Origin of the sequence: Enterobacter cloacae complex sp. IR5418, assembly GCF_049238105.1 — a bacterium.
Classification (GTDB): domain Bacteria; phylum Pseudomonadota; class Gammaproteobacteria; order Enterobacterales; family Enterobacteriaceae; genus Enterobacter; species Enterobacter hormaechei.
The window spans coordinates 1-55,764 of record NZ_JBMKHS010000029.1; the positions used below are offsets into that span (position 1 = coordinate 1).

Consider the following 55,764-nt stretch of genomic DNA (forward strand, 5'->3'; position numbering starts at 1 on the left):
AAAACACAACCCGCTACGGGGGAGACTTACCCGAAATCTGATTTATTCAACAAAGCCAACCGAACCCTATACCGCCATGATCGCAGGGAAACATAAATGAAAGAGCGAATCGCGCAGTTGAAATCGCGCTATCAGAATTATAGCGCCCGGGAAAAAGTGATTTTAAAACTATGTGCCGTCGCCATTTTCGGGGCTGCGGTGTATTACGCAGGAGTAATTCCCTTGGATAATATGATTCAAAATAGTAAGTCAACGCTAAAAAGACAAAAAGAGACGCTTAACTGGATGCGCAGTGAAATTGATAAAAATCATCTTCAGGTTCAGTTAGTCAAAACGGATAATCCACGCACGGTGGTGGAGAACAGCGCCCATGAAATTAATCTCTCGCTGACGGATGTGCGCCAGGAGGGACAAACATTATCCTTTGTCGTGAATCGCGTTAACGTTTATGAATTAAAAAGCTGGCTGCGCGAAATTAATCAGACCTCCGGCGTCAGATTACAGAAAATGAATCTTACGCCGGTGGATCATCTCAGCGATGTTAAAGCGCAGGTGGAGCTTACCTGGTCCAAATCCGCATGAATACCGTCGTGCTGATGTGGGATACCTGTCCGCTGGGTTTCCCGATAATGAGTGCGATCCTGGGGGGGATTGCAGGCAGTTTTCTGGGCGTCGTAGCCGAGCGTGTCCCGGGGATGGTGATGGAGGTGGAGGGGAGCGGCAATCTGCTTTTTCCGGCCTCGCACTGCCCCGTGTGTAAGCACACGCTTGCGGCGTGGGAAAATATCCCGCTGGTCAGCTGGCTTTTATTGCGCGGACGCTGTCACCAGTGCGGTACGGCTATCCCACTGCGGATATTTTTGGTCGAACTTTTCTCCGCGCTGTTTTGCGGCGTCACGGCCTGGGTTATGCCAGACCTTCAGTCGCTGTTTTCCTTATGGCTGCTGGCGGCGTTTTTACTGCCGCTGGCCATGATCGACTGGCAGCACCAGCTGCTTCCGGACTGCCTGACCCAGCCGCTGGTGTGGGCGGGGTTAGTGCTCCATGCGTTTGACCATACGTTGCCGCTACGCGACGCCCTGTTCGGCGCCGTGGCGGGCTATCTGTCGCTCTGGCTGCTCTACTGGGCTTTTCGGCTGATCGCCGGGCGCGAAGGTCTGGGTTACGGTGATTTTAAGCTAATGGCCGCGCTGGGGGCCTGGTGCGGCTGGCAGGCATTACCCTCCATTGAACTGGCGGCAGCGTTAAGCGGTATTGTCGGATATTTCGCCGCAAATAATTTAAATAAAAATAACCTCACTATTTCTTTCGGACCCTATCTCGCCTTTGCTGGAATAGTGGTGTTTATTAGTCAGCAGCTTACTTTCACATTTTAAATATACAGGTCAAGATTTTTTATAAATCTTTTTGATGGTGGAAGAGAAGGACGTCTCTTTGCGCTCAGTGTATCGTAAGGGATATAAGCTACACGGAATTGGGCTTGTATCTTTTAATGGAGGAATACAACGCAGCAAAAAAATCTATTTTTGTTCACGGCACTCAGGTTGGTTAAATACGCACTACGCGAAATGCATCCATGATCTCACGGAGAGACATGGGTTATTACGTTACGAATAAATTTATCAGGAAATAAAAATGAAATTTATGAAGCCAAAATATCTGGCGCTCTTTATTGCGGCGGCAACCAGCTCTGCATTTGCAGCAGCGCCGGGTGCACCGACGATCGGCTATGGCAATGACAAATTTGCCCTGGTGGAAGTGGATCAGGCTGCTCAGGATTATAACAATCTTGTCAAAGTGCATAACGATGGCGTGGATGTAAAAGTTGAGTGGAACGTCTGGAGTGGCGATGCGCCAACCTCAGCAAAAGTGCTGCTGGACGGACAGACCGTCTGGACCGGCGCTGGCGGCGCGACCGGCTCAGCAACGTTCAAAGTGAAAAAAGGTGGACGTTATCAGGAGCAGGTTGAAGTCTGTAACGCCAGCGGCTGTGCGAAAAGCGCCAGCAAGCTGATTATCGTGGCTGACACCGACGGTAGCCACCTGCTGCCGCTGAACACCACCATGCAGGAAAACAACAAGGCTTTCGCGAAGCACACCGATAAAGTGGTTGCAGCCTATTTCCCGGAATGGGGCGTTTACGATCGTAACTTCCCGGTTGATAAAATTCCTGCGGCTAACCTCAACCACATTCTGTACGGCTTCATTCCAATCTGTGGCGGTGACGGCATTAACGATGGCCTGAAAACCGTTGAAGGCGGCAACAGCTTCCGCGTGCTTCAGAACGACTGTAAGGGCCGTCCTGACTATACCGTGGCGATCCACGACCCATGGGCTGCGCTGCAAAAACCACAGGCTGGCGTCTCCAACTGGGACGACCCGTACAAAGGTAACTTTGGCCAGTTGATGGCGCTGAAAAAAGCACATCCTGACCTGAAAGTGCTGCCATCTATCGGCGGCTGGACGCTTTCCGATCCGTTCTTCCACATGGGCGACCCGGCTATCCGTGCACGCTTTGTCTCGTCTGTGAAAGAGTTCCTCCAGACCTGGAAATTCTTTGACGGCGTGGATATCGACTGGGAATTCCCAGGCGGCGGCGGTGTGAGCGAAAACCTGGGCAACCCGCAGCAGGATAAAGCCACCTATACCGCACTGATGCACGACCTGCGCACCATGCTGAACGAGCTGTCTGCACAGACGGGCCGTACCTATGAACTGACCAGCGCCATCGGTGCAGGTCGCGATAAGATCGAAGACGTGGATTACACTGCCGCTCAGCAGTACCTCGACCACATCTTCCTGATGAGCTACGACTTCTACGGCGGCTGGAGCAACACCGTTCTGGGCCACCAGGCTGCGCTGCGTGCGCCAGCATGGCGTCCGGACACTGACTACACCACTGAAAATGGCGTTAACGCGCTGCTTTCTCAGGGTGTACAGCCAGGCAAGATCGTTGTGGGTGCGGGCATGTATGGCCGCGGCTGGACCGGCGTACATGGCTACACCGGTAACAATCCATTCACCGGTACTGCGACCGGTATGGTGAAAGGGACCTGGGAACCAGGCGTGGTTGACTATCGTCAGATCGTCAACGAATACAAAGGCAAACCAGGTTGGGAATACGGCTACGACGCGGACGCGGAAGCGCCTTACGTCTTCAACAAAACTACCGGCGACCTGATCACGTATGAAGATGCGCGTTCAACCACGGCGAAAGGTAAGTATGTTCTGGCGAATAAACTGGGCGGCCTGTTCGCATGGTCTATCGATTCTGACACCGGCGACATCCTGAACGCGATGAACGAAAGCCTGCTGGGCGGTTCTACTCCGGTTGATCCGGTGGTGACTAACCATGCGCCAATCGCTTCATCTGCGGATCAGAACGTTTCTGGCCCGGCAACCGTCACGCTCGATGGTTCTGCTTCCAGCGATCCTGATGGCGATGCGATTACCTACAAATGGACTCAGGTTTCTGGTCCGTCTGTCACCATCAACAACAGCACCAAAGCGAAAGCGACCTTCAACGTAGCGGCCGCGACGACCGACCAGACCATGACGTTCCGTCTGACGGTAACGGATGCAAAAGGCCTGAGCAACGCGATTGATGTGCAGGTTGTGAACAAAGCGCCGAAAGCGAACCAGGCGCCGGTTGTGAACGCGATGGAAGCGGTAACGCTTCAGGCGGGTGAAACCTATTCTCTGCATGCACAGGCTGCCGATCCTGACGGTGACGCGCTGACCTACGCCTGGAGCGTACCAGCAGACATGCACGCCACCGGTACTGATACCGCGAACGTGAGCATTACTGCGCCAGACGTGACTTCTACCTCTACCTATACCCTGAGCGTAGTGGTCGGCGATGGTAAAACCAGCGTGCAGTCTAACGTGCAGGTTACTGTGAATCCGAAACCGGCTGACGTAACGCCACCGACTGATGACGTGACCCCACCAGCTGACGACGTAACACCTCCGGCTGATGACGTAACTCCGCCATCTGACGAAGGCTCTGCAACGAACAGCTGCGACGCACCTGTCGATGCTAACGCCAGCAAATATGCTGCGTGGGATGCCAGCAAGATCTACAACAATGGCGATACCGTAAGCTTCGACCATCTGGTGTGGAAAGCGAAGTACTGGACGCAGGGCAACCAGCCTGGCTTCGGTGTGGATGCCTGGGAACTGGTCAGCAACGTGAAGATGAACTGGCGTTCTGACATGGTTTATAACGGCGGCGAGACCACCACTTACGAAGGTAATGTTTACCGTGCGAAATGGTGGACCAGCGGTGATAACCCAGCTAACAGCGACGTATGGGTGAAAGAAGGTCCTTCAACAGACTGCAAATAATCTAACCCATTAATAACTCCCCCTCTTAAAGGGGGGAGTTATTCAAAATTCATTTTACAGGATGTTGCTAAGGAGAAATAACCGAAACTGTCAGCAGGTAAAAATGAAAAAATTGATTTTGTTGTTATTGATAATAAGCCAATGCGCACTGGCAAACTGTTGGGATAAAGCGGCGCATTATTATCATGTCGATCCTTATTTACTGTACGCGATAGCGAATGTGGAATCCGGAATGAACCCGTATGCGGTTGGGCAAAACCGTGATGGCACGCGGGATGTCGGGCTGATGCAAATCAACAGTTCGCATTTTACGGCGCTGGAAAGCAGAGGTATCGACGAATACCGGTTAATGACGGAGCCGTGTACGTCCATCATGGTGGGCGCTTCAATCCTCTCCGGCATGATCAAGGTATATGGCTATAACTGGGAGGCCGTGGGTGCCTATAACGCCGGATTGAAAAAAGAAAATTATCCGCAGCGAATGAAATATGCCCGTAAGGTCTGGACCAAATACCAGCAACTGAAATTAGCAGCACGTTATTAACGTTTTTTATTTTTGAAGAATTCCTGAAGGTGTTCTTCGAAAAGTGAAAACAGCTGAATGTGGTTTATGTATTAACGGAATAATACCTAAACCGGTTTTTTAACATTTAATTTGATACGAACAGGAATATTGATATGAACAAAAGGACGTTACTGAGTGTACTCATTGCCGGAGCCTGCGTGGCGCCATTAATGGCCCAGGCTGCAAATCTGAAGGAAACCAGCAGTGAGCCGTACACCATCAAAGCCAGCGATCTGGCGAAGAAAGAGAAGGAATTGACGGATTTCCCTCTGATGGCTTCGGTTAAAGAGACCATTCAGACGCTGGATAACGCCCAGGTCGAACTGATTGAGCCAGGCCGCGCGGCGAACCCGGAAAACGTAAAACGCGTTGAAGGGATCGTGAAAGCCAGCGACTGGGAATATCTCTTCCCGCTGCGTGCTCAGGCATACACCTACAGCAACTTCCTGAAAGCAGTAGGTAAATTCCCTGCGCTGTGTAAAACCTATAACGACGGCCGCGACAGCGACGCGATCTGCCGCAAAGAGCTGGCAACCATGTTTGCTCACTTTGCCCAGGAAACCGGCGGCCACGAAAGCTGGCGTCCGGAAGCCGAATGGCGTCAGGCGCTGGTGCACGTGCGTGAAATGGGCTGGAGCGAAGGGCAGAAGGGCGGCTATAACGGCGAATGTAACCCGGACGTCTGGCAGGGTCAGACCTGGCCTTGCGGTAAAGATAAAGACGGTGACTTCCTGAGCTACTTTGGTCGCGGTGCGAAGCAGCTGTCTTACAACTACAACTACGGTCCATTCTCTGAAGCGATGTACGGCGACGTGCGCACCCTGCTCGACAAACCTGAGCTGGTAGCGGACACCTGGCTGAACCTGGCGAGTGCGATCTTCTTCTTCGCCTATCCACAGCCGCCAAAACCAAGCATGTTGCAGGTTATCGACGGCACGTGGCAGCCGAACGATCGCGATAAAGCCAACGGTCTGGTCCCGGGCTTCGGTGTGACCACCCAGATCATCAACGGCGGCGTTGAGTGCGGCGGCCCGACTGAAATTGCACAGTCTCAGAACCGTATCAAGTACTACAAAGAGTTCGCGAACTACCTGAAAGTGCCTGTTCCGGCGAACGAAGTGTTGGGTTGCGCCAACATGAAACAGTTCGACGAAGGTGGCTCTGGCGCCCTGAAGATTTACTGGGAACAGGACTGGGGATGGAGCGCAGATACGCCGGACGGTAAGACCTACTCTTGCCAGCTGGTGGGCTACCAGACGCCGTTCAGCGCATTCAAAGACGGTGACTACACCAAGTGTGTACAGAAATTCTATAACGTGAACATCGTTAACGACGACGGTTCTGCCGTGACGCCGGACGAAACTCCGGTAACGCCAACGCCAACGCCAGCACCGGCACCGTCCGAAGATGAAACGCCAGCACCGGCGCCAGCGCCTGTTCCGGACGAAACCCCGGTTGAACCGGTTGCGGTAAACCACGCACCGGTTGCGCAGATTGCGGGTCCGATCGGCGCAGTGGAAGCGGGTGCGCAGGTTTCTCTGAGCGCGGAAGGTTCTACCGATCCAGACGGCAACAAACTGACTTACACCTGGCGTTCACAGGACGGTCAGACTGTTACCGGTCAGGACAAAGCGGTCGTGACCTTCGCGGCACCTGAGTCTGCAACGGCGCAGCAGTATGAAGTTAGCCTGACCGTCAGCGATGGCGAGCTGAGCAGCACCACCTCTTACCTGCTGAACGTTAAGGCGAAGGCGTCAACGCCATCCGAAGGCGACACGTCTTATCCTGCGTGGAGTGCGAACAGCAAGTACAACGCGGGTGATATCGTGAATAACCACGGTAAACTGTTCCAGTGCAAACCGTTCCCGTACAGCGGCTGGTGTAACAACGCGCCAGCGTACTATGAACCGGGCGCAGGCCTGGCCTGGGCTGAAGCCTGGACGGCTCTGTAAAAGCGAAACGGCAACCCTCGGGTTGCCGTTTTAGTATTTGCACTTTCCCCTCACCCTAACCCTCTCCCCGGAGGGGCGAGGGGACGGTACGGTGGCACTACCAGGCAAAAACGCTAGCGATGAAGCTTCCCGTGATCGCGTAACCACGCCGCCGTGCGCACAATGCCTTCATCCAGCGAAACAATCGGCTTATACCCCAGCTCGTTTTCCGCCCGCGAAATATCCAGCGTAAAATCAAAGTTGAGCTTCGATACGCCGTAGTGCGTCAGCGCAGGCTCTTTGGCGGATTTACTGCCAAAGCGCTCCATGCTGCGGGCGATCATATCCAGCATCGGGTAGGGAACGGAACGGATCCGACAGTCGATCTTTAACTCGTCAATCAGTCTTTGCACAATGCTGCGCAGGGTACAGGGTTCGCCGTTGGTGATGTTATACGCGCGCCCCGACACCAGCTTATCGCAGTCCGGCTGGCTCGCCAGCCACATGGCGTGAACGGCATTTTCGTAATAGGTCATGTCCACCAGCGCATCGCCGCCGCGCGGTAAGAGCACGCTGCCGTAGTGGTGCATCATCTGCGCAAGCCGTGGAATAAATACCTTGTCGTGCGGCCCGAACAGGCTCTGCGGACGCAGCACGGTAAAGCGGGTGTGCGGGTTTGACTGCGCCAGCAGGTCAATCACCTCTTCGCCCGCCGCTTTACTGCGGGCAAACTCACAGGCAAAGCGTGCCGGGCGGAAATCTTCCTGAATATCACGATGGTGGTGATAGTCGAAATAGAGCGACGGGGAGGAGATATGAATAAAGTTACGCACGCCCCAGGCAACGGCCCATTCGCCCAGACGACGCGTAGCGCGCACGTTGGCGAGGTCGAAGGCTTCCTGCGTGCCCCACGGGGAGGTAAAACTGGAGCAGTGCCACAGCGTGTCGATACCGGCGAGCATCACCTTCGCCTGCGAGGAGACCAGCTCCGTCAGATCGGCATGGACAAATTCAGCGCCCATTTTTTGCAGGAGTTTACCCATCGCCTCATTGCGACCGGTGGCCCTCACGCTGATGCCCTTGTTGCGCAGAAACTCGACCGCATTTCGGCCTAAGCCGCTGGTCGCCCCGGTAACCAGTACCTTCATAACAATCCACTGTGTTGAAAAGAATTTCGTGCGCATTCTTTCGTGAATTACGATGTGTTGCAATGGGAAAGGTGAAAGAAAAAGCGTTTTATTTACTTACCTTCCTGCTTTTGTTCTGCCAGTTGCGCAATCCGTTTCGCCATTCCGCGGAAGATAAACAGGTGTGCCGGGATCATCAGCAACCAGTAAAACAGACCCGGCATTCCGTGCGGATGCCACCATGCCCGAACGTCCAGTTCACGATGGTCGCCTTTGTCCTTTAGCGTAAAGCAAAGCCGACCTAACCCCGGGGCTTTCATGCCGAACAGCAGCACCAGCTGTTTTTCTGGCTCGACAATAATCACCTTCCAGCTATCAACAGCATCGCCCACCTGAAGGTACGGATGCGCCGGGCGACCTTTTGCCAGCCGGTGACCGACCAGCAGATCCAGCGCGCCGCGCGTTTGCCAGAGGATATTGCCGAAGAAATAGCGTTTTTTGCCGCCGATCTGGTTCACCACCTCCCACAGCGCGTGAAGGCTGGCAGAGGTTTTTACCGTGCAGCCCGCCTGTTTCGGGTAATAGCCGTACTCGGGCCGCCAGCGGGCAAAGGCCTGCGCGTCGTAGCCCCAGTCGCTGGAGTTGACCAGCTTCTCTTCCTCTTTGAGCGTGTTGCGTACCGCGTCGTCGAAGCGGATCAGTTCCTGAGGGATCAGCGCACGCAGCGCGCGATCGTCCGCCAGCAGATCGTGCTTCAGTCCCTGGATCAGCGCTTTGGCGGTCGTCGGGGGAACCGAGGTGATCACATTCAAAAACCACACTGAAATCCAGCGGGTTGGAAAGGGGACGGGCACCAGCCAGCGGCGGCGGTCGCTGACGCGCATAAAATGTTCGAACTGCTCCTGGTAGCTCAGGACTTCAGGGCCAGCGGCTTCCAGCACGCGATGCTGCTCCGCCGGGTGATCCAGCAGCGCAACCAGATAATGCAGTAAATTCTTCAGCGCAATGGGCGTGGTGCGCGAGCGTACCCAGCGCGGCGGCGTCAACACTGGCAGGTTGTAGACCATATCGCGCATCACTTCGAACGCGGCGGAACCCGCGCCGACGATGATCCCCGCCCGCAGTTCGGTAACGGGTATATTAGCGCTGCGCAATGTGTCTGCCGTCAGCTGGCGGGCGCGCAGGTGGTCGGACTGCTCGTGTTCGGGCGCCTGGAGCGAGCTTAAGAAGATCACCTGCTTCACCGGCGTTTGCAGCAACGCATCGCGGACGTTCATCGCCACCTGACGCTCGTGGGCGATAAAATCGCCGCCTTCGCCCATGCTGTGAACAAGATAGTAAAGCGTATCGACCCCTTCGAGCAGCGCAGGAAGCTCCTTCGGCCAGTTAAGGTCAACGTTGTGACAGGCCACGCCAGGCAAATGTAGCTTTTGCAGGCGCTCAGTGTTGCGTGCCGCTGCCAGCACCTGGTGCCCCTGCTGGCTTAACGCCGTGGTCAGATGCTGACCGATATACCCGCTGGCGCCGAGCACCAGAATACGTTGCGGCACGCTATGCTCCTTAACGCTGTAAAAACGTCTGCCAGTGTTTCACCACCTCGGTCAACTGCTCGCGGTTAACGTTAAGATGCATCACCAGTCGCACGACCGGGGAGGCGTTGATCAGCACGCCATGGGCCTTCATAAATTCGCCCAGCGCGGCGGCATGCTCGTCACCCACGCGTACAAACAGCATGTTAGTGTCGTGACGCATGACATCAGCGCCGATTTCACGCAACTGCGTTGCCATCCACGCCGCATTGTCGTGATCGTCCTTCAGGCGAGACACGTTATTTTTCAGGGCGTAGAGTCCGGCAGCCGCCAGAATACCCGCCTGACGCATGCCGCCGCCGGTCATTTTACGCCAGCGGTTGGCGCGCCTGATGTAGTCCGCATTGCCGACCAGCAGAGAGCCCACCGGCGTACCCAGACCCTTAGAGAGGCAAATGGTGAACGAGTCGCAATATTGCGTAATGTCTTTCAGCTCGCAGCCGTACTCCACCACGGCGTTAAAGATTCGCGCGCCGTCTACGTGCAGGCCGAGCTTGCGCTCGCGGGTAAAGTCCCATGCGGCCTTGAGGTATTCGCGCGGCAGGACTTTACCGTTATGGGTGTTTTCGAGGCTGAGCAGTTTGGTGCGGGCGAAGTGAATATCGTCGGCTTTGATTTTTGCCGCGACTTTATCCAGCGGCAGGGAGCCGTCCGGCGCGGCATCAATCGGCTGTGGCTGGATGCTGCCGAGCACCGCCGCACCGCCAGCTTCGTACAGGTAGTTATGCGCCCCCTGGCCGACGATATACTCTTCGCCGCGCTCGCAGTGGCTGAGCAGCGCCACCAGGTTAGCCTGCGTGCCAGTGGGCAGGAACAGGGCGGCTTCTTTACCGCTCAGTTCTGCCGCATAACGCTGGAGTTCGTTGACCGTCGGGTCATCGCCGTAGACGTCGTCCCCGACCGGGGCGGCCATCATCTCTTCGAGCATGGCACGGCCCGGACGGGTAACGGTATCACTACGTAAATCAATCATTTCACATCCCTTTAATTTAAGAGGTCTTGTGAAATGTTTTACCTGAGCCAGTTGGTTTTTGCCAGTTCGATCACTTCATCACCGCGCCCGCTGATGATAGCGCGCAGCATGTAGAGGCTAAAACCTTTGGCCTGTTCCAGCTTGATTTGAGGCGGGATCGCCAGCTCTTCTTTGGCGACCACCACATCCACAAGCACCGGACCGTCGATGGAGAAGGCGCGTTGCAGGGCATCGTCCACCTCGGAGGCTTTCTCTACCCGAATGCCGGTGATGCCGCAGGCCTCGGCAATGCGGGCGAAGTTGGTGTCGTGCAGCTCGGTGCCCTCCGTGAGGTAGCCCCCGGCCTTCATCTCCATCGCCACGAAGCCCAGTACGCTGTTGTTAAAGACCACGATTTTCAACGGCAGCTTCATCTGCGCCACTGACAGGAAATCTCCCATCAGCATACTGAACCCGCCGTCGCCGCACATCGCCACCACCTGACGTTCCGGTGCCGTCGCTTTTGCGCCCAGCGCCTGGGGCATGGCGTTGGCCATCGAGCCATGGTTAAACGACCCAAGCAGGCGACGTTTGCCGTTCATTTTCAGATAGCGTGCGGCCCAGACGGTGGGGGTGCCCACGTCGCAGGTGAAGATGGCATCGTCGTCGGCGAAGTGGCTGATCTGCTGTGCCAGATACTGCGGGTGGATGGCTTTATCGCTCGGTTTGGCGAGGTCGTCCAGCCCCTTGCGCGCATCACGATAGTCGCTCAGGGCTTTATCGAGGAATTTACGGTCCGTTTTTTCTTCCAGCAGCGGCAGCAGGGCGGCGAGGGTGGATTTAATATCGCCGATAAGCGCCATATCCACCTTGCTGTGCGCGCCAATGCTGCCGGGGTTAATGTCGATCTGGATAATTTTGGCATCCGTCGGGTAGAACGCGCGGTACGGGAACTGGGTGCCGAGCAGGATCAGCGTATCGGCGTTCATCATGGTATGGAAGCCGCTGGAAAAACCGATCAACCCGGTCATGCCGACGTCGTACGGGTTATCGTACTCAACGTGCTCTTTCCCGCGCAGGGCGTGAACAATTGGCGCTTTCAGCTTGCCGGCAAATTCTACCAGTTCTGTATGTGCGCCAGCGCATCCGCTGCCGCACATCAGGGCGATATTGCTGGAGTATCGCAGCAGTTGCGCCAGCTTTTTCAGCTCTTCATCGGCAGGGGTAATGGTTGGCTGTGGCGCAGAGTACCAGTGGGTGGTGGCGGTTTCAGGGGCGGCCTTCAGCGCCACGTCTCCCGGCAGTACAACCACCGAAACACCGCGATTCAGGACTGCTTTACGCATGGCTATCGCCAGCACCTGCGGGATCTGCTCCGGCGACGACACCAGTTCGCAATAGTGGCTGCATTCACGGAACAGCTCCTGCGGATGCGTCTCCTGAAAATAGCCGCTACCGATTTCGGATGACGGAATGTGAGCCGCAATCGCCAGCACCGGCACGTGGTTGCGGTGGCAGTCGAACAGACCGTTGATCAGATGCAGGTTTCCCGGCCCGCAGGATCCCGCACAGACGGCGAGTTCGCCCGTAAGCTGCGCTTCGGCACCTGCGGCGAAGGCGGCGACCTCTTCATGGCGGGTGGGCATCCATTCAATGGTCTTCATCTTGTTGAGGCTATCGCTGAGTCCGTTCAGAGAGTCGCCGGTGACGCCCCAGATACGCTTGACGCCAGCTTGCTCAAGGGTTTTCGCTATGTATGCAGCCACGGTTTGTTTCATGGTTGTCCATCTCCTTTATGTGATATCGCTTACAAGCTTAGAAGAAAGTGACTGTATTGCCTGCTCTATACCCCTCAATTAAAAGTGGTTTTCCTGCGCTATTATTCAGCATGATCTGGTCATCGACTGGATGAAAACAGATATTATTTCAACGGGTTATGTGTTTTTTGAACGCTATTAATGAAAAGCTATAGCACGACGATTTTGGCAAACTCTTTTTACCCCTTGCCTTCGGCGGGCTGATGCTGGCGTTTTCAGGGGCAGGGCGGTTTGCGCGGGGAAAGGCCCGGCGTGGAAGTGAATGTTGGATGCTGGAATGCAGGAAGGGCGCCGCGGACCCTTTTTTATTGGTGGATTTTATTGTGCTGAATGGTAAGTGGTAAAAAAGGGTTTTTGAGAGATTTTTAGGGGAATTCTTTATCTGACAAGGTGATAGGTGTAGATTGTTCTGGTTCACTGCCGTGCAGGCAGCTTAGAAACTAAAAGTGAGTATTTGACCCAACATTACAGAGTTCACTGCCGTGCAGGCAGCTTAGAAATTTGCCTCCAGCTACTGCCATCGATAGAGTCAGTTCACTGCCGTGCAGGCAGCTTAGAAAAGCAAAGACATTTAAGCCCCCACGCGCGATTTGTTCACTGCCGTGCAGGCAGCTTAGAAACGCATCGAGAAGAAGTAAACGCGCCAACGGAGGTTCACTGCCGTACAGGCAGCTTAGAAATGATCAATGCCTCGGAAATTGAACCCCTGAATGTTCACTGCCGTACAGGCAGCTTAGAAAAATCGACGACATCCCACGCGAAGAAATGCTGAGTTCACTGCCGTACAGGCAGTAGGCTCAACGTAGGCCGGGTAAACGTAGTGCCACCCGGCAAAAAAGCCCGGTGGCGCTGACGCTTACCGGGCCTGCGGGTGAACAGCGACAGTTTATGCCAGAACAAGATCGCCCTGTGGATGGCATGAACACGCCAGCACATAACCCTCTGCAATTTCGGCGTCGGTCAGCGTCATGGTGCTGGTGACTGTATATTCACCGGAAACCACTTTGGTCTTACAGCAACCGCACACCCCGGCACGACAGGCCGCCACCACCGGTACGTTGTTGCTTTCCAGCGCTTCAAGCAGCGTGGTGCCCACGCGGCCAAAGAAGGTCTGCGCCGGTTGCAGCTTCGTGAACTTCATCCCGCTGGTCGCCGCTTCCGAGACCGGCGTGAAGAACTGCTCTTTGAAAAAGCGCGTCACGCCGAGCGCTTTCACTTCTTTCTCCACGATCTCCATGTATGGCGCCGGGCCGCAGGTCATCACGGTGCGGTTCGCAATATCCGGTACGCTTTGCAGCAGTTCACGGCTCAGACGGCCCGAGACAAAGCCATGCGTGGCATTATTTTCCGCGACCAGCGTTACCGGATAGTTCCGCCATTCTTCAGCAAAAATGACATCTTCCGGGGAACGCACGCTGAAGATGACCTGCACGTCGGCCTGCGGACGGTTTTTCGCCAGCCAGCGACGCATCGACATAATCGGCGTCACGCCACAACCCGCCGCCAGCAGCAGGAATTTATCTTCCGGCTTGTCGTCACAGGTAAACTCGCCCTGCGCGTCAGACAGCCAGAGGTAATCCCCGCGCTTCACGTCCTGGGTCAGCCACCGGGAGCCTGCGCCGTCATCAATCCGACGGACGGTGAGCGTAATATATTCGCTCACGCCCGGTGTGGAGGAGATCGTGTAGGCGCGCAGCGTATCCGCCGAATTGCGTATGCTGACCAGCGCATACTGACCTGCGCGGTACGGGTAGTAGTCATGGCACAGCAGCGACAGCGTCCACACATCCGGCGTCTCCTGATGGATGTGATGAACCTGCATCCGCCACGGACATTGTGAGGTTGGCATGGTCATGAATTACTCCTTACGCACTCAGCAGTTGCTTCATATCATCTTCAACATTGGTCACGGAACGCAGACCAAATTTCTCGTTCAGCACGGCCAGCAGATCCGGCGTCAGGAAGCCTGGCGCGGTCGGCCCGGTGACAATGTTGGTCACGCCGAGCGAGAGCAGGGTGAGCAGGATCACGATTGCTTTCTGCTCGAACCAGGAGAGCACCAGCGAGAGCGGCAGATCGTTCACGCCGCAGCCCAGTTTCTCTGCCAGCGTGACCGCCAGAATGATGGCTGAATACGCATCGTTACACTGACCGGCATCCACCAGGCGCGGCAGACCTTCGATGTCGCCGAAGTCCAGCTTGTTGAAACGGTACTTACCGCAGGCCAGGGTCAGGATCAGGCAGTCTTCCGGCACGCGGGTGGCAAAATCGGTGAAATAGTTACGTTCCCCGCGCGCGCCGTCACAGCCACCGATCAGGAAGATGTGGCGCAATTTTTCACGGCTGACGAGGTCAATCAGGGAATCTGCCGCACCGAGCAGGGTTTCACGACCAAAACCAACGGTGATCAGGTGCGGAATTTCGCTGTACGGGAAGCCTGCCATCTGCTGCGCCTGGGCGATAACCGGACCGAAATCGTCGCCTTCGAGGTGGCTCACGCCCGGCCAGCCGACGATGCTACGGGTCCAGATACGGTCGTCATACGCGCCCACGGTCGGGTCGATGATGCAGTTAGAGGTCATCACAATCGGGCCAGGGAAACGGGCAAATTCAACCTGCTGGTTTTGCCAGCCGCTGCCGTAGTTACCGATCAGATGCTTAAATTTACGCAGCTCCGGGTAACCGTGCGCGGGCAACATTTCGCCGTGGGTATAAACGTTCACGCCGGTGCCTTCGGTCTGCTTCAGCAGGTTGTAGAGATCTTTCAGGTCATGGCCGGAGATCAGGATGCATTTGCCTTCGGTCGCTTTCACATTGACCTGCGTCGGCGTTGGATGACCGTAGGTGCTGGTTTCACCGGCATCCAGAATGCTCATCACTTTGAAGTTCATCTGGCCGATTTCCATTGAGCATTCCAGCAGGGCGTTCATATCGGAAGGCCAGGTGCCCAGCCAGGCCATGATTTTGTGGTACTGGGCGTAAATAGCGTTGTCGTACTGGCCGAGAACGTGCGCGTGCTCCATATAAGCCGCAGCACCTTTCAGGCCGTACAGGCACAGCAGACGCAGGCCGAGGATGTTCTCGCCAATCGCCGCTTTGTCTTTATTTGGGGTGAATTCTGCGGCCTGGCGCTGTAGCTCGCCCAGGTCGTCGCTCACCAGCTGTAGCTCCGCCATCGGGTTGTCCACGCGGGCACTGGCGTCGGCATTCAGGCACTGCGCTTTCAGGGCTTCACGCAGGGCAATCGCTTCGCGGGCATAGCCCACAATGCGTGGAGAATCGAAGTTAACGTTAGTCAGCGTGGAGAAAAATGCGCGCGGCGCAAAGCTGTCGACATAGTGATCGACAATGCCATACTCGCGGGCTTTAAACGCCCAGGCGGACAAGCCTTGCAGCGCCGCAATCAGCAGATCCTGAAGATCGGACGTTTCTGCGGTTTTGCCGCACATACCCTGCGCGTAAGAGCAGCCATTGCCTGCCGGGGTACGGATGGTTTGTTCACATTGCACACAAAACATAATCACACCTGTTAAAGTTATATTTGAGATACATGTTTAAGGTTATGCCTGTGCCACAACAGAGAAAAGTGCTTTCTTGTACTAAGTGGAGGGTTATTGATTTAGCGCAATTTTGGCGGCAGGTTCACTACCGCCAAAGCAGTATCAGGCTGAGAAGAACGCCATCAGAATGGGCACCAGCAGGCTCAGAATAAAGCCGTGGACGATAGCGGCAGGAACCATTTCCAGCCCGCCCGAGCGCTGTAACACCGGCAGGGTAAAGTCCATTGAGGTGGCCCCGCACAGGCCCAGCGCGGTTGAGCGACTGCGGCGTACCAGGCCGGGGATCAGCATAATGGCGATCAGCTCGCGCGCCAGATCGTTAAAGAAGGCGGCGCTGCCGATGACCGGACCAAACGATTCGGTCAGCAGAATACCGGAGAGCGAATACCAGCCAAACCCGGACGCCATCGCCAGGCCGGTTTTCAGCGGCAGGTCGAGAATAAAAGCGTTAATTACGCCCCCCACCATTGAGCTGGCCACAACGATAACGGCAACAATCATTCCCCGGCGGTTAAGGACAATCTGTTTCAGCGTCATGCCATTATTTCGCAACTGAATACCAATCAGGAAGAGCAGGAAAATAAGCGTATATTCGCTGGCTTCCGTTGCATGCTGTAAAAATGCCCAGCCGGTCAGCCCCAGTAAAAAACCGAGTACCACCACGCCGCACAGTTTTAATGATTCCAGCGCCATCGCAATACGGGAGGGGAGTTTTTCCTGATGATGGTGATTTTTCCAGGGAATAGTGCGTTCCAGCCAGAACAGGGCGGCGATATTGCACAGAAGAATAACCACTACCGTGACCGCAGAATAATGCAGGATGGAAAGCAGGTTCGTCGCCAGATTATCCAGGAAGGCCAGGCTGATCCCCATAAAGAACAGAATGACGTAAACAATCCAGCTGAGAAAACGATTAATTAGCTTTAAGGCCGATTCATGACGCAGCGGAATAAGGTAGCCCACAATCAGGGGCAGGAGAATGATGAGGAGTCCTGAGAACATGAACAGCCGGTCCTTTTGAGTAACAGTTAAGCGCCAGAGACACTACCCAATAAAGACTGTGAGGTAAAGCTACAAAAAAAGCCGGGTGGCGGCTACGCCTTACCCGGCTTGTCTATTTGGGGTGGTGCGGCCTGATGCTCTCACCCCGGCCCTCTCCCACAAGGAGAGGGGGAAAATAATTAATCGCGTTTTTCCAGCAGGGTGCGATACAGCACGCCGCCCAGAATACCGCCGATAATTGGCATCACCCAGAACAGCCACAGCTGTTCAAGCGCCCAGCCGCCCTGGAAAATGGCGACGGCGGTGCTGCGCGCCGGGTTAACGGAGGTGTTGGTCACCGGAATGGAGATCAGGTGGATCAGCGTGAGCGCCAGACCAATAGCGATAGGGGCGAAGCCCGCAGGCGCGTATTTGTCCGTGGCACCGTGGATCACCAGCAGGAAACCTGCGGTGAGCACAATTTCAATCACGATAGCAGACAGCATTGAGTAGCCGCCTGGAGAGTGTTCACCGAAACCGTTCGACGCAAATCCGCTGGCCGCGGCATCAAACCCGGCTTTTCCGCTGGCAATGACGTACAACACCGCCGCGGCAATAATACCGCCGATAACCTGGGCAATAATATAGCCAATAATATCTTTCGCCGGGAAACGTCCGCCCGCCCATAAACCTAACGTGACGGCCGGATTGAAATGACCACCGGAAATATGCCCCACGGCGAATGCCATGGTTAATACGGTTAAACCGAATGCCAGCGCGACGCCGACAAAGCCAATACCTAACTCCGGAAATGCGGCTGCCAGTACTGCACTACCGCAGCCACCAAACACCAGCCAGAATGTACCAAAGCATTCTGCCGCTAATTTTCTGAACATAACCACCTCAATAATAAACGTCCGCACCCATTCCTGCGCGCGGGTTATATCGCCATAAAGGGATGACGACTCAAAGAGCCCGTATTTTGAAACCATCAACATCCCTTCGCCACTCAAATAAATTCATTAAATTTGATTTAAGGCAATGTGATGTCAATCCTTGTTCAGATCGGAGGTAAATAGAGCATAGCCCAATTATTAACGGGGCGTATATTCTGCTGTCGTGACCCACAGCCTGCCGCTATACTGCTGATAACTTGAAGGAAAAAGTGGCCGAAATGCGGGGGATGTATGCTACTCGAACGTGTGGAGATTGTCGGGTTTCGCGGGATTAACCGCCTGTCACTGCAACTGGAACAGAACAACGTCCTGATAGGCGAAAATGCCTGGGGTAAATCCAGCCTGCTGGATGCCCTGACGCTGCTGCTTTCGCCCGAAGAGAACTTGTACCACTTCGTTCATGATGACTTCTGGTTTCCGCCGGGGGATGTCAACGGACGCGAGAAACATCTGCATATCATCCTGACCTTCCGCGAATCTGAGCCTGGTCGCCATCGCGTGCGTCGTTTTCGCCCAATGTCGCCCTGCTGGGTGCCCTGTGAAGATGGGTTCCACTGTATTTTCTATCGCCTTGAGGGCGAAATGGCGCAAAACGACGGGGTGTTAACCCTGCGTGAATTCCTTGATGAGAAGGGGAATCCGCTCCCGCTCGATAATATTGACGAGCTTGCCCGCCATCTTATCCGTCTCTCCCCCGTACTGCGCTTACGTGACGCGCGCTTTATGCGGCGGATCCGCAACGGCACCGTGCCGAATATGCCCGAAGTGGAGGTGACCGCCCGCGAACTGGATTTCCTCGCCCGCGAGCTGGTCTCGCGCCCGCAGAACCTCACCGACGGCCAGATCCGTCAGGGGCTGTCTGCCATGGTGCAATTATTGGAGCACTACTTCTCCGAGCAGGGAACGGGGCAGGCGCGCCACCGTCTGATGCGCCGCCGCTCGCACGATGAGCAACGAAGCTGGCGCTATCTCGACATTATCAACCGCATGATCGACCGCCCCGGCGGGCGCACGCATCGGGTGATCCTGCTGGGATTATTCTCCACGCTTTTGCAGGCGAAAGGGACGGTGCGCCTGGATCGGGATGCGCGCCCGCTGCTGCTGGTGGAAGATCCGGAAACGCGGCTGCACCCGATTATGCTTTCCGTGGCGTGGCATCTTCTGAATCTGCTGCCGTTACAGCGTGTCACTACCACGAATTCCGGAGAGTTGCTCTCCCTGACGCCGGTGGAGTATGTCTGCCGCCTGGTGCGTGAATCGTCGCGTGTCACCGCCTACCGGCTTGGACCCGGCGGGTTAAATGCCGAAGATGGTCGACGGATTGCCTTTCATATCCGCTTTAACCGAGCCTCATCCCTGTTTGCCCGCTGCTGGTTGCTGGTGGAAGGAGAAACGGAAACCTGGGTGATAAATGAGCTGGCTCGCCAGTGCGGGCACCACTTTGATGCCGAAGGGATCAAGGTGATCGAATTTGCTCAGTCGGGCTTAAAGCCGCTGATCAAATTTGCGCGCCGGATGGGGATCGAGTGGCACGTGCTGGTGGATGGCGATGAGGCGGGGAAAAAATATGCGGCGACCGTACGCAGCTTGCTCAATAACGATCGGGAGGCGGAGCGTGAACATCTGACCGCATTGCCTGCGATGGACATGGAGCACTTTATGTACCGCCAGGGCTTTGACGACGTCTTTCACCGCGTGGCGATGATCCCGGTGGATGTGCCGATGAATATGCGCCGGGTGATCGCGAAAGCGATCCACCGTTCGTCAAAACCGGATTTGGCCATCGAAGTGGCGACGGAAGCGGGCAGGCGAGGCGTGGAGTCTGTGCCCACGCTGCTGCGTAAAATGTTCTCCCGCGTCCTCTGGCTGGCTCGCGGGAGGGCCGATTAACGGGCAGTCGCCTGTGAAACCTGTTGGATCAGGCTGTCCAGCAGGGCATAGCGGCGGCGGTACTCGGACCGTTTTTTACTCGCTATCTCTTCCATCGGCTTGCGTGGCATGGTCAGCGGCAGGGCAAAGTTGCCGTTATCCTGCTGCTCTCCGCCAAGAGAGCGCCAGAAGCTGTCATAATCAGCCAGCAATTTTCCCTCTTTTTTCTTGCGATAGCGCCAGCTGCGGTAGATATGGGTGGCATTACTCACCGCGAGGATCTGCTCGATCGGGAAGGCGCCTGCCAGCGTCATGACCGCTTCCACCAGCAGACGTTTTGGGAACAGTCCGTGACAGGCTTTGGTCGCAAGCTGGATGTGCTCGTGCGCGACATGCGCTTTCGCCCCCTGCATTCCGCCGATGAACAGCGTTGACTTGCCTTCGTACTGGCACAGCGTAAAGGTCAGCTCGGCCAGCACCGTGTTCTGGTGGTCGCAAAAAGTGAGGGTCGCTTCTCCTTCTTTGTCCAGAAACGCATCCGCACTCAGGCGAACGCTAAACGGCTGCTCCTCTTTGCCCGTTAACGTCACCAGGGTGATGCCCTGACTGGAGAGGTAGCCATTAAGCAGCGACGCCGGAAGATGGCGGCTCATCATCTGATAGTGATCGTTCAATGCGTCCAGCGTATTCTGACGGCCCATATTGACGGTCAGCCACGGTCGGTGCAGGCGGCACGGCAGGCCGGGCTGCACGCGCAGGATCTGCATCAGACGGGGCTGTTTGGCAAGGTTTCCAAGCAGGCGCGCAGTGGTGAACGGCGTTGCCAGCGAGCGCAACATAAACTTACGTCGATAGGCCGGATTTCGCCACGCCAGCCCCGGCGCGAGAGAACCCGATGCCAGGCTTTTGAACAATTGCCAGCCCGATTTAGGCTGGGGTAGCGTTGAATAAGGTGTATCGACGATGGAAGACATGTTAGATCCTGCTTCTGGTGGAATATCGCTATTTCAGCAGGCGCTTTATCAACATCGGGTAAACAATTCCCGACGATTACGGGGATCGGGGGTTTCGTTGAGGAGTGGTTTAGATAAAATCAACGGTGATGATAGCCAGAACAATTATTTGGAATATTTATGAACCTGAAGGGAAAACGCAGAAAGCTGTTTCTGCTGCTGGCGGTAGTGGTGTTAGCGGGCGGATTCTGGTTATGGAAGGTGCTGAACGCGCCGGTACCGCAGTATCAAACGCTGATTGTTCGTCCGGGCGAGCTACAACAAAACGTGCTGGCGACGGGAAAACTGGATGCCCTGCGTAAGGTTGACGTGGGCGCGCAGGTCAGCGGCCAGTTAAAAACCCTGTCGGTTGAAATTGGCGATAAGGTTAAAAAAGGCCAGCTGTTGGGGGTGATCGATCCTGAGCAGGCGCAAAACCAGATCCGCGAAGTGGAAGCGACGCTGATGGAGCTGCGCGCCCAGCGCGCCCAGGCTCAGGCGGAGCGTAATCTGGCCCAGGTTACCCTGACGCGCCAGCAGGCGCTGGCGAAAACGCAGGCCATCTCGAAACAGGATCTGGACACTGCCGCCACGGAACTGGCGGTGAAGCAGGCGCAGATTGGCACCATCGACGCGCAAATCAAGCGGAATCAGGCCTCGCTGGATACGGCGAAAACCAACCTCGATTACACGCAAATCGTGGCGCCAATGGCCGGGGAAGTGACGCAGATAACCACCCTGCAAGGCCAGACGGTTATCGCCGCGCAACAGGCGCCGAACATCCTGACCCTGGCGGATATGAGCACCATGCTGGTGAAAGCTCAGGTATCTGAAGCGGACGTCATCCATCTTAAGCCGGGGCAAAAAGCCTGGTTTACGGTGCTGGGCGATCCGCAAACCCGCTATGAAGGGGTGCTGAAAGATATTCTGCCGACGCCGGAGAAGGTCAACGACGCCATTTTCTACTATGCGCGTTTTGAAGTGCCAAACCCGCAGGGCGTACTGCGTCTGGACATGACCGCCCAGGTGCATATCCAGCTGACTGGCGTGAAAAACGTGCTGACGGTTCCGCTCTCCGCGCTGGGCGAATCCGCCGGGGACAATCGCTACAAAGTGAAAGTGCTGCGCAACGGCGAAACCCGCGAGCGGGAAGTGGTGATTGGCGCGCGTAACGACACCGACGTGGTGGTGGTGAAAGGGCTGGAAGAGGGTGAGGAAGTGGTCACCAGCGAAAGCCTGCCCGGAGCCGCGCAATGACGGCGCTGCTTGAGCTGAATGACATTCGTCGCAGCTATCCGTCCGGCGACGGGCCGGTGGAGGTGCTGAAAGGCATCTCCCTGCGCGTGGAAGCCGGTGAAATGGTGGCGATTGTCGGGGCGTCTGGCTCGGGTAAATCGACGCTGATGAACATTCTCGGCTGTCTGGATAAGCCCACCAGCGGCACCTATCGCGTGGCCGGGACGGATGTTTCCACTCTGGACGGCGACGCGCTGGCGAGGCTGCGTCGCGAGCATTTTGGCTTTATCTTCCAGCGTTACCATCTGCTTTCCCACCTGAGCGCGGCACAGAACGTGGAAGTGCCAGCGGTGTATGCGGGCGTCGAGCGCAAAAAACGTCTCGAACGCGCGAAGGGGCTGTTAACGCGTCTGGGGCTGGCGGAGCGTGTGGACTATCAGCCCTCGCAGCTTTCCGGCGGTCAGCAACAGCGCGTGAGTATTGCCCGCGCGCTGATGAACGGCGGGCAGGTGATCCTTGCCGATGAGCCAACTGGCGCGCTCGACAGCCACTCCGGTGAAGAGGTGATGGCGATCCTGCATCAGCTTCGCGATCAGGGGCACACGGTGATTATCGTCACCCACGATCCGCAGGTGGCGGCACAGGCCGAACGCATCATCGAGATCCGCGACGGCGAGCTGGTCAGCAACCCGCCGCCGCGTCAGTCCAGAGCGGCGGCGCCGAAAGAAGCCCTGCCTGCGTCTACCGGCTGGGGACAGTTTTCCAGCGGCTTTCGCGAGGCGCTGACCATGGCCTGGCTGGCGATGGCGGCCAACAAAATGCGAACCCTGCTGACCATGCTCGGCATTATTATCGGTATCGCCTCGGTGGTGTCGATTGTGGTGGTGGGCGATGCGGCGAAACAGCTGGTGCTGGCCGATATTCGCGCCATCGGGACTAACACCATCGACGTTTACCCCGGCAAAGATTTTGGCGACGACGAGCCGCAGTATCAGCAGGCGCTAAAGTATGACGATCTGGCGGCCATTCAGAAGCAGCCGTGGGTGAACTCCGCCACGCCTGCCGTTTCGCAAAACCTGCGTCTGCGCTACGGCAACATCGACGTGGCGGCCAGCGCCAACGGCGTCAGCGGAGATTACTTCAACGTTTATGGCATGACCTTCAGCGAAGGGGCGACCTTCAACGCCGAACAGCTGGCGGGCAGGGCGCAGGTGGTGGTGCTGGACGCTAACTCGCGCAGACAGCTTTTCCCCAATAAAACCCGTGTGGTGGGGGAAGTGATCCTGGTGGGGAACATGCCCGCCACGGTGATTGGTGTGGCGGAAGAGAAACAGTCGATGTTTGGCAGCAGCAAAATTTTGCGCGTCTGGCTGCCGTACAGCACCATTTCCGGGCGCATTATGGGGCAGTCCTGGCTTAACTCCATTACCGTGCGGGTGAAAGAGGGTTACGACAGCGCGCTGGCGGAACAGCAGCTGGAACGGCTGTTAACGTTGCGTCACGGGAAAAAGGATTTCTTCACCTGGAACATGGACGGCCTCTTGAAAACGGCGGAAAAGACCACACGTACTCTTCAGCTGTTCCTGACGCTGGTGGCGGTGATTTCGCTGGTCGTCGGCGGGATAGGGGTGATGAACATTATGCTGGTGTCGGTGACCGAACGTACGCGGGAGATTGGCATCCGCATGGCGGTCGGGGCCAGAGCCAGCGACGTGCTCCAGCAATTTTTGATTGAAGCGGTGCTGGTGTGTCTGGTGGGCGGCGCGATGGGGATTGCGCTCTCGATGATGATCGCCTTTGCGCTTCAGCTCTTTTTACCGGGGTGGGAGATTGGCTTCTCACCGATGGCGATCCTCACCGCGTTTTTATGTTCCACGTTTACCGGCATTTTGTTTGGCTGGCTGCCGGCGCGAAACGCGGCGCGGCTGGATCCGGTGGATGCACTGGCGCGGGAATAGCCCGAAAATAAAAATGCCAGCCGATCGGGCTGGCATTTTGCCTGCGGGGTGTACACAATGAATCAGAGAGCTATGCAACCGTTTCTGCTTCAACGGGCACGATAAGACTGGCGTGATTGCCTTTTGGCCCCTGGTGTACATCGAACCGGACGGACTGCCCGGCTTTGAGCGTCCTGTAACCATCCATCTGAATGGTGGAATAGTGAGCGAAGATATCCTCGCCGCCGCCTTCGGGGCAAATGAAGCCAAACCCCTTGGCGTTGTTGAACCACTTAACAGTACCCATTTCCATGCTTCGACATCCTTCGTAAATCTTATAAATTAAGATGGAATGAACCGGTGGTGGAGTGGGGGCTGTTCAAAACCTCGCCAACTCACGCTTGTACAATTTAGAGAATCGGAAGAAGCCGTCAAGCGTTTGGCGCTGGAGTTGGGACAATAATCAACCAAAATTTGAGGCAGTTAACGCTATTGCAACAGTTTGTGACAGACATCGCGGATGACAGTAATAGATGATTGTTATCTAACATCTGAGGTAGATTCAAAGTGGTTATGCATAATGGGTAAGACCAACGATTGGCTGGATTTTGACCAGCTGGCGGAAGATAAAGTGCGCGACGCGCTAAAACCGCCATCTATGTATAAAGTTATGTTAATGAACGATGATTACACGCCGATGGAATTTGTTATTGACGTGCTACAAAAGTTCTTTTCTTATGATGTTGAACGTGCAACGCAACTGATGCTTACCGTTCATTATCGTGGCAAAGCGATCTGCGGCATCTTTACTGCCGAAGTCGCGGAAACCAAAGTAGCGATGGTGAACGACTATGCAAGGGAGAACGAGCATCCGTTGCTGTGTACGCTGGAAAAGGCCTGATAAGGCATAAAATTGGGGGAGGTGCCTATGCTCAATCAAGAACTGGAACTCAGTTTAAACATGGCTTTCGCCAGAGCGCGTGAGCACCGACATGAGTTTATGACCGTCGAGCACTTGCTGCTCGCATTGCTTAGCAACCCATCTGCCCGCGAAGCGCTGGAAGCCTGCTCCGTGGATCTGGTGGCGCTACGTCAGGAACTCGAAGCCTTCATCGAACAAACTACACCGGTGCTGCCAGCCAGTGAAGAAGAGCGCGACACGCAGCCGACGCTCAGCTTCCAGCGCGTGTTGCAGCGCGCGGTATTCCACGTCCAGTCTTCCGGACGTAGCGAAGTGACGGGCGCCAATGTTCTGGTCGCCATCTTCAGCGAGCAGGAGTCCCAGGCGGCCTACCTGCTGCGTAAACACGAAGTCAGCCGACTCGATGTGGTCAACTTTATCTCTCACGGAACGCGCAAAGACGAGCCTAACCAGGCATCGGATCCCAGCGGACAGATCAACAGCAATGAAGAGCAAGCAGGCGGGGAGGATCGTATGGAAAACTTCACCACCAACCTTAACCAGCTTGCTCGCGTTGGCGGTATCGACCCGCTGATTGGCCGCGACAAAGAGCTGGAGCGAGCGATCCAGGTGCTGTGCCGTCGCCGCAAGAACAACCCGCTGCTGGTGGGGGAATCTGGCGTGGGTAAAACCGCGATTGCCGAAGGGCTGGCCTGGCGCATTGTGCAGGGCGACGTACCGGAAGTGATTGCCGACTGCACCATCTACTCGCTGGATATTGGCTCGCTGCTGGCGGGCACCAAATACCGCGGTGATTTCGAAAAACGTTTCAAAGCGCTGTTAAAACAGCTGGAGCAGGACACCAACAGCATCCTTTTCATCGATGAGATCCACACCATCATCGGTGCAGGTGCGGCTTCCGGTGGCCAGGTGGATGCGGCTAACCTGATCAAACCGCTGCTCTCCAGCGGCAAGATCCGCGTGATGGGCTCCACGACGTATCAGGAGTTCAGCAACATCTTTGAGAAGGATCGTGCGCTGGCGCGTCGCTTCCAGAAAATTGATGTTACCGAGCCGTCCGTTGACGAAACGGTGCAGATCATCAACGGCCTGAAAACCAAGTACGAAGCGCACCACGACGTGCGTTACACCGCGAAAGCGGTACGTGCGGCGGTGGAGCTGGCGGTGAAATACATCAACGATCGTCATCTGCCGGATAAAGCGATCGACGTGATTGACGAAGCGGGTGCGCGAGCACGCCTGATGCCTGCCAGCAAGCGGAAAAAAACCGTGAACGTGGCGGATATCGAGTCCGTGGTGGCCCGCATCGCGCGTATTCCTGAGAAGAGCGTTTCTCAGAGCGACCGCGACACGCTGCGCACCCTCGGCAATCGCCTGAAAATGCTGGTCTTTGGTCAGGATAAAGCCATTGAGGCCTTAACCGAAGCGATCAAGATGGCCCGTGCTGGCCTGGGGCATGACCACAAGCCGGTTGGTTCCTTCCTGTTCGCTGGCCCGACCGGCGTGGGGAAAACCGAGGTGACGGTTCAGCTTTCCAAAGCGCTGGGCATTGAGCTGCTGCGGTTTGATATGTCCGAGTATATGGAGCGTCACACCGTCAGCCGTTTGATTGGTGCGCCTCCGGGATACGTGGGCTTTGACCAGGGCGGCCTGCTTACCGACGCGGTAATCAAGCATCCGCATGCGGTACTGCTGCTCGATGAAATCGAGAAAGCGCACCCGGACGTGTTCAACATCCTGTTGCAGGTGATGGATAACGGGACGCTGACCGATAACAACGGGCGCAAGGCGGACTTCCGCAACGTGGTGCTGGTGATGACCACCAACGCGGGTGTGCGGGAAACCGAGCGTAAATCCATCGGCCTGATCCACCAGGATAACAGCACCGATGCGATGGAAGAGATCAAGAAGATCTTCACGCCGGAGTTCCGTAACCGTCTGGACAACATTATCTGGTTCGATCACCTGTCTACCGAGGTGATCCACCAGGTGGTGGACAAGTTCATTGTCGAGTTGCAGGTTCAGCTGGATCAGAAAGGCGTGTCGCTGGAAGTGAGTCAGGAGGCCCGCAACTGGCTGGCTGAGAAAGGCTACGACCGTGCGATGGGCGCTCGTCCGATGGCGCGTGTGATTCAGGACAACCTGAAGAAACCGCTGGCTAACGAGCTGCTGTTTGGTTCGCTGGTGGACGGCGGCCAGGTAACGGTGGGGCTGGATCAGGCGAAGAACGAACTGACGTACGATTTCCAGAGTGCGGCGAAGCACAAGCCGGAAGCGGCTCACTGAGTTGACCGTTAAACTTAAAAACCGGGCGAATGCCCGGTTTTTTTATGCCTGCTTTTCTCCCTCTCCCTGTGGGCTGAGGGAATAATGTCTGCACGGAACAGTCCCCCGCCCCTTTGGGGAGAGGATTAGGGTGAGGGGAACAGGCCGCAGCGAAATTTTGCGAGGCGCTTTCCAGTTTCTTTCGATGTCTGTTGCTGGATAAAACTACAGTAATAAAATGGCGGCGCACCTGCAAAAACAGGTGTCGGGATTGGCGTCCTGATAACACACATATGGAAAGATGTTGCGCACAGCAACGTCACTGGTTTCGTTCACACTTTTTTTAGGTGCGGTATAATCCGTATCTTCAAATATGGTGGGCTGAACCGGGGCTTCTTTTGAAGCGCCGATTTTCCATATGGTCGGTACGCCAAACCGGTTCAGTCTGCCACCCGAAGTTGGCGTTTCTGGTGGTAGTTTTCAGCTCTTGATATGGAAATTATGAATATGGAAAACCAGACTATCTCCCAACTCTACAGCGAACTCTCTCTCACCCCCGATCTCCCAACCCTCGTCGAGCGCTGTAATCTGCTCACTGAAATCCTGCTGGACTGCCATTCGCTTTCGCAAACGCAGCCCATTTGCCGTTGTCTCGGTGCTTATCTGGACGTAGTTAAAACCGAACTCGCAGAATCAATGTGTGACTTTCAGGTGGTTGAATTTGACGATGAGGCGGAACGGCCGAAAGGAAAAGAATGGCTTCTGGAAGATACCGAAACCAAGTGCGATTACTGCCGGGCATTAAACCACGTGCTGCTGGTGTCGCATTTTGACCGCGAGATGCTGCCCCATCTGACCGGATTGCTGCATGACATTACACATTCGATGGCGGCAGATGTGGCTGCACCTGAATGTGGAAAACCTGCAATTCATATCATTAATTGACAGTGGTGTAGCGCGTCGGAGGAGGGACTCCGGCGCGGCATGGCGAAACCCTTTTTTCGAGTGGTTCTTTAAGTTATTGATTTTTATTGTGCTAATAAAGGCCGCAGAAAAAGGGTTTCAGGTAGATATGTTGATTATTTTCTTTTCGAACAATAAGATGGCGAAGATTTGTTTCAGTTCACTGCCGTACAGGCAGCTTAGAAAGAAATTGTTGTTGGCAAGCTGGCACGGCGTATGTTCACTGCCGTACAGGCAGCTTAGAAAATCCCCTGGGCCACATCATTACGCCCGTCATAGTTCACTGCCGTACAGGCAGCTTAGAAAGTGAGTCGATGGTCGCAATAGCGGTTGAGGATGTTCACTGCCGTACAGGCAGCTTAGAAACTGTTCAAACGCTTCCTCGTCGTATTCGCACGAGTTCACTGCCGTACAGGCAGCTTAGAAAAGCCGGCGAAACTCCCGCAGGGGGATCAGTTCGTTCACTGCCGTACAGGCAGCTTAGAAAGTGAAATGGACGTATGGTGTCTGACGGTAGTTGTTCACTGCCGTACAGGCAGCACACCCCCAAACATTCATCCCAGCTATTTAAAAACCATAATCATCACCACAATCCTCGTTGTATTTTAAATAAACAAAATATTCATTCACCCGACAACCATATTTTCTCATATATATTATTCATAAAAATAATACATTAAATACGGCAGAGTTTTTTCATTTCGACATTACGGTATTTATTATTCATTTGATACACGTCACATTTGTCTTCGTCTTATCTCCGATAACATACCCCGCATTCAACACATTGAAATAAAAAGCACTTGCTATGCCAGCGAACAGCATTACCCCGTCCGACTTAAAAACCATTCTTCATTCAAAACGTGCCAATATCTATTACCTGGAGAAATGTCGTATTCAGGTCAATGGGGGCCGTGTTGAATATGTCACTCAGGAAGGTAAGGCGTCGTTTTACTGGAATATTCCCATCGCTAATACGACGGCAGTCATGTTGGGAATGGGAACATCCGTTACGCAAATGGCAATGCGGGAATTTGCGCGAGCGGGAGTGATGGTCGGTTTTTGTGGTACGGATGGCACGCCACTCTATTCCGCGAATGAAGTGGATATTGATGTCTCCTGGTTATGCCCGCAGAGTGAATACCGCCCGACCGCATATTTACAAAACTGGGTCTCCTTCTGGTTTAACGAAGAAAAGCGCTTGCAGGCGGCAAAACAATTTCAGTTTATTCGTTTACAGCAAATCGAAAAACAGTGGTCGGGACTGCGGATGCAGCGCGAAATGGCCTTTCAGCCAGATAAAGATGCACTCAATACTCTCCTCGAACGTGCCAGACAGGGTATGGAAAAGGCGCAGGACCACACCGCACTGATGCTCCAGGAAGCCCAGCTCACAAAATCTCTCTACAAACTCACCAGCCAGACGACAGGTTACGGCAGTTTTACCCGAGCCAAACGGGGCGGCGGGGCGGATATGGCAAACCGTTTTCTCGATCAGGGTAATTATCTGGCCTACGGGCTGGCGGCAGTCGCGGCCTGAGTGACGGGCATTCCGCACGGTCTGGCGGTGATGCATGGCAAAACCCGACGCGGCGGGCTGGTTTTTGATATTGCCGATTTAATTAAAGACGCCCTCGTTATGCCGCAGGCATTTATTGCGGCTATGGAGGGTGAAGATAATCAACAGTTTCGCCAGCGCTGTATTAATGCCTTTCAGCAGGCGGATGCGCTGGATGTGATGATTACGACGTTGCAGGAAACCTCGCAGTCGCTGGCGGGGAGCACAAAATGAATGTGCTGATTATCTCTCGGTGTACCAAACGCGCGCGCGAGCAAAGCTTTCAGATTATCGATCAGTTTGCTGAGCGCACCGGAGACGCGGCGTGGCAGACGACGATTACAATGGAAGGCGCCATAACCTTGCGCAAGCTGCTGCGTAAAACTGCGCGACGTAATACCGCCGTGGCCTGCCACTGGCTGAAAAAAAACGGTCAAACTGAACTGCTGTGGATAGTCGGGAATCTGCGTCGCTTTAACGCGCAAGGGCGCGTGCCTACAAATCGCACGACGCTGCAAATTATCCGCAATGACAACGAACACCGTTGGCAAAGTGCAGAAAGCATCGCCTTGCTGGCGGCGATCGCCGGGCTGTTTCACGATTTTGGCAAAGCGGGGATGTGCTTCCAGCAAACGCTACTGAAAGAGAGTAAGCATCGTTTTCAGCCGTACCGACACGAATGGATTTCGGTTCGTCTGTTCGAGGCCTTCGTGGGTGAACAAACCGATGAACAGTGGCTGACATCCCTCACACAGCTAAAAGCCGCTGATGATAAAGCCATGCGGAAAGCACTTAAAATGGACAGGGCAGACTGGAGCAACAGCCCTCTCGAAAAATTACCCCCAGTTGCCAGGGTAGTGGCGTGGCTAATGCTGTCGCACCATCGTTTACCGCAGTCCCATTCGGCAGAGCCACAATTACTGTACTGCGATGGCTGGCTTGAGCGACAGCTGAATGCGGACTGGAACTCCCTTAATCACCGATCTGAAAACCCCGTATGGACCGGGCGTGATCTCAAAAATGTCTGGAAATTCCCCCACGGTACGCCGCTAAGAAGTAAAACCTGGCGCGAGAAGGCCCGGCAGATTGGTAAACGTATTCGGAACCTGCCTGCGCTGCTTCAGGCGGGATCGCTGGATAATCTCTTTACCCTCCACCTTGCCCGTCTGTCGCTGATGCTGGCCGATCACGTTTACTCCTCTCAACCGGCTTATACCGGATGGCAGGATGATGCCTTTCAGGCGTGGGCTAACAGCTACCGGGGGACAGGGGAACTCAGACAGAAGCTGGATGAGCACAATGTCGGCGTAGCACATCAGGCGCTATTGATGGGGCGTTCTCTTCCGGCGTTGCGCCGTTCATTGCCCGCCATCGCCAGACATAAAATCTTCCGGGAAAGGGCGAAAGAAGAGCGTTATTACTGGCAGAACAAAGCCTGGGACGTTGCCTCTTCTCTGCGTGAGAAGAGTGCCGAACAGGGCTTCTTCGGCATCAATATGGCCTCGACGGGATGCGGTAAAACCTTCGCCAATGCCCGAATTATGTATGCGTTGGCAGATGAGCAGACAGGGTGTCGTTTTAGCGTGGCACTGGGGCTTCGCACGCTGACGCTGCAAACGGGCCAGGCTTTGCGTTCACGCCTGAGGCTGGATGATGACGCGCTGGCCGTCGTGACCGGTGCCGCAGCAGTGAAGGAGTTGTATCAGGGCAATGATACCGAAGATACCAGCAGCGCCAGCGACGAAGCGTTCTTCGCCAGCCATCATTACGTGCATTACGAAGGGGCGACAAGTAGCGGTATCGCGCAGCAGTGGCTGGCAAAAGAACCGGCGCTCAATCGGCTGGTCAGTGCCCCGGTGCTGGTGACAACCATCGACCACCTGATGCCTGCCACGGAAGGCGTGCGCGGCGGCAGGCAGATCCCCGCCATGCTGCGTCTGCTGACCAGCGATCTGGTCCTTGATGAGCCTGATGATTTTGATGTGGATGATTTGCATGCCCTCTGTCGACTGGTGAACTGGGCCGGAATGCTCGGTTCTCGCGTGCTGCTTTCCTCCGCGACGCTACCGCCCGCGTTAACGGAAGCGCTGTTTGAAGCCTATCGGGAAGGGCGTAAAGCCTGGCAGGCCGCGTGCGGTCAGTCGGACAGACCGATGAGTATCAGTTGCGCCTGGTTTGATGAGTATGGCGCGCAGTCGCAGGATGTCGCTGACGATGCGCATTTTCGTCAGGCGCATGGCGATTTTGTCAGGCAGCACATCAAACATATGCCAGATCAGCGCCGGCTTCGTCTGGGTAAACTGGCCGCCGTAGAGCCACACTCTTCCCGCAAGGCTGATGTTGTCTCAGCGTTAGCGCACACGTTACACCAGCAAATGATCGCGCTGCACGGCGATCATCACAGCACACATATCAGTGGCAAGACCGTGTCGTTTGGTCTTGTGCGCATGGCGAACATCAGCCCGCTGGTTGCCGTCGCGCAGGCGCTGATGGCCTTACCCTCTCCGGATAATTACCGCATTCATTACTGCGTGTACCACAGCCAGCATCCGCTGGCGGTGCGTGCGGCAATGGAAAAACGACTCGACATCGCGTTCACGCGGCACGAGCCAGAACTGGTCTGGCAGTTGCCTGAAGTTAAGGAGGCGCTGGCGTCACCGGAACAACATCATCTTTTTGTCGTGCTCGGAACATCCGTTCTGGAAGTCGGGCGTGATTTTGATGCCGACTGGGGGATCATTGAGCCGAGTTCCATGCGTTCGCTTATTCAGTTTGCGGGGCGTATTCAGCGCCATCGTCAGATCGTGCCTGAGCGCGAAAATCTGGTGATTCTGGAGCGTAACGTGCGCGCGCTTCGCGGAGAAAAGATTGCCTATTGCTTGCCCGGTTTTGAAACCGGGCAGCATCTGCTGCCTCATCATGACCTCCATGAACTGATTGATGAAAAGGGCTATCGCACCCTGAATGCGATCCCGCGTATCACTGAAGATGTTCCCGGCAATGCCCTTGCGGCGCTGGAGCATGCCCGGTTGCGCGCCGCACTGCTGGACGGCGGCGATCGGTCTGATGCGGTAGCCGCATTATGGTGGCGGTTGCCGCTGACCTGGAACGGTGAGTTGCAGCGGCGAACACCTTTTCGCCGCGCTTCACCGCAGGAAACTTTCTTTTTAAGTATGGAAGAAGAGGGCGATGAGCCTGAGTTTTGCCTGATGCAGGAAGACGGGGTGTTAAAACCTGCGGGAGGATTTTGCGAACACCCGTTATCCATGGCTGACGGCGTAGAGGCGTGGATTGCTATTGATTACGCCGAGGTGTTACAGGCGCTGTCCGAGGCGAAGCAGATGGAGTTGGCTGCGGTGTCGCGACGGTATGGCGAAATCACTTTGAGGGTTGGAAGAGAAGAGGAGACACAGCAATGGCTGTATCACCCGGTTTTGGGGGTGTTTCGCGCCCTCTAAAAGAGGGCGCAAGCTGCTTGTACAGCAGTAAACATTTGAAGCGAACCGTTTTATAAGTACTTCTAAGCTGTCAGTACGACAGTAATTCCAATGAGCTTAAAGCAGAGTTTAGAAAAAATAAATAATAATGAATTTAAAGAGAAACATTTTATAAGTAGGAGTTAAATAAGTATTGTTAGTGCTGCAAACCGAGCATAAACTACCCGCATCTTTTCTAAGGGAATAGTGTCATGCTTATCAAACTGATGCGTTTTTTGCTTCTGATCGGGGTTTTTGCAGCAGCGACTTACTCTGGCTCGTTGTTTTGATGTGGTGCTCAGCCTCTATGTCCCCTAACGATCCAAAAACAGCTTTAACAACGGATAAATGGAAAATAAACAAGATCAGGAAAGTGTTATGACAAGAAGCGTTGTTGCTGCTTTCATCCTTGAGTACATTGCCGGACGACGGCAAACAAAGCTGGAAGCATTTGATAAAGAGGCCGCAAAGCGAAGCGATGCAGATAGCGCAACGCTTGCGGCAGAACGCCGGGAGCTAGAGCTTCGCTATGAACCGAAAGCATGGCTGACGGATGCCGCGAAGCGGGCCGGACAAATTAACCTCGTGACCCATGCGGCGAAATTTACCCACGGGGATTCAAAAAGTAGCAGTATTTACAGCGAGGCAGTGGCGCAGGAAGGGTATCTCAGCACCGCTGCGTTGTCAGGTCTGGAACCGGATGCGGTGGGCAACGCCGCGGCGCTGGATGTCGCGAAGCTGCTGCAAACGCGGGTTGACGGTGGCGACTCCCTTCTGGCAAGCCTGAAACGAGGCGATCACGCGGCTCTGTCCGCGTTTGCCGATGACGAGAATCAACTGAGGGAGTGGATTGCGGGGTTTTCCCGTGCGTTAACGCCCGGAGAACCGGCGTCGCACAAGCTGGCGAAACAGGGGTATTTTCCGGTAGGAGAAGGTTATCACCTGTTAAGCCCGTTATTCGCCACTTCGCTTGTTCATGCCATGCATCAGAAAATGATTGCCTTCCGTTTTGGCGATGAAGTTAAAGCCATCTGGAAAGCACGTCGCGAAAAAACATGGCATCCCACTCCGCTGACGTTATTCCCGGATGCGGCGGAAGTACACTTCGGTGGTACTAAACCGCAAAACATTTCCTATCTCAACAGCGTGCGCGGCGGACGCACCTTGCTACTTTCCTGCCAGCCGCCGCAGTGGAAAAGAGCAGAAAAGGCGCCAACAAATTTACGTTCTGTTTTCGCCTCGGGTGGGCAGTTTGACCGTCGTGCAAGGAGTCAAATTCAGTTGCTGGTTTCCTTGCTCACGAAAACGGGCAGTTACACCAGTTTTCGTATTCGCGAGGCTCGTGATGGCTATATCAATATGCTTATCGATCTGTTGTTCGAAATTGCATCTGAACTTCAACGCGAAGCCTGGCAAAACTGGACGCTCAACTGCCCCGATCTGAAACCACATCAACAGCTCTGGCTCGATCCCTGGCGCACAAAAACCGATGAAGCCTTCCGACTTGAGCGAGAAAAGGACGACTGGCAGGGCGCTGTGGCAGAAGATTTTGCCCTGTGGCTGAACGCACGTCTGCGCAAGGTGATGCCGGATTTAGGTGCCGTGGAAAAACGTGATTGGGAAACTCGCGAACGTTTACGCTCCAACCTCCGCGAGATGGAAAAAATCATTCAGGAGGCGCTGAAATGAGCTCACTGATCCTGCTTCGTCGTATCAGAGTTGAAAACGCCAACGCCATTGCGGGCCTGACGTATGGTTTTCCCGCCATCACCCATTTTCTGGGATTTTCCCATGCGTTATCTCGCAAGCTGACGGAAACCCACGGGCTAAAAATCGATGGCTGTGCTGTCGTCAGCCACGAGCAACAGCTCCACGCGCATACGTCCGGTCGTGATTATCAGTTTGCCCTGACGCGCAATCCGCTCACCCGGGACGCGAAAACGGCCTCCTTTAATGAAGAGGGGCGCATGCATATGACCGTTTCATTGCTGCTGGAATGCCATGGGGAAATCCCTAATGGCGAATATGGGCAGCGCGATTTGGCGGAGCACCTTATGCAGCTGTGCCCAACGCTTAGGCTGGCGGGCGGTATCATTGTTGATATTGAGGCTGTTACCGTCATGGCGATGCCGTCCAGCAGTCGGGATATGTGTCGATTACAGTGGCAACTGATGCCCGGTTTTGCCTTACGCGATCGCAGCAGCTGGCTGGGGGAACATCATCAAACGCTTCTTGAGAACAATCCTGATGCCACGCTGCTTGATGCCTGGCTCGATTTTGCGGCGTTGAAGTTTCAGGCTGAAACGCCGGAGGAGGGCGACATCCGTGAAGGCGAACCGGCGAACTGGCACTATGTTCCGAAGCCTAACCCCGGTTACCTGGTGCCCTTAATGACCGGCTATCAGCGGATTTCCGAACTCTATTCCCCCGGCGTCGTGGCGAACGCCCGCGATGCAGAAACGCCCTTCGCGTTTACGGAGGCGGTGTATGGCGTGGGTGAGTGGTGCAGTCTGCACAGGATTCAGTCTCTTAATGAAATTTTCTGGCGTTTTCACACGACAGAAACAGGCTACTACTGTCAGGGCGCGGGCGCGCCGGTGACATCTGCACATTCAAAATAAAAAGGATTTAGCTATGGCAAAGGCTCCAACTGCCGTTAAAACGGCGTCTGTACTGGCATTTGAACGTAAACTGGCGACCTCGGATGCGGTGATGTATTCCGGAAGCTGGCAGGGTGAAACCTGGCAACCGATCCGCATTCAGGAAAAAGCGGTGCGTGGCACGATTTCGAACCGTCTGAAAAATGCGCTAACCAACGATCCGGCGAAACTGGATGCTGAAATCCAGAAACCGAACCTTCAGCGTGTAGATGTGGCGGCGCTGCCCGCAGACGCCGACACCCTGAAGGTGAAGTTTACCCTGCGTGTGCTGGGCAGTTTGTCCACGCCTTCCGTGTGTAATGATCGTGCCTATCAGGATGAACTTCAAAAAGTAATCGATGGCTATATCAGTGAACACGGTTTTGCAGAACTGGCGCGCCGCTATGCAACTAATTTGGCGAATGGGCGTTTTTTATGGCGTAACCGCGTCGGCGCTGAAAAAATTACGGTAAACGTTACGGGCAGTAAAACGTGGACGTTTGATGCTTATGGCTACGCACTGCGAGATTTTTCTGCAAGCGATAAGAATCTTGAGGCTCTGGCGCAGGAAATCGAAAAAGGGCTTAGCGGCGAAGGGTTTGTGCTGCTGAATGTAGAGGCGCAGGTGTTGCTCGGTGCCGGACAGGAGATCTTCCCGTCGCAGGAGTTGGTCCTGGACAGCAACAGCAGTAAGAGCCGCCTGCTGTATCAGGTAGATAATGTGGCAGGCATGCACTCGCAGAAAATCGGCAATGCGATTCGGACGATCGATACCTGGCATCCAAAAGTGGATGAGCTGGGTGCAATAGCCGTTGAACCGTATGGTTCTGTCACGAGTCGTGGCGTGGCCTGCCGTCAGCCAAAAGAGAAAATGGACTTCTACACGCTTCTTGATAACTGGGTGACGAAAGGGCAGAAACCCGACGTTGAGCAGCAGCATTATGTAATGGCCGTACTGATCCGTGGCGGTGTCTTCGGCGAGAAGGGCGAGTAAGGAGTGATTATGGATCACTACATTGAGATCCGCGTGCTGCCCGACCCGGAGTTTAGCGAGGAGATGCTAATGGCCGCGCTGATGGCCAAACTGCATCGTGCGCTGGGTCAGCGGGGGAAAGGGGATATTGGCGTTAGCTTTCCTGCACACGGTATTAAGCCCGGCGCGGTGTTACGCCTGCACGGCGAATACCAGGGGTTAAGCGAACTCGAATCGCTGGCATGGCGAAAGGGTCTGAACGATTACTGTCTGTGCACGGCAATTAAAGCCGTGCCAGAGGTCAATCACTGGCGATGCGTATCCCGTGTTCAGGTGAAAAGCAGCGCGCCGCGGCTTATGCGTCGTTCGGTAAAGAAAGGATGGATAACCGAAGAAGAGGCGCAGCAAAGGATACGCACAATGGAGGAAGCGAGGACGGATTTGCCCTGGCTCAATTTGCGTAGCCTCTCGACAGGTCAGTCTTTCAGGCTTTTTATCCGTCATGGTGAGTTGCTTTCCGCACCTGTGGTTGGGATGTTTTCAACCTACGGACTCAGCGGCACAGCGACAGTGCCCTGGTTCTGATAAATCACAACCGCATCCGCTTTCAGGGTGCGGTTTTTTCTGCGAGACGGGTATCAAAATTAAAAGGCAGTAATTCAACAGAATTGAGTGCTTTGTGGAATGCCTGATGCAATGGATTAAGTATGGCGTTGTTTTCAGAAGGAATGATGCAGGAAGGTAAAATGAGGGCAAGGGCGCTGTTAGCCTGCAACCAACCGGTACCCAGATCCATGGTTGATACCGGCGCCGGATTTTCCTGCCAGTCTTCGGGGAGCCACGCTTTATCCAGGTAATCAATCTGGTCATCCGGGATATCAATGCTGAAAAGCTGGTACTGGTTCAGCACGGTGTCTTTTCTGACGTGCACGAGAATTTCCAGTGAAGCCAGCGAGATGGAGGTGGAGACATACACGGCAGGATGGCCTTTATGATTCCAGCGTCCGCCATACTGGTTTGCACCACTTCCACTCCACGCTTCGCTGGCAAAACGTCCTGTCACCAGACGATAGAAAATCATGCGAACACTCCGTGCTCCAGCCGACCAATCAAATCGGTAACTTCCAGCGCACCGGTTTCCGTGGCAATCAGATCGACAGGCGCAACATTGCCAAGCCCACGTACCGGTAACTGCAACCAGTTCCATGCCTCTTCTTTATTGCCGAAATAATCGACAGCCGCATCCAGTACCCGAACGAAACGCGCCACACGTTCGCTTTCGTCGGGCGTCAGCGTCCGGCCCGTACTTTTGCGGCGGGCAACGTTACGCTCGTTGATCCCCATAACGCGTAAAATCTCCGCTTTCGACATGTCCGTCCACTCGTGAATATTGTCGAGGACGCTGACGGGTAATCCTTGATTAAGATATTCAATCAACCGCATGCCTCTGCTTGCAGGTAAACCGGCGTAGCGCCAAAGTGTGTTATCAGCTGGCCTTTGCGCAGGAACCCATGTTCTCATGATACCTCCAGGGTGATGTCATTTGTCATGGTTAAGTATAGTTATTTGTCATGAGATAGGGAACGGGTGTTTTTTGTTCAGGGTGGGGTAAAAGAAGGATGGTATTTGATCCTAATTTTGGGAAGGAATGTAATGTATTGATTTTTCGGTTAAATATCCTGGGGCGCAAAAAAGGGTTTGAGCAGGGATTTTAGCTTTTTTTGTATGAAAATCATGATGTTGAGAAGGTATTATTTCGTGCACTGCCGTACAGGCAGCTTAGAAATTCAAGTCTTCCACAACAACCATGCGTTACATGTGCACTGCCGTTCAGGCAGCTTAGAAAATGTTTTACATTGCGAGCGATGATGCTTTGTAGTGCACTGTCGTTCAGGCAGCTTAGAAATGACCGACGTAAGGAACTGCCGGGACCTGACTGTGCACTGCCGTACAGGCAGCTTAGAAATCATCAAGTGTGAGGCTGTGTGATTTTATTGTGTGCACCACCGTACAACCAACACAAAAGCCGAAACTAAACCCAACCAACCGTTCAAATAATCGACTGTCCTGACAAAAAAATAAGGCCGGGAAAATCCCGGCCTTATTTAATATTCATCTGCCATTACAGGCGAAAACAATTAGCGACTACGGAAGACAATGCGGCCTTTGCTCAGGTCGTACGGGGTCAGTTCAACAGTCACTTTGTCGCCCGTCAAAATGCGGATATAGTTTTTGCGCATTTTACCGGAGATGTGCGCAGTTACCACGTGACCGTTTTCCAGTTCTACGCGAAACATGGTATTAGGTAACGTATCAAGTACGGTACCCTGCATTTCAATATTGTCTTCTTTGGCCATCTAATCCTCTGGGGTATCACTACCAAGTTTTGAACCGGCAAGATAATGCCGAAATTCCTCAATTAAGTAAAGAATTGCGCGTTTAAAACGCAGCAAAACAGTCTCAGCGTATTGCCCAAGCGTCACGGTACAACCGAACAGAAAGCGCATTCGTAAAGGGGAGACGACAGGATAAACGTCAGGACGTTATCTGAAGCGAGGGTCCCAAACGGCGGCGGGGCAACAGGCAGAAGCTACTCTGCGGCGTAATTATAACACCCTCATAAAAAATATGCGGAAAACATTTAGGCATTGGGCATAAAGAGCGTTCTGGGAACCCAAAAATCGCGTGGAAGAGTCTCCTTTCGGCACTGTTCAAGGTGTTCGATATAGTGTCGGCGGGAGATTTCAACGGCACCGAGCGAGGCGGTGTGCTCATTCAGCACCTGACAATCCATCAGCTGTCCGCCACGTCGGGCAAATTCCTGGCTAAAAACCAGCAGCGCGGTTTTCGAGGCATTCGTGGCGCGAGAGAACATCGACTCGCCGCAAAACAGCGTACCCTGCGCCACGCCGTACATGCCCCCGACGAGGTTGCTGCCGTCCCACACTTCGATGGAATGCGCGTAGCCCAGTTCATGAAGCTGATGGTAGGCGATGATGATATCGCGGGTTATCCAGGTGCCTTCGTGACGATCTTCAGCGCAGCCTTCAATGACCTGCCCGAACGCGTGATTGAGCGTGACGCGAAAGGGGGATTTTGCGTGAAAACGCTTCATGCTGCGGCTCAGGTGAAACTGCCCAGGCCACAGCACGGCTCGCGGGTCGGGAGACCACCATAAGATCGGGTCACCGGGAGAAAACCACGGGAAGATGCCGCGCTGGTAAGCCATTAAGAGTCGTGCCGGGCTAAGATCGCCGCCCAGAGCCAGCAATCCGTTAGGTTCACGTAGCGCCCCCTCCGGAGAAGGGAACGCAATATTATGGCGAGAAAGCTGCACCAGGCGCATGACAACAGAACTCCAGTACGCGAGAGAGGACGCTACAAATATAGTCTACAGGCGCTGTTTAAACTGGTAGTAGCGACCCTGTTTTGCCAGCAGCTCTGCGTGACTACCTTGCTCAATTATGTGTCCGTTGTCCATCACAATTATCTGATCGAAATTCACCAGTCCGCGAAGACGATGTGTGACCATCAGCACGGTTTTGCCTTTCATCACTGTCGCCAGTAAATCAAGGATTTGACTCTCTGTCGTGGCATCCAGTCCTTCTGTCGGCTCATCCAGCAACATCAGCGGCGCATCGTGCAGCAGCGCACGTGCAATAGCCAGACGACGCAGTTCGCCGCCGGAGAGCTGTCGACCGCCTTCACCCAGCCAGCTGTTCAACCCGTCGTCTTCAAGCAGCTTGTGCAGCCCAACCTGCTCCAGCATCGCCCGCAGCGTATCGTCGGAGGCGTCTGGTGCCGCCAGAAGAAGATTATCACGCAGCGTAGCGCTGAACAGATGCACCCGCTGGGGCACGACGCTGACCGTTTTACGCAGGGCCGCTTCGCTGAAACCAGACAGCGGAATGTCATTAAACCGTATCTCGCCCTGCTGCGGGTCCCAGGCGCGCGTAAGGAGTTGCAGAAGCGTCGATTTTCCACATCCCGTACGGCCAAGGATCGCTATGCGCTGCCCGGCATCAACAGAAAGGCTGATCTCTTCCAGCGCGTTTTGCGCCTGATTATCGTAGGCGAAAGTGACGTTGCTGAGCGTGAGCGCGACCTGCTCCGGCGCGGCGGTGTGACCGGCGCTGAACGTCACTTCCGGCTCCTGCTCGGCAATATCCGTAATGCGTAGCGCAGAGGCAATGACCTGGCCGAGATGCTGAAAAGCGCCCGTGACCGGGGCTAAAGCTTCAAAAGCGGCCAGGGCACAGAAAACAAACAGCGCAATCAGCGGGCCAGGTTGTGCATTACCGCCCACGCCACCGGAGGCCATCCAGAGCATGGCGATAACGGCAATACCGCCGATTAACATCATCAGCGCCTGAGAGAACGCGGTCAGCTCTGACTGGCGACGCTGGGCTTCATGCCAGTTCAGCTCCGTATTTTCCATGCGGGCGCGGTAGCGTTTGCTGGCGCCAAAAATGGTGAGTTCGGCCTGTCCCTGCAACCAGGCGGTGAGCTGCTGGCGGTACTCTCCGCGCAGACGCGTCAGGTTTTCCCCGGTGGTTTTACCTGCTCGATAAAACAGGGGGGGCAGAATAATCAGCGTCATCAGCATGATGCCGCCGAGCGTCAGCGCGATGGGAACATCCAGAAAACTCAACCCCAGCGTCACCACGACAATCACTACAAACGCGCCCACCATGGGTGAAATGACGCGCAGATAGAGGTGATCCAGCGTATCCACATCTGCGACCACGCGGTTGAGTAATTCACCCTGTCGAAAACGTGCCAGCCCGGCAGGGGAGAGGGGCAGCAGTTTGCTGAAGGTGTAAATACGCAGGTGTTGCAGCACGCGGAAAGTCGCGTCGTGGCTGACCAGACGCTCGAAGTAGCGTCCGGCTGTTCGCGTGATCGCCGTGCCGCGCACCCCGGCGGCAGGGAGCATGTAGTTAAAGCTGTACAGCCCGGCAAAGCCTGCGGCCGCAGATGCGGAGAGGAACCAGCCGGAAAGCGTGAGCAGGCCGATGCTGGCGAGCAGAGTGACGATCGCCAGCACAATGCCGAGCGTCAGCATCCATTTGTGCCGTTTATACAGTGCAAGATAGGGAAGCAGGGCGCGCATCAGATATCCTCCTGACGGTTCGCCAGCAGGGTCGCAAACGGCCCCTGCGCGGCAACAAGCGCGGCGTAATCGCCTTGCTCAACAATGTGTCCGTTTTCCATCACCCAGATCTGATCCCAGTCGGCAATACCTTCCAGCTGGTGGGTCACCATCAGGGTGGTTTGCTGGCGTGAGGCTGCATTAAGCGCATCCATCACGCGCTGCTCGCTGTGAGCGTCCAGACTGGCCGCGGGTTCATCAAGCAGCATTAGCGAACAGGGGTTTAGCAATGCACGGGCAACCGCGACGCGCTGTGCCTGGCCTACTGACAGCCCGGCAGACTGATCGCCAATGACGGTATCGACACCCTGCGCAAGCAGCGGCAGAAACTCGCTGACCCAGGCGCGGTCGAGGACCGATTGCAGCTCATCTTCACGCGCATCTGGCCGTGCCAGCAGCACATTCTCGCGCAGCGTCGGGGCAGGCAACTGAGGGTTTTGACCCACCCAGCTTAGCTGTTTGCGCCAGGCATCAGGATCAAGTTCGCGCAGCTCCGTTTTGTTGATACGCAGCGACCCGGTATACGCCATAAAACCTGACAGCGCATTCAACAATGAGCTTTTACCTGAGCCGCTGGTACCCACCAGCACCACACGTTGTCCGGCAGGCAGGGTAAAGTTCAGCGGACCGGCCAGCACTTTGCCTTCAGGGGACAGAACAGAAAAATCCTGTGCTTCAACGATCACCGGATCATTCGTATTCAGCGTCACTTCACCACGCTCCGGATGCGCCAGTGGCGTTTCCAGGAAGGTTTTCAGGCTGTCGGCAGCACCCACCGCCTGCGCTTTGGCATGGTAAAAGGTGCCGAGATCGCGAAGCGGCTGGAAAAATTCCGGAGCCAGGATCAGCGCCAGGAACCCGGCGGAAAGGGTTACCGCCGTACCGTAGTGGCCGAAATCCAGCGCGCCGAGGTAGGAAAAACCAAAGTAAACCGCCACCAGCGCAATCGACAGGGAAGTAAAGAATTCGAGCACGCCTGAAGAGAGGAAGGCCATGCGCAACACTTCCATGGTGCGCTGACGAAAATCCTGCGACGCCAGGCGAATGTTTTCGGTTTCCGCTTCACCACGACCAAAGATCCGCAGGGTTTCCATTCCGCGCAGACGGTCCAGGAAATGACCGCTCAACCGACCCAGCGCCAGGAAGTTGCGACGGTTTGCATCTGCCGCGCCCATGCCGACCATTGCCATAAACAGCGGGATCAGCGGGGCGGTGCCCAGCAGGATCAACGCCGCCACCCAGTTAACAGGGAAGATGGCGATAACAATCAGCAGTGGCACAAAAACCGCCAGCGCCATCTGTGGAAGATACCGCGCGTAGTAATCGTGCATATCATCGATTTGCTCAAGGATCAGCGTTGCCCAGCTACCGGCCGGTTTGCCCTGGATCCACGCAGGACCGGCTTCAGAAAGCCGGTCGAGCACCTTGCGGCGGATCTCATAGCGGATGTGCTGCCCGGCGTGGAACCCAACCCGCTCGCGCAGCCAGACCACCCACGCACGCAGAACAAAAACCAGCACCAGAACGATAAACGGCAACAGCAGCGCTTCGCGCGGGATGTTCTCCATGATCATATGATTGAGAATGCGGGCCAGCAGCCATGCCTGGGCAACAATCAACAGACCGCTGATAAAACCCAGAATGCGGGAGATCATAAGCCAGCGGCGGGACAGAACGCTTTGCTGTTTCAGCCAGCGTGTTAACTCTTGTTGACGGGTTTTTTCCATTGCGTACTTTGCAGGTGACGTTATAAGAAATTAGACATCTGCATGTTACACGTGAGCAAAAATAAAGGCGACCTGTGGCCGCCTTTATTTACGTTTGTTACTGACTTGTAAAGATTATTTACCTTGTTCAGCCAGTCCATCCAGATATCGTTCTGCATCCAGCGCGGCCATACAGCCGGTGCCCGCAGAGGTGATCGCCTGGCGATAAATATGGTCCATCACGTCGCCTGCCGCGAAGACACCTGGAATGCTGGTCTGGGTGGCGTTGCCGTGAATGCCAGACTGCACTTTGATGTAGCCGTTCTCCAGCTCAAGCTGGCCTTCGAAGATAGCCGTGTTCGGGCTGTGACCAATTGCCACAAACAGGCCCGCCACGTCCAGCGTTTCGACGTTATCGGTGTCCTGGGTATCACGGATACGCAGTCCCGCCACGCCCATCTGATCGCCGGTCACTTCTTCCAGCGTACGGTTGGTGTGCAGCACAATGTTGCCGCTCGCCACTTTGTCCATCAGGCGTTTGATCAGGATCTTCTCCGCACGGAAGGTGTCGCGACGGTGGATCAGGTGTACTTCTGAGGCAATGTTTGCCAGATACAGCGCTTCTTCCACAGCGGTGTTGCCGCCACCGATAACCGCAACTTTCTGGTTGCGGTAGAAGAAACCGTCGCAGGTGGCACAGGCTGACACGCCGCGGCCTTTGAACGCTTCTTCAGACGGCAGGCCGAGATAGCGGGCAGAGGCGCCGGTGGCGATGATCAGTGCATCACAGGTGTACTCGCCGCTGTCACCCGTCAGGCGGAACGGACGGTTCTGCAAATCCACTTTATTAATGTGGTCGAACAGAATTTCGGTTTCGAATTTGGTGGCATGCTCATGCATGCGCTCCATCAGCAGCGGCCCGGTCAGGTCGTTCGGGTCGCCCGGCCAGTTTTCCACTTCCGTGGTGGTGGTCAATTGACCGCCTTTTTCCATCCCGGTGATCAGTACCGGTTGCAGGTTAGCGCGTGCAGCATAGACCGCTGCGGTATATCCCGCAGGTCCAGAACCAAGGATTAGCAGCTTACTGTGTTTGGTCGTGCCCATGAGATCCCCATTGTTGTTGGCAGGCAATGGGCTGGATTGTAGGGAATTTGTTGCCGTAAAAAAAGAGCACGACAGTTTTGCTTCCGATATATGCAATAGACGCGCCCTATGGGTCAAAGGCGGTCACATCACGTCTGCTACTGAAAACTGCGCGTTTATAAGGCAATAAAATGAGGATTAATACCCCTCCGTAATGAATATCCGGCATCTTGTACTAAAAATCGATGTTTTGCTTTGACAATCCCCTGCGCTTTTGCGAAAACATTCAAGGAAGAAAAAAAGACGCACGAACTGCATGTCGCATAGACATGCACGGAAATGCCATTTTTACCGGGTCAGTGAAATCTACGCATGGTGTGGACAGACGCCATACGTGATGTCTGTGACTGCTTTCGGGCAACGGTCTTCTTACCGCAGAACCCGAATCCACATCGCGTCTAATACATAACCAGGCGATGTGATGAATAACGGGTACAGGCTCTGAACAGTGATGTGCACAGGGTCCAGGCAGGAGTAGGGAAGGAATACAGAGAGACAATAATAATGGTAGATAGCAAGAAGCGCCCTGGCAAAGATCTCGACCGTATCGATCGTAACATTCTTAATGAATTGCAAAAGGATGGGCGTATTTCCAACGTCGAGCTTTCAAAACGTGTGGGACTTTCCCCGACGCCGTGCCTTGAGCGTGTGCGTCGACTGGAAAGACAGGGTTTTATTCAGGGCTATACGGCTCTGCTGAACCCGCATTATCTGGATGCCTCACTTCTGGTATTTGTTGAGATTACTCTGAATCGTGGTGCGCCGGATGTGTTTGAGCAATTTAACGCCGCTGTACAAAAACTTGAAGAAATTCAAGAGTGTCATCTGGTTTCCGGTGATTTTGACTACCTGTTGAAAACCCGTGTGCCTGATATGTCCGCCTACCGTAAGCTGCTGGGTGAAACCCTGCTGCGTCTGCCAGGCGTGAACGACACCCGTACTTATGTGGTGATGGAAGAGGTCAAACAGAGCAATCGTCTGGTTATTAAGACGCGCTAACACGGAACAGGTGCAAAATCAGTGTAGTTTGATTACACTCCTGTTAATCCATACAGCAACAGTGCCGGGGAGTCCCGGCACTGTTGTCCGTTTTAGCACACAGGCAGGACATGCCTGATACCTGGAGAGCCTTTCTTGAGCCAGGAATACACTGAAGACAAAGAAGTCACATTATCTAAGCTAAGCAGCGGACGTCGTCTCCTTGAGGCGTTACTGATTGTTATTGCCCTTTTTGCCGTCTGGCTGATGGCTGCCTTACTCAGTTTCAACCCCTCAGATCCCAGCTGGTCGCAAACCGCATGGCATGAGCCTATCCATAACTTAGGTGGTGTTCCCGGCGCCTGGCTTGCGGACACGCTCTTCTTCATTTTCGGTGTGATGGCCTATACCCTTCCCGTCATTATTATTGGCGGATGCTGGTTTGCATGGCGTCATCGACAGAATGACGACTACATCGATTATTTTGCCGTTTCGCTGCGTCTGATTGGCGCCCTGGCGCTGATCCTCACCTCCTGTGGGCTGGCGGCGATCAATGCCGATGATATCTGGTATTTCGCCTCTGGCGGGGTGATTGGCAGCCTGTTAAGTTCCGCGCTGCAACCGATGCTTCACAGCAGCGGCGGCACGCTGGCGCTGCTCTGTATCTGGGCGGCGGGACTGACGCTGTTTACCGGCTGGTCCTGGGTGAGCATTGCCGAAAAAATCGGCAGCTTTATTCTGACTCTGCTCACGTTTGCCAGCAATCGCACCCGTCGCGACGATACGTGGGTCGATGAAGACGAATATGAAGATGAGTATGAAGAAGACGATGCGCCTGATGAGCGTCGTGAATCTCGTCGCGCGCGTATTCTGCGCGGTGCTCTGGCGCGCCGTCAGCGCGTTGCTGAAAAATTTGCTAACCCGTTAGGCCGTAAAACGGATGCCGCGCTTTTCTCCGGCAAGCGTATGGATGAAGACGAGCAGATTGAGTATCGCGGTGCGGCCGTCGATCCTGATGACGTGCTGTTCTCTGGTCATCGAGCCACGCCGGGTGAGTATGACGAATACGATCCGCTGTTGAATGGTTATTCAGTGACTGAACCGGTAGCCGCTGCTGCTGCCGCAACGACGGCTGCGCAGGCCCATGTTGCGCCTGTTGAAGCCGTCATGCCGTCCTCGCCTGTTCCGGCACCAGAGTCCGCGATCCAGCAACCGCAGGTAGACTGGCAGACTGCGCCAGGCGTCCATACGCCTGAACCGACCATTGCGCCGGAGCCTGAAAGCTATATTCCTGTGCAGCAGGAACAGTGGCAGCAACCGTATCAGCCGCCTGAGCCTGCCAGCGAGCCGCAACAACCGTATCAGGCTTATACGCCCGAACCCGCTGTACCAGAACAGCCATACGTTGCGCCTGAACCCGACGCGGTGGAGGAAGCGAAGCCATCCCGTCCGCCATTGTACTATTTTGAAGAAGTGGAAGAGCGCCGCGCCCGTGAGCGCGAGCAGCTTGCCGCCTGGTATCAGCCGGTGCCTGAGCCGGTGCAGGAGCCTGTTGCAAAAGCGCCTTCTGCGAGCGTTGCACCTGTAGACCCCACGCCAGCCGTTGAGTCGGGAGCTGAAACCGTGAAGCAGGCAACGGCAGCCGCTGCCGCGTCCGCTCCGCTGTTCAGCCCGGTAACCGACGGCGCGCCGCGTCCTCAGGTGAAAGAGGGCATTGGTCCACAATTGCCGCGCCCCAATCGCGTGCGCGTACCGACGCGCCGGGAGCTGGCCTCCTATGGCATTAAACTGCCTTCCCAGCGTATGGCGGAAGAGAAAGCCCGTGAGTCCGACTACGAAGATGATGCCGACGAACTGCATCAGGATGAGCTGGCGCGTCAGTTTGCCGCCCAGCAGACTCAGCGCTATGGGAACGAGTACCAACACGATGTTCATTCTCAGCAGGATGAGGATGATGCTGCCGAAGCGGAATTAGCGCGTCAGTTTGCGGCCACGCAACAGCAACGTTATTCCGGTGAGCAGCCTTCGGGTGCAAATCCGTTCTCGCTGTCAGATTTTGAATTTTCACCGATGAAAGATCTGGTGGATGACGGGCCGAGCGAGCCGCTGTTTACGCCGAGCGTGATGCCGGAAGCGGAACCGGTGCGTCAGGCGCCAGCGCCGCAGGCTTATGCGCAGCCACAACAGCCAGCGCCACAGGCTTATGCTCAGCCGCAGACGCCTGCCCAACCGCCGCAGCCGCAGTACCAGCAGCCAGCACCACAGCCGCAGGAAAGCCTGATTCACCCGCTGCTGATGCGTAACGGAGACAGCCGTCCGCTGCAACGCCCAAGCACGCCGCTGCCATCGTTGGATCTGTTAACGCCGCCGCCAGCAGAAGTGGAGCCGGTTGACACCTTTGCCCTTGAGCAGATGGCCCGTCTGGTTGAAGCACGTCTGGCTGACTTCCGTATTAAAGCGGATGTGGTGAACTACTCACCGGGTCCGGTGATCACCCGTTTCGAACTGAACCTGGCGCCGGGCGTAAAAGCGGCGCGTATTTCGAATCTGTCCCGCGACCTGGCGCGTTCTCTGTCCACCGTGGCGGTACGCGTAGTGGAAGTGATCCCTGGCAAGCCTTACGTTGGTCTTGAGCTGCCAAACAAGAAACGCCAGACCGTTTATCTGCGTGAAGTGCTGGATAACACCAAATTCCGCGACAACCCGTCCCCGCTGACCGTGGTGCTGGGTAAAGATATCGCGGGCGATCCGGTGGTTGCCGATCTCGCGAAGATGCCGCACCTGCTGGTTGCGGGTACCACCGGTTCCGGTAAATCGGTCGGGGTGAACGCCATGATCCTCAGTATGCTCTACAAAGCGCAGCCTGAAGATGTGCGTTTCATCATGATCGACCCGAAAATGCTCGAACTGTCCGTCTACGAAGGTATTCCGCACCTGTTAACGGAAGTGGTAACCGACATGAAGGACGCCGCCAACGCGTTGCGCTGGAGCGTCAATGAAATGGAGCGTCGCTACAAGCTAATGTCTGCGCTGGGCGTACGTAACCTGGCCGGTTATAACGAGAAAATCGCCGAGGCGGCGCGTATGGGCCGTCCGATTCCGGACCCATACTGGAAGCCGGGTGACAGCATGGATGCCCAGCATCCGGTGCTGGAAAAACTGCCTTACATCGTGGTGCTGGTGGATGAATTCGCCGACCTGATGATGACCGTGGGTAAGAAAGTGGAAGAGCTGATTGCGCGTCTGGCACAGAAGGCGCGTGCGGCGGGTATCCACCTGGTGCTGGCAACACAGCGCCCGTCCGTCGACGTCATCACCGGTCTTATTAAGGCAAACATCCCGACCCGTATCGCGTTTACCGTGTCGAGTAAAATTGACTCGCGTACTATCCTTGACCAGGGTGGTGCAGAGTCGCTGCTGGGGATGGGTGATATGCTCTATTCCGGCCCGAACTCCACCTCGCCGGTGCGTGTCCACGGTGCGTTTGTTCGCGACCAGGAAGTGCATGCCGTGGTGCAGGACTGGAAAGCGCGCGGACGTCCGCAATACGTTGACGGCATCACCTCCGACAGCGAAAGCGAAGGCGGCGGCGGTGGTTTTGACGGCGGCGAAGAGCTGGATCCGTTATTCGACCAGGCGGTTAATTTCGTCACCGAAAAACGTAAAGCGTCCATCTCTGGTGTGCAGCGTCAGTTCCGCATCGGCTACAACCGCGCGGCGCGTATTATCGAGCAGATGGAAGCGCAGGGTATCGTCAGCGAACAGGGGCATAACGGTAACCGTGAGGTGCTCGCGCCACCGCCGTTTGATTAACCTTCAGCGATTGCAAAGAAGGGTAAATCAGCAAAAATTAAGCATATTCTTCTGTCGCCTGCCTTCGGGCAGGTCCAGAATAGAAACGGAACTCCCATATCGGGAAGACGTATTTTAAGGAATAACAATGAAAAAAATCGCCATCGCCTGTGCATTACTCTCCAGTTTTGTTGCCAGCAGCGTCTGGGCTGATGCAGCCAGCGACCTTAAAAGCCGACTGGATAAAGTAAGCAGCTTCCACGCCAGCTTCACGCAAAAAGTGACTGACGGCAGCGGCAACGCGGTGCAGGAAGGTCAGGGGGATTTGTGGGTCAAACGCCCGAATCTCTTCAACTGGCATATGACCCAGCCGGATGAAAGCGTTCTGGTGTCTGACGGTAAAACCTTATGGTTCTACAACCCGTTTGTTGAGCAGGCGACCGCTACCTGGCTGAAAGACGCGACCAGCAATACGCCCTTTATGCTCATTGCCCGTAACCAGTCCAGCGACTGGCAGCAGTACAACATTAAACAAAACGGTGATGAGTTTGTCCTGACGCCAAAAGGCAGCAACGGTAACCTGAAACAGTTCACCATTAACGTGAGCAGCAACGGTACTATCAATCAGTTCGGTGCGGTTGAGCAGGACGATCAGCGCAGTAGCTATCAGTTGAAGTCTCAGCAAAACGGCGCCGTTGATGCATCGAAATTCACCTTTACCCCGCCGCAGGGCGTAACGGTGGACGACCAACGCAATAAGTAAGAGGCATGAGTGAGCAACCTGTCGCTCGATTTTTCAGATAATGCGTTTCAACCTCTGGCCGCCCGTATGCGGCCAGAAAATTTAGCGCAGTATATTGGCCAGCAACACCTGCTGGCTGCGGGGAAACCCTTGCCGCGCGCTATTGAGGCGGGGCATCTGCACTCCATGATCCTCTGGGGTCCACCCGGAACCGGTAAAACTACCCTCGCTGAAGTGATCGCCCGTTACGCCAATGCAGACGTTGAGCGGATTTCTGCGGTGACGTCGGGTGTAAAAGAGATCCGCGAGGCGATCGAGCGGGCGCGGCAAAACCGCAATGCCGGGCGTCGCACCATTCTGTTTGTTGACGAAGTCCACCGCTTCAACAAGAGCCAGCAGGATGCGTTCCTGCCGCACATTGAAGACGGTACGATTTTCTTCATCGGCGCAACCACGGAAAACCCATCGTTTGAGCTGAACTCGGCGCTTCTTTCCCGTGCGCGCGTGTATCTCCTTAAATCCCTGACCACGGAAGATATCGAAAAGGTTCTGACGCAGGCGATGGAGGATAAGGCGCGCGGCTACGGTGGGCAGGATATCGTTCTGCCGGACGACACGCGCCGGGCGATTGCTGAACTGGTCAACGGCGATGCGCGCCGGGCGCTGAATACGCTGGAAATGATGGCCGACATGGCCGAAGTGGACGATGCCGGAAAGCGGGTGCTGAAGCAGGAGTTGCTGACCGAAATAGCCGGGGAGCGCAGCGCGCGTTTCGATAATAAAGGCGACCGTTTTTATGACCTGATCTCAGCATTACATAAATCCGTGCGCGGCAGTGCTCCGGATGCGGCGCTTTACTGGTACGCGCGTATTATCACCGCCGGTGGCGATCCATTATATGTCGCGCGTCGCTGCCTGGCCATTGCGTCGGAAGATGTCGGCAATGCCGATCCGCGCGCCATGCAGGTCGCTATCTCCGCCTGGGACTGCTTTACCCGCGTCGGGCCTGCGGAGGGGGAGCGTGCTATTGCGCAGGCGATTGTCTATCTGGCCTGCGCGCCGAAAAGCAATGCGGTGTATACCGCCTTCAAAGCGGCGATGTCGGACGCGCGCGAGCGCCCGGACTACGATGTGCCCGTTCATCTGCGCAATGCGCCAACCAAACTGATGAAAGAGATGGGTTACGGGCAGGAGTATCGCTACGCCCATGACGAACCCAACGCCTACGCCGCCGGGGAAGAGTATTTCCCGCAGGAGATGGCACAAACCCGCTATTATCACCCCACAAACAGAGGTCTTGAGGGTAAGATTGGCGAAAAGCTCGCCTGGCTTGCCGGACAGGATCAAAATAGCCCTATAAAACGCTACCGTTAGTTCAATCGTTGCGGTAATGTTGGCAATATATCTCTGTGGCCGCAGGCTGTGGTCACTTTTTCCTCTTTTAATTCGATAAGCACAGGATAAGCATGCTCGATCCCAATCTGCTGCGTAATGAGCCAGACGCAGTCGCTGAAAAACTGGCACGCCGGGGCTTTAAGCTGGATGTAGATAAGCTGCGCGCTCTTGAAGAGCGTCGTAAAGTTTTGCAGGTACAAACTGAAAATCTGCAAGCAGAGCGTAATTCTCGATCGAAATCCATTGGCCAGGCGAAAGCGCGCGGGGAAGATATTGAGCCATTACGCCTGGAAGTGAACAAACTGGGTGAAGAGCTGGATCAGGCGAAAGCTGAACTGGACATTCTTCAGGCTGAAATTCGTGATATCGCCCTGGCGATCCCGAACATTCCTGACGACAGCGTGCCTGTCGGCAAAGACGAAAACGACAACGTTGAAGTGAAACGCTGGGGTACGCCTCGCGAGTTTGACTTCGAGGTACGCGATCACGTGACGCTGGGCGAAATGCATGCGGGCCTGGACTTTGCGGCTGCGGTTAAGCTGACCGGTTCTCGTTTCGTGGTAATGAAAGGTCAGATTGCCCATCTGCACCGTGCGCTGGCGCAGTTCATGCTGGATCTGCATACCGAGCAGCACGGCTACAGCGAAACCTACGTTCCGTATCTGGTTAACCACGATACGCTGTACGGTACAGGCCAGCTGCCGAAATTTGCCGGCGATCTGTTCCATACCCGTCCGCTGGACGAGGAAGCTGACAGCAGCAACTACGCGCTGATCCCAACCGCGGAAGTGCCGCTGACCAACCTCGTGCGTGATGAGATCATCGACGAAGACGATCTGCCAATCAAACTGACCGCGCACTCTCCGTGTTTCCGCTCTGAAGCGGGTTCTTACGGTCGTGATACTCGCGGTCTGATCCGTATGCACCAGTTCGATAAAGTTGAAATGGTGCAGATCGTTCGTCCGGAAGAGTCTATGGACGCGCTGGAAGAGATGACCGGTCACGCAGAGAAAGTGCTGGAGCTGCTCGGCCTGCCATATCGCCGTATGGCGCTGTGCACCGGTGACATGGGCTTCGGCGCCTGCAAAACCTTCGACCTCGAAGTGTGGGTGCCAGCGCAGAACACCTACCGTGAAATCTCCTCCTGCTCTAACGTCTGGGATTTCCAGGCACGCCGTATGCAGGCGCGTTGCCGCAGCAAGTCTGACAAGAAAACCCGTCTGGTTCATACCCTGAACGGTTCTGGTCTGGCTGTAGGCCGTACTCTGGTTGCTGTGCTGGAAAACTACCAGCAGGCTGACGGACGTATTGAGATCCCTGAAGTGCTGCGTCCTTACATGAAAGGTCAGCAGTTCATCGGTTAATGATTTTGCACTTACGCACAAAAGCGCCTTCGGGCGCTTTTTTTATCCCTCTGAATTGATACGACGCAATACCTCCTCACTCTAAAGTAGTAATACTTCTCCGAATGAAAGTTAGCATAAAACACCAATAACGTAGTAATTCGTTATATATAAAACTACATAGCGGTTTGCGCCGCCTCTCTTTTCTTTGTGAGCAACCAAAGTGAGTCTTTATGAAAATCAAAGCGCCTGAAGCGTTTATGGCTGCCGAGGTCACTCGCCGTGGGTTGATGAAAACCACGGCAATAGGTGGTCTGGCGGTTGCCAGCAGCGCCTTTACGCTCCCTTTTACCCGTCTGGCGTCGGCGGCGGAGGCTCTGTCTCCCGCTTCAGCCCCGGAAAAAGTGGTGTGGAGTGCCTGTACCGTTAACTGTGGTAGCCGGTGTCCCCTGCGTATGCATGTTGTGGACGGTGAAATCAAATATGTCGAAACCGACAATACCGGGGACGATAACTACGAAGGGTTACATCAGGTTCGTGCCTGTCTGCGCGGACGCTCAATGCGACGTCGCGTCTATAACCCGGATCGTCTGAAATATCCGATGAAGCGTGTCGGTAAGCGTGGGGAAGGGAAGTTCGAGCGTATTAGCTGGGACGAAGCCTACGATATCATCGCCACCAACATGCAGCGTCTGATCAAAGAGTATGGCAACGAATCCATCTACCTGAACTACGGCACCGGGACGCTGGGCGGCACCATGACCCGCTCCTGGCCACCCGGTAAAACGCTTGTCGCCCGCCTGATGAACTGCTGCGGCGGCTATCTCAATCACTACGGTGACTACTCTTCCGCACAGATTGCCGCTGGCCTGAACTACACCTACGGCGGCTGGGCTGACGGTAACAGCCCGTCCGATATCGAAAACAGTAAACTGGTGGTGCTGTTCGGTAATAACCCGGGCGAAACGCGCATGAGCGGCGGCGGGGTAACCTATTATCTTGAGCAGGCGCGCGCCAAATCTAATGCCCGCATGATCATCGTCGATCCGCGCTATACCGATACCGGGGCAGGACGTGAAGACGAGTGGATCCCCATTCGTCCGGGCACGGATGCTGCGCTGGTAAACGCGCTGGCGTATGTGATGATTACAGAAAATCTCGTCGATCAGCCATTCCTGGATAAATACTGCGTTGGTTACGACGAGAAGACCCTGCCAGCCAGCGCACCGGCGAACGGGCATTACAAAGCCTATATTCTTGGTCAGGGCAGCGACGGTATAGCGAAAACCCCTGAGTGGGCGTCCACCATCACCGGTATTCCGGTTGAGCGTATTGTTCAGCTGGCGCGTGAAATTGGTTCAGCAAAACCGGCTTATATCAGCCAGGGCTGGGGTCCACAGCGTCACGCGAATGGCGAAATTGCCACCCGCGCTATTTCTATGCTCTCGATCCTCACCGGCAACGTCGGTATTCACGGCGGTAACACTGGCGCGCGTGAAGGTTCAGATGAAGTACCGTTTGAACGTATGCCAACGCTGGATAACCCGGTTCAGACCAGCATCTCCATGTTTATGTGGACTGACGCGATCGAACGCGGCCCGGAAATGACCGCGCTGCGCGACGGTGTCCGGGGCAAAGACAAGCTGGACGTGCCGATCAAAATGATCTGGAACTATGCCGGTAACTGCCTGATCAACCAGCACTCTGAAATCAACCGTACCCATGAAATTTTGCAGGACGACAAGAAGTGCGAAATGATTGTGGTGATCGACTGCCACATGACTTCGTCGGCGAAGTATGCCGATATTCTGCTGCCAGACTGCACCGCGTCTGAGCAGATGGATTTCGCGCTGGACGCCTCCTGCGGCAACATGTCCTACGTGATCTTTACCGACCAGGCCATCAAGCCGCGCTTCGAGTGCAAAACCATCTATGAGATGACCTCCGAGCTGGCGAAACGTCTTGGCGTTGAGCAGCAGTTCACCGAGGGACGCACGCAGGAAGGGTGGATGCGCCATCTGCACGAACTCTCTCGTAAAGCGATTCCTGACCTGCCGGACTTCGACACCTTCCGCAAGCAGGGCATGTACAAGCAGCGTGACCCGGAAGGGCATCACGTGGCGTATAAAGCGTTCCGTGAAGATCCGCAAGCGAATCCGCTGACCACGCCGTCAGGCAAAATCGAGATCTACTCCGAAGAGCTTGCAAAAATTGCCGCAACCTGGGAATTACCGGAAGGGGACGTTATCGATCCACTGCCGATTTATACCCCTGGTTTCGAAAACTACAACGATCCGCTGACGAAGAAATTCCCGCTTCAGTTGACCGGTTTCCACTACAAAGCGCGTGTTCACTCCACCTACGGCAACGTTGACGTACTGAAAGCGGCCTGCCGACAGGAGATGTGGATCAACCCGATGGATGCGAAAGCGCGCGGTATCAGCAATGGCGATCGCGTACGTATCTTCAACGGGCGTGGCGAAGTGCATATCGAAGCTAAAGTGACGCCGCGCATGATGCCTGGCGTTGTCGCGCTGGGGGAAGGGGCCTGGTATAACCCGGATGCGAACCGTATCGATCAGGCGGGCTGCATCAACGTTCTCACTACGCAGCGTCCGTCGCCGCTGGCGAAGGGCAACCCATCCCACACAAACCTCGTTCAGGTTGAAAAGGCGTAAGGAGTAACCGATGACAACCCAGTATGGATTTTTTATTGATTCCAGCCGCTGCACCGGGTGCAAAACCTGCGAGCTGGCCTGCAAGGATTACAAAGACTTAACCCCGGACGTCAGCTTCCGCCGTATTTATGAATACGCGGGCGGCGACTGGCAGGAGGACAACGGCGTCTGGCATCAGAA

39 protein-coding genes, 2 pseudogenes and 2 CRISPR repeat arrays are annotated in these 55,764 nt (G+C 55.2%); of the genes and pseudogenes, 24 read left to right on the forward strand and 17 right to left on the reverse strand.

The genetic code is table 11. From position 1 onward, the window contains the following. Positions 1-96 precede the first annotated feature (96 nt). The 5 genes from gspM to ACOTX7_RS18700 all read left to right on the forward strand — a co-directional run bounded on the left by gspM (position 97) and on the right by ACOTX7_RS18700 (position 6,864). Entirely contained in the window at positions 97-582 is a 486-nt protein-coding gene (gene gspM / locus ACOTX7_RS18680; RefSeq protein ID WP_000664395.1) for a type II secretion system protein GspM, read from the forward strand. Continuing rightward, complete coding sequence (locus tag ACOTX7_RS18685; protein WP_221813628.1) at positions 579-1,376, forward strand: prepilin peptidase; 798 nt, start codon at positions 579-581, stop codon at positions 1,374-1,376. Before gspM ends, ACOTX7_RS18685 begins: the two co-directional genes overlap by 4 nt. A 259-nt stretch (positions 1,377-1,635) precedes the next feature. After that, the gene (locus tag ACOTX7_RS18690) at positions 1,636-4,347 is read left to right on the forward strand and encodes a glycosyl hydrolase family 18 protein (protein ID WP_221813629.1); all 2,712 of its coding nucleotides are present in this window, start codon (positions 1,636-1,638) and stop codon (positions 4,345-4,347) included. Between the two features lie 103 nt (positions 4,348-4,450). Then, entirely contained in the window at positions 4,451-4,891 is a 441-nt protein-coding gene (gene iagB / locus ACOTX7_RS18695) for a type III secretion system invasion protein IagB (RefSeq protein ID WP_221257150.1), read from the forward strand. A 134-nt stretch (positions 4,892-5,025) separates the two neighbouring features. Next, positions 5,026-6,864 carry a glycoside hydrolase family 19 protein gene (locus ACOTX7_RS18700; protein WP_421626144.1) on the forward strand — a complete coding sequence of 613 codons (1,839 nt, stop codon included), beginning with the start codon at positions 5,026-5,028 and terminating at the stop codon, positions 6,862-6,864. Between the two features lie 113 nt (positions 6,865-6,977). Here ACOTX7_RS18700 and ACOTX7_RS18705 read toward each other — a convergent pair whose 3' ends face one another. The 8 genes from ACOTX7_RS18705 to aqpZ form a co-directional block, all read right to left on the reverse strand. Then, a complete protein-coding gene (locus ACOTX7_RS18705) occupies positions 6,978-7,991 on the reverse strand; it encodes an NAD-dependent epimerase/dehydratase family protein (RefSeq protein ID WP_032673746.1) in 1,014 nt (337 codons plus the stop codon). 92 nt (positions 7,992-8,083) lie between these two features. Further along, the gene (locus ACOTX7_RS18710) at positions 8,084-9,520 is read right to left on the reverse strand and encodes an SDR family oxidoreductase (protein ID WP_221257152.1); all 1,437 of its coding nucleotides are present in this window, start codon (positions 9,518-9,520) and stop codon (positions 8,084-8,086) included. A 10-nt stretch (positions 9,521-9,530) separates the two neighbouring features. Beyond that, positions 9,531-10,532: a low-specificity L-threonine aldolase gene (gene ltaE / locus ACOTX7_RS18715; RefSeq protein ID WP_221257153.1), complete on the reverse strand. Its 1,002-nt coding sequence runs from the start codon at positions 10,530-10,532 to the stop codon at positions 9,531-9,533. 38 nt (positions 10,533-10,570) lie between these two features. After that, the gene (gene poxB / locus ACOTX7_RS18720) at positions 10,571-12,289 is read right to left on the reverse strand and encodes a ubiquinone-dependent pyruvate dehydrogenase (protein ID WP_221257154.1); all 1,719 of its coding nucleotides are present in this window, start codon (positions 12,287-12,289) and stop codon (positions 10,571-10,573) included. A 451-nt stretch (positions 12,290-12,740) separates the two neighbouring features. Next, positions 12,741-13,068: direct repeats of the CRISPR family, unit length 28 nt; unit sequence GTTCACTGCCGTACAGGCAGCTTAGAAA. A gap of 146 nt (positions 13,069-13,214) precedes the next feature. Next, the gene (gene hcr / locus ACOTX7_RS18725; RefSeq protein ID WP_221257155.1) at positions 13,215-14,183 is read right to left on the reverse strand and encodes an NADH oxidoreductase; all 969 of its coding nucleotides are present in this window, start codon (positions 14,181-14,183) and stop codon (positions 13,215-13,217) included. 10 nt (positions 14,184-14,193) lie between these two features. After that, entirely contained in the window at positions 14,194-15,846 is a 1,653-nt protein-coding gene (gene hcp / locus ACOTX7_RS18730; protein WP_047354348.1) for a hydroxylamine reductase, read from the reverse strand. A 144-nt stretch (positions 15,847-15,990) separates the two neighbouring features. Next, positions 15,991-16,890 (reverse strand): lysine exporter LysO family protein, encoded by a 900-nt coding sequence (locus ACOTX7_RS18735; RefSeq protein WP_221257156.1) that lies wholly within the window; start codon positions 16,888-16,890, stop codon positions 15,991-15,993. Between the two features lie 179 nt (positions 16,891-17,069). Further along, positions 17,070-17,765, reverse strand: a complete 696-nt coding sequence (aqpZ, locus tag ACOTX7_RS18740) for an aquaporin Z (protein ID WP_026080729.1) — start codon at positions 17,763-17,765, stop codon at positions 17,070-17,072. A 291-nt stretch (positions 17,766-18,056) separates the two neighbouring features. Here aqpZ and ACOTX7_RS18745 point away from each other — a divergent pair, with 291 nt between their 5' ends. Further along, positions 18,057-19,715, forward strand: a complete 1,659-nt coding sequence (locus ACOTX7_RS18745; protein ID WP_221257157.1) for an ATP-dependent endonuclease — start codon at positions 18,057-18,059, stop codon at positions 19,713-19,715. Here the strand turns inward: ACOTX7_RS18745 and ACOTX7_RS18750 are convergent. After that, the gene (locus tag ACOTX7_RS18750) at positions 19,712-20,668 is read right to left on the reverse strand and encodes a VirK/YbjX family protein (RefSeq protein WP_221257158.1); all 957 of its coding nucleotides are present in this window, start codon (positions 20,666-20,668) and stop codon (positions 19,712-19,714) included. The two genes, ACOTX7_RS18745 and ACOTX7_RS18750, sit on opposite strands and share 4 nt — an antisense overlap. 159 nt (positions 20,669-20,827) lie before the next feature. Here ACOTX7_RS18750 and macA point away from each other — a divergent pair, with 159 nt between their 5' ends. Further along, complete coding sequence (gene macA / locus ACOTX7_RS18755) at positions 20,828-21,943, forward strand: macrolide transporter subunit MacA (RefSeq protein WP_045348331.1); 1,116 nt, start codon at positions 20,828-20,830, stop codon at positions 21,941-21,943. Then, positions 21,940-23,880, forward strand: a complete 1,941-nt coding sequence (macB, locus tag ACOTX7_RS18760; RefSeq protein ID WP_205924151.1) for a macrolide ABC transporter ATP-binding protein/permease MacB — start codon at positions 21,940-21,942, stop codon at positions 23,878-23,880. Before macA ends, macB begins: the two co-directional genes overlap by 4 nt. Positions 23,881-23,950: 70 nt before the next feature. On the opposite strand, the gene cspD is transcribed toward macB, so the two are convergent. Beyond that, complete coding sequence (gene cspD, locus ACOTX7_RS18765) at positions 23,951-24,172, reverse strand: cold shock-like protein CspD (RefSeq protein WP_006809408.1); 222 nt, start codon at positions 24,170-24,172, stop codon at positions 23,951-23,953. A gap of 267 nt (positions 24,173-24,439) precedes the next feature. Between cspD and clpS the strand changes: the two genes are divergently transcribed. The 9 genes and pseudogenes from clpS (at position 24,440) to cas6f (ending at position 37,240) form a co-directional block, all read left to right on the forward strand. Beyond that, positions 24,440-24,760: an ATP-dependent Clp protease adapter ClpS gene (gene clpS / locus ACOTX7_RS18770; protein WP_006174393.1), complete on the forward strand. Its 321-nt coding sequence runs from the start codon at positions 24,440-24,442 to the stop codon at positions 24,758-24,760. A 27-nt stretch (positions 24,761-24,787) separates the two neighbouring features. Further along, positions 24,788-27,067: an ATP-dependent Clp protease ATP-binding subunit ClpA gene (clpA, locus tag ACOTX7_RS18775; RefSeq protein ID WP_006809407.1), complete on the forward strand. Its 2,280-nt coding sequence runs from the start codon at positions 24,788-24,790 to the stop codon at positions 27,065-27,067. A gap of 471 nt (positions 27,068-27,538) precedes the next feature. Further along, on the forward strand, positions 27,539-27,991 hold the full coding sequence (locus tag ACOTX7_RS18780) for a hypothetical protein (RefSeq protein ID WP_221813630.1): 453 nt from the start codon (positions 27,539-27,541) through the stop codon (positions 27,989-27,991). Between the two features lie 176 nt (positions 27,992-28,167). Continuing rightward, positions 28,168-28,496: direct repeats of the CRISPR family, unit length 28 nt; unit sequence GTTCACTGCCGTACAGGCAGCTTAGAAA. Positions 28,497-28,817: 321 nt separating this feature from the next. Beyond that, a pseudogene (cas1f, locus tag ACOTX7_RS18785) lies at positions 28,818-29,801 on the forward strand (type I-F CRISPR-associated endonuclease Cas1f). Further along, the gene (gene cas3f, locus ACOTX7_RS18790; protein ID WP_221813631.1) at positions 29,798-33,025 is read left to right on the forward strand and encodes a type I-F CRISPR-associated helicase Cas3f; all 3,228 of its coding nucleotides are present in this window, start codon (positions 29,798-29,800) and stop codon (positions 33,023-33,025) included. The pseudogene cas1f and the gene cas3f overlap by 4 nt, the downstream one beginning before the upstream one ends. Positions 33,026-33,421: 396 nt before the next feature. Continuing rightward, positions 33,422-34,732, forward strand: coding sequence for a type I-F CRISPR-associated protein Csy1 (gene csy1, locus ACOTX7_RS18795; protein ID WP_221813632.1), 1,311 nt, complete (start codon positions 33,422-33,424; stop codon positions 34,730-34,732). Continuing rightward, complete coding sequence (gene csy2, locus ACOTX7_RS18800; RefSeq protein ID WP_221813633.1) at positions 34,729-35,664, forward strand: type I-F CRISPR-associated protein Csy2; 936 nt, start codon at positions 34,729-34,731, stop codon at positions 35,662-35,664. The genes csy1 and csy2 overlap by 4 nt, the downstream gene beginning before the upstream one ends. 13 nt (positions 35,665-35,677) lie before the next feature. Further along, a complete protein-coding gene (gene csy3 / locus ACOTX7_RS18805) occupies positions 35,678-36,676 on the forward strand; it encodes a type I-F CRISPR-associated protein Csy3 (RefSeq protein WP_221813634.1) in 999 nt (332 codons plus the stop codon). 9 nt (positions 36,677-36,685) lie between these two features. Continuing rightward, the gene (cas6f, locus tag ACOTX7_RS18810) at positions 36,686-37,240 is read left to right on the forward strand and encodes a type I-F CRISPR-associated endoribonuclease Cas6/Csy4 (RefSeq protein WP_221813635.1); all 555 of its coding nucleotides are present in this window, start codon (positions 36,686-36,688) and stop codon (positions 37,238-37,240) included. 22 nt (positions 37,241-37,262) lie between these two features. Here cas6f and ACOTX7_RS18815 read toward each other — a convergent pair whose 3' ends face one another. The 7 genes from ACOTX7_RS18815 to trxB all read right to left on the reverse strand — a co-directional run bounded on the left by ACOTX7_RS18815 (position 37,263) and on the right by trxB (position 44,617). Then, a complete protein-coding gene (locus tag ACOTX7_RS18815) occupies positions 37,263-37,736 on the reverse strand; it encodes an RES family NAD+ phosphorylase (protein WP_221813636.1) in 474 nt (157 codons plus the stop codon). Then, positions 37,733-38,176, reverse strand: coding sequence for a type II toxin-antitoxin system Xre/ParS family antitoxin (parS, locus tag ACOTX7_RS18820; RefSeq protein ID WP_221813637.1), 444 nt, complete (start codon positions 38,174-38,176; stop codon positions 37,733-37,735). The genes ACOTX7_RS18815 and parS overlap by 4 nt, the downstream gene beginning before the upstream one ends. Before the next feature lie 617 nt (positions 38,177-38,793). Next, the gene (gene infA, locus ACOTX7_RS18825) at positions 38,794-39,012 is read right to left on the reverse strand and encodes a translation initiation factor IF-1 (RefSeq protein WP_002211347.1); all 219 of its coding nucleotides are present in this window, start codon (positions 39,010-39,012) and stop codon (positions 38,794-38,796) included. 284 nt (positions 39,013-39,296) lie between these two features. After that, entirely contained in the window at positions 39,297-40,001 is a 705-nt protein-coding gene (aat, locus tag ACOTX7_RS18830) for a leucyl/phenylalanyl-tRNA--protein transferase (RefSeq protein ID WP_006809403.1), read from the reverse strand. A 45-nt stretch (positions 40,002-40,046) separates the two neighbouring features. After that, positions 40,047-41,768, reverse strand: a complete 1,722-nt coding sequence (gene cydC, locus ACOTX7_RS18835) for a heme ABC transporter ATP-binding protein/permease CydC (RefSeq protein ID WP_125358251.1) — start codon at positions 41,766-41,768, stop codon at positions 40,047-40,049. Beyond that, entirely contained in the window at positions 41,768-43,534 is a 1,767-nt protein-coding gene (cydD, locus tag ACOTX7_RS18840) for a heme ABC transporter permease/ATP-binding protein CydD (protein WP_006809401.1), read from the reverse strand. The genes cydC and cydD overlap by 1 nt, the downstream gene beginning before the upstream one ends. Before the next feature lie 114 nt (positions 43,535-43,648). After that, positions 43,649-44,617, reverse strand: coding sequence for a thioredoxin-disulfide reductase (gene trxB / locus ACOTX7_RS18845; protein ID WP_221257159.1), 969 nt, complete (start codon positions 44,615-44,617; stop codon positions 43,649-43,651). Positions 44,618-45,160: 543 nt separating this feature from the next. On the opposite strand from trxB, the gene lrp reads away from it, so the two are divergent. The 7 genes and pseudogenes from lrp to dmsB form a co-directional block, all read left to right on the forward strand. After that, positions 45,161-45,655 carry a leucine-responsive transcriptional regulator Lrp gene (lrp, locus tag ACOTX7_RS18850; protein WP_000228469.1) on the forward strand — a complete coding sequence of 165 codons (495 nt, stop codon included), beginning with the start codon at positions 45,161-45,163 and terminating at the stop codon, positions 45,653-45,655. 135 nt (positions 45,656-45,790) lie between these two features. Further along, entirely contained in the window at positions 45,791-49,447 is a 3,657-nt protein-coding gene (locus ACOTX7_RS18855) for a DNA translocase FtsK 4TM domain-containing protein (RefSeq protein WP_221813638.1), read from the forward strand. Between the two features lie 127 nt (positions 49,448-49,574). Next, a complete protein-coding gene (lolA, locus tag ACOTX7_RS18860; protein WP_003858270.1) occupies positions 49,575-50,189 on the forward strand; it encodes an outer membrane lipoprotein chaperone LolA in 615 nt (204 codons plus the stop codon). A 9-nt stretch (positions 50,190-50,198) separates the two neighbouring features. Next, positions 50,199-51,542: a replication-associated recombination protein RarA gene (gene rarA / locus ACOTX7_RS18865; RefSeq protein WP_006809396.1), complete on the forward strand. Its 1,344-nt coding sequence runs from the start codon at positions 50,199-50,201 to the stop codon at positions 51,540-51,542. Between the two features lie 92 nt (positions 51,543-51,634). Continuing rightward, on the forward strand, positions 51,635-52,927 hold the full coding sequence (gene serS, locus ACOTX7_RS18870; RefSeq protein ID WP_047354362.1) for a serine--tRNA ligase: 1,293 nt from the start codon (positions 51,635-51,637) through the stop codon (positions 52,925-52,927). Positions 52,928-53,139: 212 nt separating this feature from the next. After that, the gene (dmsA, locus tag ACOTX7_RS18875) at positions 53,140-55,584 is read left to right on the forward strand and encodes a dimethylsulfoxide reductase subunit A (protein WP_221257161.1); all 2,445 of its coding nucleotides are present in this window, start codon (positions 53,140-53,142) and stop codon (positions 55,582-55,584) included. A gap of 10 nt (positions 55,585-55,594) precedes the next feature. Next, positions 55,595-55,764: pseudogene (gene dmsB / locus ACOTX7_RS18880) on the forward strand (dimethylsulfoxide reductase iron-sulfur subunit DmsB); the annotation flags it as partial.

What these genes read in the sequence shown, in the direction of transcription:
- aat (WP_006809403.1), bottom strand. Translation starts at nt 40,001, where the DNA reads ATGCGCCTGGTGCAGCTTTCTCGCCATAATATTGCGTTCCCTTCTCCG.
- cas3f (WP_221813631.1), top strand. Translation starts at nt 29,798, where the DNA reads ATGAATGTGCTGATTATCTCTCGGTGTACCAAACGCGCGCGCGAGCAA.
- csy2 (WP_221813633.1), top strand. Translation starts at nt 34,729, where the DNA reads ATGAGCTCACTGATCCTGCTTCGTCGTATCAGAGTTGAAAACGCCAAC.
- trxB (WP_221257159.1), bottom strand. Translation starts at nt 44,617, where the DNA reads ATGGGCACGACCAAACACAGTAAGCTGCTAATCCTTGGTTCTGGACCT.
- ACOTX7_RS18780 (WP_221813630.1), top strand. Translation starts at nt 27,539, where the DNA reads ATGGAAATTATGAATATGGAAAACCAGACTATCTCCCAACTCTACAGC.
- hcr (WP_221257155.1), bottom strand. Translation starts at nt 14,183, where the DNA reads ATGACCATGCCAACCTCACAATGTCCGTGGCGGATGCAGGTTCATCAC.
- ACOTX7_RS18690 (WP_221813629.1), top strand. Translation starts at nt 1,636, where the DNA reads ATGAAATTTATGAAGCCAAAATATCTGGCGCTCTTTATTGCGGCGGCA.
- serS (WP_047354362.1), top strand. Translation starts at nt 51,635, where the DNA reads ATGCTCGATCCCAATCTGCTGCGTAATGAGCCAGACGCAGTCGCTGAA.
- ACOTX7_RS18745 (WP_221257157.1), top strand. Translation starts at nt 18,057, where the DNA reads ATGCTACTCGAACGTGTGGAGATTGTCGGGTTTCGCGGGATTAACCGC.
- lolA (WP_003858270.1), top strand. Translation starts at nt 49,575, where the DNA reads ATGAAAAAAATCGCCATCGCCTGTGCATTACTCTCCAGTTTTGTTGCC.
- csy3 (WP_221813634.1), top strand. Translation starts at nt 35,678, where the DNA reads ATGGCAAAGGCTCCAACTGCCGTTAAAACGGCGTCTGTACTGGCATTT.
- macB (WP_205924151.1), top strand. Translation starts at nt 21,940, where the DNA reads ATGACGGCGCTGCTTGAGCTGAATGACATTCGTCGCAGCTATCCGTCC.
- clpS (WP_006174393.1), top strand. Translation starts at nt 24,440, where the DNA reads ATGGGTAAGACCAACGATTGGCTGGATTTTGACCAGCTGGCGGAAGAT.
- infA (WP_002211347.1), bottom strand. Translation starts at nt 39,012, where the DNA reads ATGGCCAAAGAAGACAATATTGAAATGCAGGGTACCGTACTTGATACG.
- ACOTX7_RS18700 (WP_421626144.1), top strand. Translation starts at nt 5,026, where the DNA reads ATGAACAAAAGGACGTTACTGAGTGTACTCATTGCCGGAGCCTGCGTG.
- cydC (WP_125358251.1), bottom strand. Translation starts at nt 41,768, where the DNA reads ATGCGCGCCCTGCTTCCCTATCTTGCACTGTATAAACGGCACAAATGG.
- dmsA (WP_221257161.1), top strand. Translation starts at nt 53,140, where the DNA reads ATGAAAATCAAAGCGCCTGAAGCGTTTATGGCTGCCGAGGTCACTCGC.
- csy1 (WP_221813632.1), top strand. Translation starts at nt 33,422, where the DNA reads ATGACAAGAAGCGTTGTTGCTGCTTTCATCCTTGAGTACATTGCCGGA.
- cas6f (WP_221813635.1), top strand. Translation starts at nt 36,686, where the DNA reads ATGGATCACTACATTGAGATCCGCGTGCTGCCCGACCCGGAGTTTAGC.
- ACOTX7_RS18735 (WP_221257156.1), bottom strand. Translation starts at nt 16,890, where the DNA reads ATGTTCTCAGGACTCCTCATCATTCTCCTGCCCCTGATTGTGGGCTAC.
- ltaE (WP_221257153.1), bottom strand. Translation starts at nt 10,532, where the DNA reads ATGATTGATTTACGTAGTGATACCGTTACCCGTCCGGGCCGTGCCATG.
- cspD (WP_006809408.1), bottom strand. Translation starts at nt 24,172, where the DNA reads ATGGAAATGGGTACTGTTAAGTGGTTCAACAACGCCAAGGGGTTTGGC.
- macA (WP_045348331.1), top strand. Translation starts at nt 20,828, where the DNA reads ATGAACCTGAAGGGAAAACGCAGAAAGCTGTTTCTGCTGCTGGCGGTA.
- aqpZ (WP_026080729.1), bottom strand. Translation starts at nt 17,765, where the DNA reads ATGTTCAGAAAATTAGCGGCAGAATGCTTTGGTACATTCTGGCTGGTG.
- ACOTX7_RS18705 (WP_032673746.1), bottom strand. Translation starts at nt 7,991, where the DNA reads ATGAAGGTACTGGTTACCGGGGCGACCAGCGGCTTAGGCCGAAATGCG.
- ACOTX7_RS18750 (WP_221257158.1), bottom strand. Translation starts at nt 20,668, where the DNA reads ATGTCTTCCATCGTCGATACACCTTATTCAACGCTACCCCAGCCTAAA.
- iagB (WP_221257150.1), top strand. Translation starts at nt 4,451, where the DNA reads ATGAAAAAATTGATTTTGTTGTTATTGATAATAAGCCAATGCGCACTG.
- clpA (WP_006809407.1), top strand. Translation starts at nt 24,788, where the DNA reads ATGCTCAATCAAGAACTGGAACTCAGTTTAAACATGGCTTTCGCCAGA.
- ACOTX7_RS18815 (WP_221813636.1), bottom strand. Translation starts at nt 37,736, where the DNA reads ATGATTTTCTATCGTCTGGTGACAGGACGTTTTGCCAGCGAAGCGTGG.
- ACOTX7_RS18685 (WP_221813628.1), top strand. Translation starts at nt 579, where the DNA reads ATGAATACCGTCGTGCTGATGTGGGATACCTGTCCGCTGGGTTTCCCG.
- lrp (WP_000228469.1), top strand. Translation starts at nt 45,161, where the DNA reads ATGGTAGATAGCAAGAAGCGCCCTGGCAAAGATCTCGACCGTATCGAT.
- hcp (WP_047354348.1), bottom strand. Translation starts at nt 15,846, where the DNA reads ATGTTTTGTGTGCAATGTGAACAAACCATCCGTACCCCGGCAGGCAAT.
- cydD (WP_006809401.1), bottom strand. Translation starts at nt 43,534, where the DNA reads ATGGAAAAAACCCGTCAACAAGAGTTAACACGCTGGCTGAAACAGCAA.
- parS (WP_221813637.1), bottom strand. Translation starts at nt 38,176, where the DNA reads ATGAGAACATGGGTTCCTGCGCAAAGGCCAGCTGATAACACACTTTGG.
- poxB (WP_221257154.1), bottom strand. Translation starts at nt 12,289, where the DNA reads ATGAAACAAACCGTGGCTGCATACATAGCGAAAACCCTTGAGCAAGCT.
- gspM (WP_000664395.1), top strand. Translation starts at nt 97, where the DNA reads ATGAAAGAGCGAATCGCGCAGTTGAAATCGCGCTATCAGAATTATAGC.